The organism is Nonlabens sp. Asnod3-H03 (assembly GCF_045063665.1).
GTDB lineage: Bacteria > Bacteroidota > Bacteroidia > Flavobacteriales > Flavobacteriaceae > Nonlabens > Nonlabens ulvanivorans.
In genome coordinates this window covers 115,344-173,014 of sequence record NZ_JBEFOD010000008.1, presented here as the reverse complement: position 1 = coordinate 173,014, position 57,671 = coordinate 115,344, and the positions used below count along the sequence as shown (strand labels likewise).

Below are 57,671 nucleotides of genomic sequence, written 5' to 3'. Positions count from 1 at the left end.
AGGGTATGCTATGAATGCTAGTCACAATGTGCCAGGCATACCAGCGCAACGCGTTGTAAATCGCAATGGTTTATTAACGGGTAAGCACCATTTTCAGGGCACTAATCTTATGCAACAACTTTTAGAAAGTGAAGGGATCACTGTAATCGAGGATCAAATTCAAAATTTTAAAGAAATCTATTGGGATCCTAATCTAGAGTTACCTGATTTTAAAGAATAATAGAGCTTATTTTGACTTCGCTTTCGCGAAAGCGTAATTCTTAACAACAGATTATCAGTTTCTTATTTAGATTGCTTTTAATTAAGTGTCTTGCTGCTTATCTTTGTAGTATTCTAAAGAAGCTATGAAAATAGAAAAACAACAAGTAATGAAGGCGCTAGAAACCATATCGGTTCCTGGTCATGGACAAAATATGGTAGAAAGTGGTGCCATTAAAAACGTACTCGTTTTTGGAGATGAGGTAGTGGTAGATGTCACTATTGATAATCCTAGCTTACAAGCTAAAAAAAAGACAGAGGTTTCTATTCTACAAGCTATTCATAAAGAGGTTTATGAAAAAGCTCAGATTAAAGTAAATCTTAAAGTAGAAGCACCTGTTACTGAAAACAAGGCTCCAGAAATTAAAGGAAAAGCGATTCCTGGTATTGATAATATTATCGCTGTGGCCTCTGGAAAAGGTGGTGTAGGGAAATCTACCGTAACTGCAAATCTAGCAGTGTCACTTGCAAAAATGGGCTTTAAAGTAGGATTACTAGATGCAGATATCTATGGTCCTAGTGCTACCATAATGTTTGATGTAGTAAATGAAAAGCCACTATCGGTTAATGTAGATGGTAAATCTAAAATGAAGCCCGTAGAGAGTTATGGGGTTAAGATCCTTTCCATAGGATTCTTTACACAACCAGATCAGGCTGTCGTATGGCGAGGACCTATGGCTGCAAAGGCTTTAAATCAGATGATTTTTGATGCTGCATGGGGTAATTTAGATTTTCTAGTAGTCGATTTACCGCCAGGTACGGGAGATATTCATTTATCAATAATGCAATCATTACCATTAACAGGTGCTGTTGTTGTTAGTACTCCACAGACTGTCGCTCTTGCAGATGCTCGTAAAGGTGTTGCAATGTTTCAACAAGAAAGCATAAATGTACCTGTATTAGGGATCATTGAGAATATGGCTTATTTCACACCACCAGAATTACCAGAGAATAAATATCATATTTTTGGTAAAGATGGAGCAAGGCACCTAGCAGAAGATCTTAAAGTACCATTCTTAGGAGAGTTACCTTTATTACAAAGTATAAGAGAAGCAGGTGATGTAGGTCGTCCGGCGGCTATGCAAGAAGGAACTGAAATAGAATCTGCTTTTACAGAGATTACTAAAAACGTTGTAGAGCAAACTGTGCGACGCAACAGTGCTTTACCACCTACGAGAGCGATAGAAATAACAACTATGGCAGGTTGTAGTGCAGTAAATAAATAAAATTATGACAGGAACCGAACTTAAAGCCGCTGTTGAAGCTGGACTAGAAGAAATCAGACCTTTTTTACAACGCGACGCTGGTGATATCGAGCTCGTAGATATTAAAGATGATAAATATGTCACAGTACGCTTGTTGGGAACTTGTGTCGGTTGTCATGTAAATCAGATGACTTTAAAGTCTGGTGTGGAACTCACCGTTAAGAAACACGCTCCTCAAATAGAAAGTGTAATAGACATTTCTGGTCAGGATTTAAAAGAAGAATATCGTGATAATATAGAGTTGTAAACTCTATCAAGCATAAAAAAACCGATTCGTATGAATCGGTTTTTTTTATGATGTAATTTGTCTATTAGTAATTAAGAAAAGGCGTTTTCTCCAGTAATATCTAAACCTGTTATTAATAAATGAATGTCGTGAGTACCTTCATAAGTTATAACACTTTCTAGGTTCATAGAGTGACGCATAATGCTATACTCGCCAGTAATTCCCATACCACCTAACATTTGTCTTGCTTCTCTAGCTATGTTGATGGCTATTTCTACATTATTACGTTTAGCCATAGAGATTTGAGCACTAGTCGCCTTTCCTTGCTCACGCAGTACACCTAATCGCCAAGCTAGCAATTGGGCTTTAGTGATTTCAGTAATCATTTCTGCGAGCTTCTTTTGCTGTAATTGGAAACCAGCGATTGGTTTGCCAAACTGTATGCGTTCTTTTGAATATCTTAGTGCTGTGTCATAGCAATCCATAGCTGCACCTATCGCGCCCCATGCAATCCCAAAACGGGCACTATCTAGACAGCTTAAAGGCGCACCTAGTCCACTGCGCCCTGGTAAAATATTTGATTTAGGAACTTTTACATCTTGAAAAATTAATTCTCCTGTAGCACTTGCTCTTAAAGACCATTTATTATGGGTTTCTGGTGTTGTAAATCCTTCCATTCCACGTTCTACTAAAAGGCCATGAATACGATCATTTTCATCCTTTGCCCATACAACAGCAACATCGCAAAATGGACTGTTAGATATCCATAGTTTTGCACCGTTAAGTATGACATGATCACCAGCATCTTTAAAACGAGTAACCATTCCGCTAGGATTAGATCCATGATCTGGCTCTGTTAAGCCAAAGGACCCCATAAACTCACCACTAGCTAATTTAGGTAGAAATTTTTGTTTTTGCTCTTCAGTACCATATTTCCATATAGGATACATTACTAAAGAAGATTGAACAGATGCTGTAGAACGCACTCCACTATCACCGCGTTCTATTTCTTGCATAATTAAACCATATGAAATCTGATCCAATCCCGCTCCACCATACTCTTCTGGTATATAAGGTCCGAATGCACCAATAGAAGCAAGTCCTGGAATAATACTTTTAGGAAACTTTGCATCTTGTGCTGCCTGTTCAATGATAGGCGAAACGTCACGCTTGACCCATGCACGGGCAGCATCACGTATCATTATATGTTCCTCAGTTAAAAGGTCGTCCAGGTTATAATAATCTGGTGCTTCAAATAAGTCTGGTTTCATCGTTTCAATCGTTTTCGTAAATATACTTTTCTTAAGTCAGATGCTCAAAGTGTTGCTTACATTTTTAAAAAGAAATCTCTGACTAGGTTAATATAGTCTGTAGTGTAAAGGTGTCTACTTATTTCAATAGTGAGTAGGTCTGGTTTTATCTCGCTTTCGCAAAAGCGTAATTCTAATAAGCTTCTCTTGATTGGGCTAGATTCTGTCCCTTTAACATGTGTGATTCGAGCAGGAAAGAGTTTGTAATGTGCCGCAATACCTAAGAAATGACGCTCTCTGTCGATAGGTATAACACAAGCAAAAATCCCATCCTCATCTAGTAACTTATAAACTCCATAGATGAGTTCCTCAAAGGGTAGGGCATCATCAAAACGTGCTTGCTCTCGATTTTTTTTAATATCGGTGTCTGTTGTAATATTACTAGAGTTAAAAAATGGTGGATTGCTTATGATTAAATCGTAAGTCTCATCTATTTCTTCAAAAAACTCTTGAAACGAAGCATGAAAACAGAACAATCGATCACCCCATGGGCTGTTTTCAAAGTTAGTAGCGGCTTGCTCAAAAGCGTCTTCATCTAGTTCTACAGCTTCTATCTGTGCGCTATGAAAACGTTGTGCCATCATTAAAGAAATAACACCTGTTCCAGCTCCTATGTCTAATATACGATCGGGATCTGGAGTGCTGTCTTCACTGGCCCATGCTCCTAGAAGTACGCCATCTGTACCTATTTTTTGAGCACAACGATCTTGAGCTACTTCAAATTCTTTGAATTTAAAAATGCTCATATAGTATTATTCTGTAAGGTACATTTCTATAAGACCATCAGGCGTTTCAACGGTAATGGTTTGAGTCTCACGATTTACTTCTTTTATGAAGTCATCGTTCATCGGGATTAATATTTCTATCCCATTTTGTTCCACCTCAAATAAGGCTTGAGATGTAGTGTCATTAACTCCGGTAATAATCCCTACTTCTCCATAGTTTACATCAACCATTTTGTAATTGATGATTTCATGAAAATAGAATTTATTTCCTTTTAATGGTGGTAAAGCTGTAAGTGGTAGGAACAAGTCGTGTTTCATCAATGCGTCTGCAGCAGCTTCATCATCGATGTCCTCAAACCTAACCCTTAATAGGAGCGATTTGTGTAGTTGACTAGATTCAATAAAAAATGGAACCAAGTTTTTACCGATTTCGATAAAAACTGATTCCATTTCTGTAAATAGCTCAGGTTCGTCAGTGTCTAATTTGACAAGCAACTCACCTTTAAAGCTAAATTTATTTACTATAGTACCTACGTAGAAACAATCCTTCTTACGCATGACTATAATTTATTCTTCTTCGCTAGATGCGTCTGCAGTTTCTACTACAGGTGCATTTGCAGCGATACGAGCTTCATTAATAGCTTTTTCTGCATCAAGTGCTTTAGCAGCAGCTGCATCAGCATCTTTTTGAAGTCCACCAGCTTTTGCAGCAATCTTAGCTTCTTTTTCAGAGTTCCAAGCGTTGAATTTTTCTTCCATTTGCTCTTCAGTAAAGGCTCCTTTTTTAACACCACCTTTAAGGTGTTTTTTAAGCATTACTCCTTTGTAACCTAAAATTGCACGAGCAGTATCTGTAGGTTGTGCTCCATTTTCTAACCATTTTACAGCTCCGTCAACATCAAGGTTGATTGTCGCAGGGTTAGTGTTAGGGTTGTAAGTACCTATTTTGTCTAGATATTTACCATCTCTCTTTGAACGTGCATCTGCTGCAACGATCCAATAGAATGGTTTACCTTTCTTTCCGTGTCTCTGTAATCTAATTTTTACTGGCATATCATTAAAATTTGTGGGTGCCCGACCCTAGTTATTAATTTGAGTGTGCAAAAATATACTTATTTTAATAATGAGCAGCATATCTTTTATTTTTATTTACATTTGCTCAAACACATTTTTAAGAATGAGATTGATTAAACAGCTTTTTATTTATTCACTTGCGCTATTTGCATTTACCGCTTGTGAAGACAATTTAGAGGATGATAACATCCCAGCAATCCAGGCCGTACGCAACGGTGATTTTTTTAAGTCTACTCAAATGACTGCTGTGGCAAACGCAGATGGCTCAGTGACAATCACTGGTTTGAATAGAATTGAACAACTTCAATTTAATCTAGAGTCTGCAAATGCAGGTACCTATCCGCTAGGTTCTGGATCACCAAACGAGGCTGTTTACACATTTAATAATACAGACGTTTATTCAACAAATGAAGGAGCTGGTACAGGTCAGGTAGTATTATCTGCTGGTACACCTGCTGGAACTTTAACAGGTACTTTTTCTTTTGTGAGCTATTTACCTATGAATGCAGATTCATTATACATGCGTCAAGGTGTTATCTTTCAAGTACCATTTGGTAGTCCTATAGGACCTGGAAGTAGTGCTACTGCTAGTAGTCTTGCTGCTGATGTTGATGGAGTAGCTTTTACACCTACTGTTATTTCTCCTATTAATGCAGGTGGTTCTATTGTGGTAAATGCATCAAATGGAGCTAATTCAATTGTGTTAACTTTTCCCGAGACTATCACGGTAGGTTCTTATACATTTGCTAGTTCAGGCATGTATACGGCAAATTATATATCTGGTGGTACACCTACACCAGCAATATCTGGTACATTAGATATTACAGCGGTAGATGCGGTTGCTGGTTCAGTAACAGGTACGTTCTCTTTTATGACAGGACCGCCTAATGATTTTAATATTACAAACGGAGCTTTTACTGTGTTTTATTAAGTAAAAATCTTTAAATAAAAAAAGCCTCTTAGTTCAAGAGGCTTTTTTTATGGAGTTAATTTTTTAGATAGATTTTTTTACCAGAATAATCTATAATAGCTTTAGATTTTATTAAAAAGTCTGCACCAAGCAAGCCGTTAATGCTACGCATTCCTTCGGCTTTTAAAGCCTGATTAATAAAACTCATATCCATGGTTAGAAGACTGCAATCGTTATCAATCCATTCCCCTAATTGCATAATGTTGTTATGTGCGATTTGTGGAATTAAGGATCCGCTTGCGGTACCTATTTCTTGATTCATTTTTTCAGATAGTAATTGATATTTTTCTGATAAATCTTGATTTAAGCAAGTTGCACTGGCGCCAGTATCTATTATAAAACGTCCTGTATGCCCGTTAATAGATGCTTTGGTTATAATATGGCCACTTTTTTCAGATAGCCGGATAGTGTGTGAAAAGTATCCACGACTTTCTAGTGTTTTTTTAAGTGAAAACATGAGTTGAGTTTGTGGTAAATATAAATACGCTTTCGCGAAAGCGTACTTCAAACAAATCTTTATTTTTGTAAAATGATTTTAACAGATACACATACACACTTATATAGCGAAGCATTTGATGAAGACCGAAAAGAGATGATGCAACGAGCAATTGATGCTGGTGTGGAACGTTTTTTTGTACCGGCTATTGACTCTACTTATACACCAGCGATGCTGAAATTGAAAAAGGATTATCCTAGCTATGTACATTTGATGGCTGGTTTACATCCGACGCATGTTAAAGAGAACTATCTTGAAGAGCTAGCGCATGTTCATGAGATGCTGGATAAAGAACAATTTGTTGCGATTGGTGAAATAGGTGTGGATTTATACTGGAGTGATGAGTTTAAGTCTCAACAAATTGAGGCGTTTAAAACTCAGATTGACTGGTCTATTAAGCGTGAACTTCCCATTGCAATCCACTGTAGAGATGCGTTTGATGAGGTTTTTGAGGTGCTTGAATCTTATCGCGGCACTTCCTTAAATGGTATATTTCATTGTTTCACGGGCTCATTTAAGCAGGCTCAACTAGCTGTGGATTTAAATATGAGTTTAGGCATAGGTGGTGTTGCCACTTTTAAAAATGGAAAGATTGATAAATTTTTAAGTGAAATTGATTTAAAACACATCGTTTTAGAAACGGACGCACCTTATCTCGCGCCAGTTCCTTATAGAGGTAAACGTAATGAAAGTGCTTATATAGCGCTTGTAGCACAGAAATTGGCAGAGGTTTACGATACCGGTATAGAGCACATTGCCGAGGTAACAACTTTAAATTCTACTAAAATCTTCGGAGTGTAAGTGTTGAGATACTTACATTTACAGCCCCTAACTTAACTAGAAATATATTGGCCCAATTTGATGACATAAGATTTTTTAATGATGCCGAGGTGAATATTGCGCTTCAAAGTGCAGTGCGTCACCCGATGATTAAAACTCTATTTCAATATACTTTTCCAGACATGCCTTATGAAGAGGTGAAGGAAATCGTGTTGAATTGTAAATCGATTAATGATTTTCAACGAGATGTGATTAGGGAATCTGTAATGAGAATTTTAAAAGAAAGTTCTGCGGGATTAACAACTTCAGGATTTGAGAATTTAGAAAAAGATCAGTCTTATCTGTATATTTCAAATCATAGAGATATCATATTAGATACTTGTTTGCTTAATGTGAAACTGTTTGATCATGATTTAATTAGAACAGCCAGTGCCATTGGTGATAATCTTGTGCAACGACCATTTGTTAATGCGTTAAGTAAATTGACACGTAATTTTATTGTTAAAAGAGGTGTAGGTCCACGAGAAACCTTGTTAAGTAGTAAAAAGCTAAGTGAATACATCAGGACATTACTCCAAGAAGAGAATAGAAGTGTATGGATTGCACAAAGGCAAGGAAGGACTAAAGATGGTAATGATGTAACCGAACAAGGAGTGCTTAAAATGATTGGCCTTGCGTCTGGTAATATGCCAGTGCATGAGTATCTTAATGATCTTAAAATAGTGCCGGTAAGTATTTCTTATGAATATGATCCTACTGATATATTAAAAGTGCCAGAATTATTAGCGAAAGCTGCTGAAGAGGAGTATATCAAGTCAGAGAATGAGGACTTCAATAGTATTTTAAAAGGAGCTTTAGGGCAAAAAAAACATATACACATTGCAGCTGGAAAACCTCTAATCTTCTCAAATGATACGGCTGCAGGCACTAATCAAGTTTTACAACAAATAGTAAGTCAGTTGGATGATACTATACAATCTAATTATAAATTATGGCCTACTAATTACGTAGCTTATGATTTAGTGTCAAACAAAAAGAAATATGGCGAGTATTATACGGATCAAGATCTAGCTTATTTTGAACGCCGTTTGCGACTCAGAGTTAATATTGAAGATGAGAAAGCCGTAGAAAGTTTTCTAATGATGTATGCTAGACCTGTCTTTAATAAGGAAAAACTGGCGGTTGTAGATGAAGCCTAGAATACTTCTTATATACACTGGTGGTACTATTGGGATGATTAAAGATCCAGAAACAGGTGCTTTAAAATCTTTTGACTTTACTGAGCTACTATTCCATATACCAGAACTTAAGCAATTGGATTGTCAGATAGAAACTACTTCTTTTGATGAACCTATTGATTCTTCTGATATGGATTTGGGTTACTGGAAGATTCTGGGTGATATAATTAATGCAAAATATGATGACTATCACGGTTTTGTAGTGTTGCATGGTAGTGATACTATGTCGCACACTGGTAGCGCATTGAGTTTTATGTTCGAAAATCTTACTAAGCCAGTGATATTAACGGGATCACAACTTCCTATAGGAGATTTGCGAACAGATGCCAAGGAAAATCTGATTACGAGTATTCAGTTGGCGAGTGAATGGGATAATGATGAGCCTATAATAAAAGAGGTGTGCGTGTATTTTGAATACCAATTATATAGAGCAAATCGAACAGCTAAAATGAATGCAGAGCATTTTGAAGCTTTTAGCTCTCCTAATTATCCGCCGCTAGCTATAAGTGGTGTTCATTTAAATATTGATAGACAGTTGTTATGGAAAGGTGGTTTTGATCGCGTGTCAATGGCAAAAAAAGATTCCTTAGAATTGAGTCCGCTTAAAATGATATATAGACCCGAAATGGACTCTAAAGTTGTGGTGCTGAAGTTATTTCCTGGAATTACCAAAGAGGTGGTTAAGGCTATATGTGAAATAGAAAGTTTGCGCGGTATAATTCTAGAAACTTATGGTAGCGGTAATGCTCCTACTTCAAGTTGGTTTATAGACGCATTAAAGCAAGCCTTGACGAAGGATGTTAGAATCGTTAATGTAACGCAATGCCGTGGCGGTGCAGTTGATATGGGTAAATATGAAACCAGTGTAGCCTTAAAAAAATTAGGCATGGTGTCAGGTTATGATATTACTACAGAGGCCGCGCTTGCTAAAATGATGTATTTGTTAGCTTATATGCCAGAAACTGGTGATTTTAAAAAATATTTTGAAACTTCATTAAGAGGAGAGATAAGTGTGTAAAATATTCTTGAGATAAGGTTAATTTTTTGTAATCTTGTCGTCAATTAGAGAGGTGGCCGAGTGGTCGAAGGCGCACGCCTGGAAAGCGTGTAAACGGCAACGTTTCGAGGGTTCGAATCCCTTCCTCTCTGCAAAAACCCTTCTTGTCTTCATGGCTTGAAGGGTTTTTTATTGCAGCGTCTAATTAGTTATATCGGAGTATTTATGCTTGTTTTCTCTATAATTCAGGTCTTATGGAGAAAGATTTCGTTACTTCAAAAGCCGTTATTTTGCTGTTATTCAGAAGTTAGGCTTGTTAATTAATAATAATTAACATTGGTATAATAATAGAAGTTCTGTTTTTTGAGAGATAAATTATATATTTACCCCTTGACTCGAAAATTCAAATAAATCAATAAATCTTAAAATGAAACGATCACTTTCAATTTTGTTCATGGCTGTAGTAATGATGTTAGGTCTATCTACAACTGCAAATGCTAGCACAACTGCAACTACAACTAGCGCAATTACAACTATTATTTCTCAGGATGACGATGCTTCGGCTAACGTTACTGAAGAGATTACATTCCACCAAGAGCTTAAAAAGCGTTTTATAGAAGGTGGTCCAGTATTCATGTCATTTGTATTGATATGTCTTATTTTAGGTTTAGCAATCGCTATCGAAAGAATTATTTATTTAAATCTTTCTACTACTAACTCTAAGAAATTAGCAGCACAAGTAGAAGACGCTCTTAAGAGTGGTGGTGTTGAAGCGGCTAAAGAGGTTTGTAGAAATACAAAAGGACCTGTTGCTTCTATTTACTATCAAGGTCTTGATAGAGCAGACGAAAGTGTTGAAGCCGCAGAGAAAGCTGTTGTAGCTTACGGTGGTGTTCAAATGGGACAGTTAGAGAAAAATGTTTCTTGGGTTTCTTTATTTATCGCACTAGCACCGATGCTTGGTTTCATGGGTACGGTATTAGGTATGATTGATGCTTTTGATAATATCCAGTCTGCTGGAGCTATGGAGCCTGCCCTTGTGGCTGGTGGTATTAAAGTAGCACTATTAACAACTGTATTTGGTCTTATCGTAGCGATTATACTTCAAATCTTTTATAATTACATCGTTGCAAAAATCGATAGTATTGTAAACGACATGGAGGATGCTTCTATAACACTTATTGATATTCTTGTAGACTACAAGAATGGAAAGCTGTAATTAACCCTTTAAACCAGATTTAAATCATGGTATTACATAAAGTATTTAAATATCTAGCGCTTTTGCTGTGTGTTATCGCAGCTGGTTTCTTTCTCTATACGATTTCGGTAGGAGATGAGGCTATCCAAGCAGAAGCAGCAGATTTAACAAATGATGGTGCGTTGCAAAATGCGACACTGGCACCTATGATGTATCTAGCATATGCGGTAATGGCTATTACTGTCGGTCTAGTTTTATTCTTTGTTTTGAAAGGGATTTTTAGTAGCCCAGCTGTATTAAAGCGTTCTTTGATATCAGTTGGTATACTTGTTGCTATTTGTTTAATAGCATATTTCGGTTTTGCAGATGATGCAGTAACTGATCCTGGAACTGGACAATTAGTGATGTTAGATGAAGGTGAACCACTAACGGCAGACACTTCTAAATTAGTAGGAGCTTCTATCTATACTTTCTATATCGTCGCTGTTCTTGCAGTAGGTTCAATTTTATGGACTGGAGTAAGCAAATTATTAAATAGATAAATTATGGCTAGAAGAGCAGCACCTGAGGTAAATGCAGGATCAATGGCAGATATTGCCTTCCTACTTTTGATTTTCTTCCTAGTAACTACTACTATTGAAGTTGATAGTGGGATTGTAAGTAAGCTGCCGCCAGAAGTTGATGAGAAGACTCCACCACCACCAGTTAAAAAGAAAAATATTTTTCAGGTTTTGGTGAATAAGGACAATCAGCTATTAGTTGAAGAAGAGTTAATGGAGTTAAAGGATTTAACTGATGCCGCAGTAGCGTTTATAGATAACGGTGGTGGTGAAGGTAAAAGTGGATGTGCTTATTGTGAGGGCGAAAGAAGTCCTGAGTCATCCGACAATCCTAAAAAAGCTATTGTATCACTAGTTAATGATAGACAAGCAACTTATAATTATTACATAACTGTAACTAATGAGTTAGTAAGAGCTTATACGATACTTAGAAACCGCGCGGCAACGCAACGTTATGGTGAGACTTATGAATCTATGTATGCTAGATATAAGGATACACAAGAGGCAGATAAGGAGACACCTGAGTATTTAGAGTTAGAGAAAAGATTAGACGTCATAAGAGAGCTTTATCCAAGAAATCTTTCTGAGGCAGAACCACAAGTAGCAGGATAATATGTCAAAGTTTAATAAGAAAAAGAGTGGTGATTTACCACCAGTATCGACAGCATCTTTACCAGATATTGTATTCATGCTTTTATTTTTCTTCATGGTTGCAACCGTGATGAGAGATGATGAGATGCTTGTAGAAAATCAATTGCCAGCTGCTAATCAAGTAGAAAAGCTAGAAGATAAAAATAAACTGGTTAATATTTACATAGGTAAGCCAGGTGTCAATTATCAGAAAACTTTCGGTACTAGTGATGTGGTGCAATTAGGTGATAAAATTTCTCGTGTTGATGATGTGTATAATTACGTTAACACTAAAAGATCTGCAATGCCAGAAAATTTACAAGATCAGATGATGGTATCTTTAAAGGTTGATAGGAATGCAAAAGTAGGTGTTCTTACTGATGTGAAGCAAGAATTAAGAAAAGCGCAAGCACTTAAAATTACTTACACTTCTAATCAAGGTGATCCAATGAATAACATAAAGAGAAGATAATAATACTCTTATTTATATCTAGAAGCCGTTTCTTATTGAAACGGCTTTTTTTATTAGCGACGTTTCAAATTCATATCTTTACTACATGAAACAACTTATGATTCTATTAGGTCTTTTAATGACCTTTTCTGGAAATGCACAAAGTAGTGAGGATGATAGAAAGGAAAACGCTATTCCTACTGTTGTCGATTCTCTGTATAGAGAAGATCAGTTCTACATAGGCTTATCTTTTAACCTTATCAATAATGAACCGGCAGATTTTACACAAAATGGATTTTCCGGAGGTTTACATTTAGGCTTTATCAGAGATATGCCTCTTAATAAACGTCGTAATAAAGCGATAGGCGTTGGGCTGGGCTTCTCTACTAACACTTATAATTCAAACCTGTTTATAGGTGAAGATGAGGATGGTAATTCCATATACTCCATCTTGGATTCCGATGTTGATTATAAATCAAATAGATTGAATACTAATTTAATTGAAATGCCTATTCAATATAGATGGAGAACTTCTACAGCAACTAAGTATAATTTCTGGCGTATTTACACTGGTATTAAACTAGGTTATATTTATTACTATAAAGCGAGATTTGAACAAGCTAATAACACTGTAGTACAAACTAGTATTCCAGAACTTAATAAGTTTAGGTACTCCGCAACTCTTACTTTGGGGAATGGTAGTTTTAACGCTTTTGTTCAATACAATTTAAATACGTTATTCGATAAATCAGCCCAGATTAATGGAGAGTCTGTCAACTTGCAGCCTATAAAATTTGGGATAGAATTTTATTTATTATAAGAAGTATATGCCTGTCGTTATTTGTGCAATCAGTCCAGTAATGAAACCAAAGAGTAATTCATGACCTTTATGTGCTTTCATAGATAATCTAGATGTTGCTGTTAATCCAGAAAGTATAAATAGAATTGCTATTGATAGTACTGATGGTGTCTCAATGCTCGCGTGCAGCATGATGCTAAATCCTATTACTCCACCCATCGCCATCATATGTAAGCTCAATTTATAACGTGCTATAGTCATAACAAAGGCTACAATCGTTGCAATGAGTACACCAACAAAAAAATAGTAAAGAGGTAAATCAGTGAAGTCATTAAAGCCACCTCTTATTAAAATAAGCAATAAGATAGCATATGTGGCTAGCGGTGTACGTCGTTCTCTAATATGTGGTAGGTGAATGCTTTTAACTACTCCTAACAGCTTTAAAATGGCAAATATTAGCATCGGAAGAACAGCCGTTAATACTAGAATTAAATACATTTTCAATTCTATAATCGTACCGTCGGTGAAGGACACATTTAAAAAGTACCATAAAGCAACAACTGCTGGGACAAATAATGGGTTAACTAGATAACTCCAGAACCTCAAAAAACCTTTCATGACTTTCTTTTAAATTTCCTTGCGTAAACGTGCGACAGGAATGTCTAATTGCTCTCTATATTTTGCAACAGTACGCCTTGCTATAGGATATCCCTTTTCTTTAAGCAGTTCTGCTAGTTTTTGATCGGTCAATGGCTTTCTCTTACTTTCTTCACCTATAACGGTTTCTAGTATTTTTTTAATTTCTCTAGTAGATACTTCTTCACCATCAGAATTGGTCATGGATTCAGAAAAGAATTCTTTAATCAATTTAGTACCGTACGGTGTGTCAACATATTTAGAATTTGCTACTCGTGATACGGTTGACACATCCATTCCTATTTCGTCTGCAATATCTTTAAGAATCATCGGTCTTAAATTACGTTCATCACCTGTTAGGAAATATTCTTTCTGATAATACATAATAGAGGACATAGTCATAAAAAGTGTTTCCTGACGTTGTTTAATAGCCTCAATAAACCATTTTGCGCCATCTAACTTTTGTTTAATGAACATAACGGCATCCTTTTGGGATTTACTTTTTTCTTTAGCCTCTTTGTAACCTTTTAACATGTTAGAGTAATCTCTAGAGACATGCAATTCTGGCGCGTTACGACCATTCAAAGTAAGTTCTAATTCACCATCTTTAATACGAATTGTAAAATCAGGAACTACTTGTTCCACCATTCTGGTGCTGCCACCAGCATAGGCACTACCAGGTTTAGGGTTCAAGTGTTCTATTTCTTCTATAGCATCACGCAGCTCATCTTCATCAATATGGTATTTTTCTAGTATTTTTTTATAATGCTTTTTACTAAATGCGTCAAATGATTCACCTACTAACTTCATCGCTAGCTCAGTGCTTTCATTATTACGCTTTCGCGAAAGCTGAATTAATAAACACTCTTGTAAATCACGAGCTCCTACACCAGCAGGATCTAGCTGTTGTACCACTTTTAGAACTTGTTCAACTTCTAAGACATCTGTGTAGATGTTCATGGTAAAAGCGAGGTCGTCTGCGATGTCTTCCATGGATCTACGGATGTATCCACTATTATCTATGCTACCTACTAAAAATTGAGCTATTCCATAGTGTTGCTCGCTTAATCTTCTTGTATTTAATTGATCAGTTAAAGATTGTGTAAATGATGTCCCAGAGGCATATGGAATACTTTTCTCATCGTCATCTGCACTGTAATTATTTGCTTGAGTTCTGTATTCTGGTATATCATCATCACTTAGGTATTCATCGACGTTGATATCTGCTTCAATAGTGTCGTTCTCGTCCCCATATTCATCTTGATTAGAGAACTCATCATAATCGTCATCTAGACTGTCTTTACTATCATCTAGGGCAGGATTCTCTTCTAACTCTTGTTTAACACGTTGTTCAAATGCCTGTGTAGGCAATTGAATCAACTTCATCAACTGGATTTGTTGAGGAGAAAGCTTTTGTGATAGCTTGAAATTTAACGACTGTCTAAGCATGGGATTATTAATTACCTAGTAAAAATAACAAAAGCCTTATTTATAAAGGCAGTTTGTTTATTAAATATAAACTAATACTGGTGTAGGGTACTTAATTAAAAATAAAGTCCCAAAACCAGAGTATGGTATTGGGACTTAGTAAATGTTATGCGATAATTATTTAAAACTCTGCATTTCCAGGTGTTCTAGGATAAGGTATTACATCTCTAATGTTGCTCATTCCTGTAACAAACATTACTAATCTTTCAAATCCAAGACCAAAACCACTATGTGTAACACTACCGAACTTGCGTGTTTCTAAATACCACCATAGTTCTTCTTCAGGAATGCCCATGGTGTCCATTTTATCTTTAAGTACATCATAACGTTCTTCACGTTGTGATCCACCTATTATTTCACCGATACCTGGGAATAAAATATCCATGGCTCTCACCGTTTCACGGCCTTCACTATCTGGGTCATTTAATCTCATGTAAAATGCTTTAATGTCTGCAGGATAATCAAACAAAATTACTGGGCATTCAAAATGCTTTTCAACAAGGTAACGCTCGTGTTCACTTTGTAAATCTGCGCCCCATTCTTCAATAAGATATTTAAACTTCTTTTTCTTATTGGGCTTAGAACTTTTTAAAATATCAATAGCTTCGGTATAGGAAACTCGTTTAAAATTATTTTTAAGAATAAACTCTAGTTTCTTGCGCAACTCCATAGGGCTACGTTCAGCTTGTGGTTTACTTTTATCTTCCTGTATTAACCTGTTTTCAAGGAAATCTAAATCGTCTTTACAGTTGTCCAGTGCATATTTTACTACTGATTTGATAAAGTCTTCTGATAGATCCATGTTAGCATCTAGATCGTTAAATGCCACTTCAGGTTCTATCATCCAAAACTCTGCAAGGTGTCTAGAGGTGTTTGAGTTTTCTGCTCTAAAAGTAGGGCCAAAAGTATATACCTGTCCTAATCCCATAGCATATGTCTCAGCTTCTAGTTGACCAGAAACAGTAAGGTTAGATTCTTTTTCAAAGAAATCTTGTTTGTAGTCTATGTTTCCGTCCTCATCGAGCGGTGGATTCTTTGGGTCTAAAGTTGATAATCGGAACATTTCGCCGGCTCCTTCTGCATCACTACCGGTAATTATAGGTGTATGTGCTTGATAAAATCCATTTTCTTGAAAGTACTTGTGGACTGCAAAAGATAATGCAGCACGCACTCTCATCACTGCGCCAAAGGTGTTAGTACGCACTCTTAAATGTGCCTGTTCACGTAGTGTTTCAAGTTTGTGACGTTTAGGAGATAGAATTGTTTTTGCAACTTCTTCTGGATCTGCTGTACCTAATATGGTAACATTTTTTGCTTGTAGTTCAACACGCTGGCCGCTTCCTGCGCTTTCTACTAGAGTACCAGTTACGGCAACCGCTGCCGCTACATTAACTTGGTCTAGAAGAGTGCGTTCAAAGTTATCTGGCTCAATAACACACTGTAAATTATGAATGGTAGATCCGTCGTTTAATGCGATGAATCGATCGTTTCTAAAACTACGTACCCAACCTTTTACAGTAATCTCCTGCATGCTAGGTTCTGCTTGCAATAATGCGGCAATTCTTTGATGTTGCATTCTCGATTTTTTAAGAACAGCAAATATAATTTTTATGACATGGAATGCCAATGATTATCAAAGGGATTGTTGTGATAATGCTTACGCGAAAGCAAAATATTAATTACTCTTGCTCATCATCACCATCTTTATGGATGATAGGTATAGGTAGTTTCTTAAAGGTGCGCTCATTTGCAATACTACGTTCTAGTGATAAAAGCATACTAGGAAGTAATAATAGGTTAGAAAGCATTGCAAATAATAATGTGGCACTGACTAATGCACCTAGCGCCACTGTGCCGCCAAAGCTAGAAATTGTAAATGTTGAAAATCCAAAGAACAATACAATAGAAGTGTAAAACATGCTGACACCCGTTTCTCTTAAAGCTGCATAAACTGATTTCTTAACACGCCACTTATTGGCTATTAATTCTTGTCTATATTTTGCCAAGAAGTGAATGGTGTCATCTACAGATATACCAAAGGCTATCGAGAATACTAAAATAGTTGATGGTTTTATAGGGACACCTAGGTAGCCCATTAAGCCAGCTGTAATAATTAATGGTAAAATATTAGGTACTAGCGAGACTAGAATCATGCGCACAGACTTAAACATCCATGCCATAAAGAGAGCAATAAGGATAATGGCAAGGGTAAGTGATATGATTAAATTATTAATCAGGTAATTCGTTCCTTTTTGAAACACTAGTGCTTTACCTGTTAATAAAACTTCATACTTCTCCTCAGGGAAAACCTTAGCAATTTCATCACGTAAATCCTCTTCTACACGTTCCATGCGATCTGTTCCCATGTCTTTCATAAACGTCGTTATGCGTGCATATTGGCCTGTACTATCTACATAGCTTTTCATAAGCATGGCGTCACCACCGCTATCATCCAATAGTGTAGAAATACCAACGCGTTCATAGGTAGTTGGTAGATCATAAAATTCTGGGTCACCACCATAAAATGCCTGTTTAGTATATTTTACTATACTTACGATAGACATAGGTCTAGACAGCTCTGGTGTTTCAATAATATGAGCCTCAAGTTCATCTAGTTTTTTAAGTGTCTTGGCCTTAGAAACTCCTTTTTTGCTTTTAGTATTTACCACTATTTCTAGCGGCATGATACCGTCAAAACTTTCTTCAAAGAATTTAATGTCTTTATAAAATTGCATAGACTTAGGCATGTCTTCTATTAGGCTACCAGAAACTCTTATTTGATACATTCCTATTATAGAAATAACTAATACAATCAAGCTGGTAATGTATATAGCAATACGATTTTCCTTTACCATGCGCTCTGTCCAGTCTACAAATGTACCTATCCAGCGCTTTCTTAAATGCTCTAGATGCCTATCTTTAGGAACTGGCAGATAGCTGTATATGATAGGGATTATCATTAAGCTTAAAAGAAAAATGGAAACGATACATATAGAGGCTACGATTCCGAATTCACTCAGTAGTGTACTGTCGGTAAAGATAAATGTAGCAAATCCACTAGCTGTAGTAAGATTAGTCATTAAGGTCGCATTACCTACTTTGGTAATCACACGTTGAAGTGATTTAGCTTGGTTCCCATGTTCTTTAATTTCTTGTTGGTATTTATTAATTAAGAAAATACAGTTAGGGATTCCTATAACAATAATTAATGGCGGTATGAGAGCGGTCAATACAGTAATCTCATAGTTAAGCAATCCTAGAAAACCGAAAGCCCACATCACACCTATAATCACAGTGACTATAGATATAAAGGTAGCTCTCCATGATCTAAAGAAGAAAAAGAAAATTGCTGATGTAATAAGTAGTGCTGCTAGTAAAAACATACTTATCTCATCAACTATATTCTGTGAGTTTAACGTCCTGATATATGGCATTCCAGAAACTCTTAATTCTGATAGACCGTGATTTTCTTTATAATCCTCAATGAGTGGATTGAATTTCTCAAGTACAAACTCTTTTCTGATAGAGCTATTTACGATATCCTTTTTGATGTAAATCGCTGTTCTAAGAACTGAGTCTTTTTCACTGAATATAAGGTTGCGATAAAATGGCAACTCTCCAAATAGCTTTGTTTTATATGCTGAGAGCTCTTCTTTAGATGTTAAAGGAGCTTTAGATAATTGCTCTATAATAAACTTAGAGGCGTCATCAGATTTTTTAAGGACTGGAAGGTTGGATGTAGATAGAACAAGTTCTACTTCATCATATTTTTCAATAGAGTCGGCAAGTGAGTTCCAAGCGTTAAAATCTTCATACGTGAGAAGGTCACTATTTTTTATACCTAGAATGATTAAGTTTCCTTCTTCACCAAATTTTTCTAGAAACTGTCTGTATTCTTGATTTACAGGATGGTTGTCAGGTAACAGATTTGCCTCAGAATGGGTAAATCGCATATTACTCCATTGGGTAGCAAGACCTATGGTGGCCAGAATTATAAGGCCTAAAAGAATCTCTCGATTACGCAAAATGATTCTTGCGATGCCATTCCAAAACGAAAAACTAAATAACTTTTGCATAGTCCTTTAACAGGGCTGCAAAGGTAGGTTTTAAAGATAGTTTATACAGATTTTTGAGAGTATGAATTTTAAATTTCTAGGTAGAAAGTGAATTTAAGCGCTAGGTTGTCAGAAAATTGAGGCAAATGATAGGCGCCGTATCGATAGGTCGCGCTAATTCCAAAACCGTAAATTAATTTATTTAATTCAAAACCAGATTCTGTATAACCTTTATTAAGTCTCTTAAAATCGATATTAAGGTGATCTCCTATATCATTGAAGTCGCCAATAGCATATCGCGAGGTAATTACTAATTCTGGGTTGAGCCAAGAAGTTATATGAAATGGCGCAAAATTATGACGCATTTGTAGCGTCGCGATACGATCAGAGAAAAACTCATTAAAGTACATGGTCTCAAAACTATTTCTGCCTGCTACAGAGAACCGTTGTAGTACTTCATCTTTAGTAGGTGCGTTGGGATAAGCATGAAATAAATGACTTAACGGTACGTCACCACTTGCATAATGACCTTCTAATAAAAATGCTGTTTTAGAACCGTTTATTCTATTGATGGTATAAGACGCTTTACCAGAAAATTTTAAATAATTAAAGTCGCTGTCTAATAATCCTTGAATTCCCTTAGTGACTTGCCCACTTAAAATTGGATATCCTTTTGTTGTTTCTTGGTATCCTTTAGGTGTTTTCATGAATTCACTTTTTGGACTCCAACGGGCAGCAATTGTTGCCTCAGCTAACACATAGTTGATAAATGGATTACCATCAGGTGCAAACACATAATTTGTGGTTTGTGAAATACGCTTTCGCGAAAGCGAGAACTCACTAATCACAGATGGAAATAAGCGTTGTTGTAATGATACACCGTATTCTTTGTATAGATAAAATGTAGGAATGTTAATGAGTCGTGGTTCAAATAGTGAGTAAACTCTAGCGTCAGTTAGAAATCTAGCTCCTGCAAACTCATTAATATCATCTGTTTTATAGGCGCTAATCCATGTGTTGTTTTCTTCACTAATTCTATAGCCTAAAGTAATATTATGTTTAAATACCTTGTCTTTGGTCCCAAAGGCGCCGTAGCCACTCACTCGCCATTTCTCAGAAAATTTATCGTTGGTCGTGCCACCTACACCTATTCTGAAGGCTTCGTATTCATTAAATTTTATAAGGTATTTAAGATCTATATCAAAGAAGCCTACCGGATAATAACCTACTTTAAACTTTTCTATGACTTCAAGTTTCCGTGTTACTTTCTCAGCCATTACGATGCTGTCTAGCTGCATGAAGTTAGCGAGTTCTTGAGTTGTAAAAGGTTCTTCATTGCGATAGGTGTCCCAATAATTGAGTGGTTTATCAATGGAGGTTTCTGGGATTTCAATGGAAACTCCTTTTTGACCAAAATTAACCTTGCGGTTAGTTTTAAAGTTTTTTTGATACCTTTTCATTATGAGATAAAGCTCATCGGTCTCACTGTCAATATCTTTTTGCTTGCGTGTTCCTACTTCAAAACGACCACCAAAAAGCTCAATTTCTTTAATGTTATTTGTCTTTTTTATGAATAACTCACTATAGGAACAATACCATAGATGGTGTAAGGAGTCATAAACAAAATCATGTTTGGTTTCAACTCTTAAGTCCTTATAGATATTATAATGAGCTTTTGCAATGGCTTTAGTTTCTTGGTCTATATAAAGAGTGCCTGATAGGGTAGAGATAGATGTTTCAATAGGGGCAAATCCTATAATATTAATTTTTCTATTTTCAATTAAAGTGTCACCTATCGTTTCATAATTATAACTATTGAGCCCATTATTAGAAATAGGATTGATATAATGCTGGTCAAAAACAACATAGGTGTCTTGATATAAATTGCGTGATTGAAAATTGATGTTATAGATAGGGTAAACTGGTGTTTCAAAACCAGGCATAAAAGCCGCCGTGATAAGTTCTTTAAAACCTTGAGATTGATCGTTTACGATGTCAGATGTTTTTTCAGATAAAAAAACTCCTGTTTTAAGTAATGTTCTCCTTAGTTCTGTCTTTTTATAGCCGGAACCCGTAATAGCTTCGGGATTACCTGCTATCTTAAGGTTTTCATAGCTATCGTACTGAAAGGTGTTTAAAGTCTCTAAAGGGTTGTTTACATCCTTATTCTCAATACAAGTTTTAATTATTTCTAATGCAGGTGTCACATCTTTTTGTGCTTGAACAACGATGCTTAAAAAAAGAAAAGAAATGAAAGGCCAGTACCTCATTGAGAACATTAATATAATACTTAACTAAGTAACGATAAAAATACAAGAAGCATATGCCCTAATAAAGAATCTTATTACTTATTTAGAAATTTATCAATCAAAAAAAACGCCAGCGAAATAGCTGGCGTTTTAATACAAAAAGTATGTATTTATACTTTCATAATTTCTGCTTCTTTTACCGATACGATTTTATCAATCTTAGCGATATAAGCATTAGTAAGTTCTTGTACCTCTTCTTCAGATGTTTTTAATAAATCTTCTGATAAACCAAGCTTTTTCAAATCATTCATGGCAGTTTTACGATCGTTACGAACACCAATTTTGGCATCTTCACCTTCACTTTTAGATTGTTTTGCAAGATCTATACGTCTTTCTTCTGTTAATGCTGGTACGTTGATAATAACGCTTTCTCCATTATTCATAGGATTTAAACCTAGGTTAGCATACATGATACCTTTTTCAATCTCTGTAATCATGCCTTTCTCCCATGGAGTGACGGTGATGGTTCTGGCATCTGGAGCAGCAACATTTGCTACTTGTCCTAAAGGTGTCTGGCTACCATAATAGTCTACAAATACACTACCTAGCATTGCTGGACTAGCTTTACCAGCACGGATATTTAATAATTGCTTTTCAAGATGTACAATGGCAGAATCCATTCCTTCTTTACAAGCATCTATAACTAGTTCTAATTCTTCGTTCATAGCTCAAATTTATACTTAACGGTTAGCAAATATATTGCCACTATTTATAATTGTACTCTCGTTCCTATATTTTCACCACTTAAAACTTTCATTAAATTACCTTTTTTGTTCATGTCGAAAACGATGATCGGCAATTCATTCTCTTGACTTAATGTAAATGCTGTGGTGTCCATTACTTTTAATCCTTTACGTAAAACATCATCAAAACTTATGAAGTCAAATTTAGTAGCATTATCATCTTTTTCTGGGTCTGCTGTGTAAATACCATCTACACGAGTACCTTTTAAAATAACGTCCGCTTCAATTTCTATGGCTCTTAATACAGCTGCGCTATCTGTCGTAAAATAAGGGTTACCTGTTCCTCCTCCAAAGATGACTACTCGACCTTTTTCTAGATGTCTCATCGCCTTACGACGTATAAAAGGTTCTGCTACTTCATTGATCTTAATTGCAGATTGTAATCTAGTAGGTATGCCAGCATCTTCAAGCGCGCTTTGCAAGGCAAGGCCATTAATTACAGTAGCAAGCATTCCCATATGGTCTCCTTGTACACGATCCATTCCTGCACTAGCGCCAGCAACACCTCTAAAGATATTACCACCACCTATAACGATAGCTACTTCTATCCCTTTGTCAATAGCTTTTTTAATTTCTTGAGCATATTCTGAAAGACGTTCTGGATCAATACCATATTGTCTATTTCCCATTAATGCTTCTCCACTTAATTTAAGAAGGATGCGATTGTATTTCATAAGGTGTGTCTGAGGTTGTGCAAATATAAAGGAATTCCTTTTTGATTCAGAGTGCGATTTTAATCTTCGTGTTATTCTTGTTTAGTAATCTATTCTCTTTATTCGGGCCAGATCAATTTATAAAGTTCTCCGGCAACTTTTGCTTCATCATCTCCTAGTCTAACATTTACAGCTTCGCTAGTAAGGTAATAAACATCTTGATCTTTCTGATTTTTGCCGTAATAGGCTATTGCTTCAATTTGCGCACCTTCGATAGGTAAATCTACTTTCTTAATTAGAGTGAAATTACCATCTTTAAATTTTAATTGAGCTATAAAAGGTTGAAGGCTTTGATTGTAACCACATAACAATACTGTGTCATTATTATTAAAAGCAGCATCAGTAACGAGGCCCTTAGTATTGATTGATTGATGGCTATTTAACGACGTATCTTGATAAAGTGGTAAGCTGTAAATTGAAGTAGTAAAATTGATCCAGTCTTTTGAAAATAAATACATCACTTCATTTATGATGATTATAGCTTCTGCATCATAAGAATGTTGTTGATTACGTTGTTTAAAATCCGTTTGTGTTGAATATGTAATGGTAGATATGTCTATATCAATATCTTCTTGCCAAATGCCGTTTTTTATGACATTATAGATTTTTAAATCTTTTCTGTCACCTAGATTATTTCCGATATCGGCAATATGTATTGCGTTGTTTGACTGAGCGATTGCTTCCCAGTCGTGATTTGCAAGATAGTTGTATTTAATATAGTCTGTAATAATACCTGTAGTATCTAATTGATACAACATGGGCATATTACCAGAGTCATTATGAGTGATTAATTTACCGTCTATTATAATCAATCCAGAGCTTTCATTGATTGATGGTGGTAATTCACTTACCTTTTTAAATGTAAAAGATGTAGTGTCGGGCTTAGACAGATTAGCGCAGCCAGTAACAGCTATTATTAGTAGTGGAATCAGGTATTTGACCATAATACAAAGGTAAAAATAAGATAGATATAACTGTTTCGCTTTCGCGAAAGCAAAATTATAAACAAAAAAAATCCCATCTAAGTAAATCTTAGATGGGATTTTTAAAATTCTATTGAAAGCTTATTAAGCGATAGAAACTCTTTTGAATCCTACAACGCTAGCACCTTTAGACTCTACATATTGTGCAACAGTTTTGCTGTCGTCCATAATGAAATCTTGATCTAATAAAGCAAGTTCTTTATCTAAAGAAACGTTGTCAGAAATAAAACGTTCAAGTTTACCAGGGATAATACGATCCCAAATAGCTTCTGGTTTACCTTCAGCTTTTAATTCTTCTTCAAAACGTACTTTAGCCTCAGCTAGAGCAGTATCGGTAACTTGAGATCTTGAAATGAAAAGAGGGATATTTTTCAACGCCTTTCCTAAACGTCCGCGCTCGATGTTATCTTTTTCGATAGCAGCGATACGAGCTTCAGTTTCTGATTGTACAAAATCAGCATCAAAATCTTTGTAAGAAAGTGTCGTTGCGCCCATAGAAGCTACTTGCATAGAAACCGATTTTGCTACTTCACTTGAATTGTCAGATGCTGTAGAAAGTCCAGTTAAAGCACCAATTTTTCCACCGTGTACATATGCACCTACAAATGGAGCTTCAAATGCTTCAAAACCACCTATTTCTAATTTTTCACCTATTACACCTGTTTGCTCGATAAGTTTCTCAGCCACGGTCATACCATCAAAGCTTGCAGCAAGCAATTCTTCTTTAGTATTAGTGTTAAGAGCAACATCAGCAATTTTATTAGCTAGTGCAACGTAATCATCGTTTTTTGCAACAAAGTCAGTCTCACAGTTAAGTGAAATCATAACACCTCTAGTGTTGCTTTCATTTACTTTTGCAACTACTACACCTTCAGAAGAGTCACGGTCAGCACGCTTTGCAGCTACTTTTTGACCTTTTTTTCTTAGGATTTCAATTGCTTTTTCAAAATCACCTTCAGCTTCTACAAGGGCTTTTTTACAGTCCATCATACCAGCACCAGTGGTCTTTCTTAATTTTCCTACTTCAGCAGCGGTTATTTTTGCCATGTTGAAAATATTTTAGATTCTGGATTCCCAGAGATTATGATTTATTCTTCTTCTTCAGTTTTTACAGCCTCTTTTGCTGCTTTTGCAGTCTTTTCAGCTTTTGCTGCTTTAGCATCCTTCTCAGCCTTTTCAGCTTTTGCTGCTTCGTTGTTCTTTTCGTTCTTACGATCTTCAAGACCAGCTTTAATAGCTTCGGCGGCAGAGTTTACTATAATATCGATAGATTTTGATGCATCATCATTTGATGGTATAACATAATCGATATCACGAGGATTTGCGTTAGTATCAGCCATTGCAAAAATAGGAATACCTAATTTCAATGCTTCTTTAACAGCGATGTGCTCACGTACAGTGTCAACGATGAAAAGTGCTGCTGGCATACGAGTCATGTCTACAATAGAACCTAAGTTCTTTTCTAGTTTAGCTCTCATACGGTCTACTTGTAAACGTTCTTTTTTAGAAAGAGTTTCATAACGACCATCTTTCTTCATGCGATCTACAAGAGCCATTTTCTTAACAGCTTTACGGATTGTTACAAAGTTTGTAAGCATTCCACCTGGCCATCTTTCAGTGATATAAGGCATGTTAGCATCACCTGCATGTTGTGCAACGATGTCTTTTGCTTGCTTTTTAGTAGCAACAAAAAGAATCTTGCGACCAGATGCAGCGATTTTACGTAAAGCATCATTAGCCTCATTCAGCTTAGCTTTAGTTTTGTAAAGGTTGATGATGTGAATCCCGTTACGCTCCATATAAATATATGGTGCCATATTTGGATCCCATTTGCGTGTAAGGTGACCGAAGTGGACACCTGCGTCAAGAAGATTCTTGACTTCTGTGTTATTTGCCATGTTTAGATAGTTTACGTTCTGTCAGATAGCAATGATTAAGTGGTCATTTCAATAGAATTGAAAATCGCCATAATCATTTAGATGCTAAACTAGGTCCCGACGGCAATCGGGATGACAGCAAATTAAAAATTAAAAAAATATAAGAACAAATCCCATTTGATTGTGAAACCAAATGGGATGATAATTTCTTTGCAGTATTAACGCTTAGAGAATTGGAATTTCTTCCTTGCTTTCTTCTGACCAAATTTCTTACGTTCTACCATTCTTGGGTCACGTGTCATAAGGCCTTCAGGTTTCAATACTAGACGATTCTCTTCGTCGATCTCTACTAGAGCTCTAGAAAGTGCAAGACGTATAGCCTCTGCTTGTCCAGTGATTCCACCACCATATACGTTTACTTTTACGTCATATGTTCCAGTAGTTTCAGTTAAAGCAAACGGTTGGTTTACTTTATATTGAAGAGTACCAGTTGTGAAGTAATCTTTAAGGTCTTTATTGTTTATAGTGATATTACCTTCTCCATCGCTAAGGTATACACGAGCTACGGCAGTTTTTCTTCTACCTATTTTGTGTAATGTTTCCATCTTACTTGATCTCGTTTAAGTTGATAGTCGTAGGTTGTTGTGCGTCTTGACCGTGTTCAGCGCCGCTGTACACTTTTAAGTTACGGAATATTGCTGCTCCTAATTTGTTTTTAGGTAACATTCCTTTCACAGCTTTTTCAACTACTCTTGTAGGGTCTTTATCGTAAAGCTCCTGAGCAGTAAGACTGCGCTGCCCACCTGGATAACCTGTGTGGCGTATGTAAGTCTTCTCAGACCACTTATTACCAGAAAGCTTCACCTTGTCAGCATTTATCACAATTACATTGTCTCCACAATCTACGTGTGGAGTGAAATTTGTCTTATATTTTCCTCTTAATAGTTTTGCAACTATTGAAGACATACGACCTAGTGGCTGGTCTGCTGCATCTACAAGTACCCATTCTTTGTTTACTGTAGCGCTATTAGCAGAAACTGTTTTGTAACTTAACGTATTCACTTTGAACCTGTTTTAAATTGTAACGATTTCAATGGTTAAAATCGGGCTGCAAATGTATGATTTTATATTTGATTGACAAGCAGTGAGATTCAAAAAAAATAAAGTTGTTCTTCACTTTTAATTGTTTTGCTCTTCTTTTTTCATTTTAATATTACGTTTTGTAATATCGCTATTATGTCTCGATGTCAATAGATTCAAGGGTTGTGCTGTGCTAATTGCTTCAAAAATAGTACATTATTATAATTTGTTATCTTTAACAAAAATAATAATGATGAAAAAATTAATTTTTCCCTTAATCGCTATATTATTTGCTTTCACGGCTTGTACTAATGATGAAAATCAATCAATTAATAATAATGCAGCTCTTGTTGGTAATTATGTGTTAAGTACGCTTACAGCCGATGTTGCTGTTGATTTAAATCAAGATATGATCACAAATATGGAATTAACCAATGAGACTAATTGTTTTGATAGCATGGCGATTAGCTTTAATGCAGATGGTACTTTTACATCTACAATTGCAGAGGTTAGTTTTGATGCTTCTAATAATTTAGTTTGTAATACAAATGTTGAAAGCGGTACTTATTCTTATGCAAACGGTACTTTAACAATCACGGTTAATGTTAATGGAGGAACAGCTACAGAATCTCAACAAGTTCTACTTACCACATCTACCTTATCATTTAATGTTGATGATAATGACGTTGCGCAATATTTTAGTGGAGCGGCAGGTACTCCTGCTAGTGGTATTATGAGTTTAGATTTCGTTTACAACAAAATCTAACATCTTCATTAGTAGACTGAGAAGGTCACTAACTTAAAAGTCCATAATCAAGAAACATTTTCTTAATTATGGACTTTTTGTTAGAATTACTTTTATTCAGAGATGGTTACGCCTTTCCAAAAAGCTACATATCCTTCAATTTCTTTTGCAGCGTGTTTAGTGTCTGGATAATACCATGCAGCATCCTTATTTGTTTCTCCGTTTACCTCTAAAGTGTAATAACTAGCTAGTCCTTTCCAAGGACAGTTAGATTGAGTGTTGCTGTTTTTAAAATACTCATTTTTTATACTGTTTTTAGGGAAGTAGTGATTGTTTTCAATAACTTTAGTATCGTTACTTTCGGCAATAATTTGATTATTCCAGATGGCTTTCATAAACTTTTATTTTTTTATTTTAAATAAATAATCCTTGAAGAGCTTTTGATGATCTTCATAAATCTTTTCAATTTCTAAACCTGATTTATTTGCTAACCACTCTACGGTATCGTCATCATATTTTTGAGATATTTCACAGTGTATGGTTTCCCATTTTTTGAAAGTCGTCTTTAGTTGTAACTTTTTAATTTCTACAACACAAGGTTCTGTTGCTATCAGGTAGCTTTTTGCAGTGCCTGTTTCTGGGTCGTAAGATTCCCAGTGTTCAAAGTTGTTGACTGGAAAGTCTCCGTCCATTTCTTTATTGATACGATGTAATAAGTTGCGATTAAACTCTTGAGTTACTCCTTGAGAATCGGCATATGCATGCTGAATTGTTAATGGGTCTTTCTTTTGGTCAAACCCCATAAAAAGAAAATCTTGGTCAGACATTACGTCTTTGATTTTTATCAAAAAATCTATTGCTTGAGGATGATCAAGGTTACCTATGTTAGAGCCTAAAACGATAATGACTTTAGGTCTTTTGTTGTATGTGGCTAGTCTTTCTAGGACTTTAAAATATGTTCCTTGTTCTCCTTGTACTTCTAGATCTGGTAATAATGTGGTTAGAGAGTTAGTTAAATCATCAATTGCGTGTTGACTTATATCTATTGGTATGTATGTAAAGTCTACTTTGTTTGTTACTAGTTCTTTTAATAATACTTTAGTTTTTTTACCATCTCCAGCACCTAACTCGATCAGATCAAACGCTCCATGAGTGTTAAAAACCTTTCTTAAGTTATCCTTATGAGTATCGATAATATTGTATTCTGCCTCGGTAAGGTAATATTCTGGAAGAGCCATGATTTGTTGAAATAATTCATCACCGCGGTCATCATAAATGTATTTGGAACTTAAAAATTTAGGAAATGCTTTTAGCCCTTCTGTTACGTGATTTTCAAATTCTAATTGAAATGTTTCTTGCTTTGTCATATAGATTGTGCGAGTCTCAAACTCGTAAATTGCCATCTTAAATTAGGATGAAAAAAGTTTCTGTAAGTCGATCTTGTGTGATTGTTAGGAGTAGCGACAGAACTACCTCTAAGCACCTTCTGGTTCACCATAAATTTACCATTATATTCTCCTAGGGCACCATCAGGTTTTTGGTAATTAGGGTAGGGTAGGTAAGCACTTTCTGTCCATTCCCATCTTTTTCCCCAACTAAATTTTTGTTGTGCGGCTTCCCATTCAAACTCAGTAGGTAGTCGCATGCCTCTCCATTGTGCAAAGGCAAATGCTTCATAGTAGGATACATGAGTAATAGCACTAGATTTATCTATACCAGTAATACCATTCAAAGTGTATTGATTCCATTGATCGTTTTCTTCAAACCAATACATAGGTGCGCATATATTGTTTTTTTGAACCCAATCCCAGCCTTCTGTGTGCCATAGCATTACATTTGCGTAGCCGCCATCATTAATAAAGTCTATCCATTCTCCGCAAGTAACTAACTCACTAGATATTTGATATGCTTCTAGAAATATGCGATGGCGTGGTTGCTCATTATCATAGCAAAACTCCTTTTTAGAATGTCCTACTTCATAGATTTGCGCTGGCATCTCAAGCCATTTAGGAGTTTTATTATTTATGAATACTTCATCCTCTATGTTTCCGTACACAGGTGATAAAGGGTTATTACCTAATATATATTTAATATCAGTGAGTAATAGTTCTTGGTGTTGTTTTTCGTGATGAATACCTATTTCTAGTACTGGGATCAGGTCCTCGTTCCAGTGATTTTCAATAAGCTGTGCCATGTACTTTGTAACATATGCGCGATATTCATAAACTTCATCCACACTAGGTCTTGATAGGTTTCCTCGGTCTGTGCGTACAACACGAGCACCTATACTTTCATAATAGCTATTAAATACATAAGCATATTGACTATGAAATCTTTTATAATCAGCAAGGTATCCGTCTAATAAGAATTCCTCAAAAAACCAGGTTGTGTGTCCTAAGTGCCATTTAGGTGGCGATACATCTACTATAGGTTGCACTACATAGTCTTCTTTTTGCAATGGTTTGCATAAAGCTTCTGTATGCTTTCTAGTGTCTAAAAACAGTTTAAGAAGATTTTCTTTTGAATTCATTTTCTCAAAGTTAAAAGTAATTTTCAAAAGTCTAGCAAACTAATAGGATTTTGTGAAATAGTTAGGATGTTTATGATATCGCTTTCGCGTAAGCGTGCTTAATCAAGGCTTTCGGTTGCGTCTATCATAGTCTTTAAACTCTGCCTTGTTGCCAGCAAATCTTGCAATCAACCCTATGACTAGCGCAAGTAAACCAATACCTCTAAAAATCCATCGCCATGGAATCTCTTTTGAAGATTGATGATTGCGATTATCTTGCTCTTGCATTTGCTTTAAGAGCTTCTCCATGTTCTTGCGTTGTTCTATCTGTAATTTATAATTACTTTGGGATAGAGTAGTGGTCTTAGATTTTCCCTTAAGATTTAAGTGGATAGGTGATACAACTAATTTTGCACTAGCTGGTATTTCTATTGATTTATCTCTATAAATCTTGCGGTGAAACAATGTATTGATAGTAGGGTCATAAAGCTCTACTAGGAACTTAGTAAGTGATTTGTGAGCGTCCCAACTTGCTGTAGCCATTCCTGGATCAGAAGATATCATTTTTAAATCAACTACATAAAAGCTGGGTGAATCCTTGTATTCTGTATCATCAATTTCCAAAAAATCTTCATATGCAGGGTCGGTATCTTGGGCAATTGTAAAAGTTGAAACAAAAAATAATAGTAGAATTATCGATTTCATACTATATAGCAACGGCACCTTTAATTGCTGGATGCGGATCATAGTTCTCTAATGTAAAGTCATCAAATGTGAAATTGAAAATATCTTTGATATCTGGATTCATTTTCATAATGGGTAGTGCGCGAGGTTCTCTAGACAGTTGTAATTTGACTTGCTCCATGTGGTTTGAGTATATATGAACATCGCCAAAAGTGTGAATAAAATCACCATATTCAAAACCGCATACTTGTGCCATCATCATGGTAAATAAGGCATAACTGGCAATATTAAAAGGAACGCCTAAAAAAACATCAGCACTACGTTGATAGAGTTGACAACTCAGCTTATTGTCTGATACATAAAATTGAAAAAAGGCATGACATGGCGGTAGTGCTGCCTTTCCATTTGCCACGTTTTTAGAAAAGCTAACGCTAGTGTCTGGCATGACGCTTGGATTCCAGGCGCTTACCATCATACGACGGCTATTAGGATTGTTTTTTAGTGTGTGAATTATATCTTTAATTTGATCAATGTCTTCGTTATTCCAGTTGCGCCATTGATGTCCGTAAACAGGTCCTAAATCGCCGTTTTCATTTGCCCATTCATTCCAGATACGCACACCATTATCTTGTAAATATTTTACGTTTGTATCACCAGTAAGAAACCATAATAACTCGTGAATTATCGATTTAAGGTGTAATTTTTTAGTGGTAACCATGGGAAAGCCTTCTTGCAGGTTAAACCTCATTTGATAACCGAAAACGCTTCTCGTTCCGGTACCTGTGCGATCACCTTTATCGGTTCCTTCATTTAATATGTGTTGTAGTAAATCGTGATACTGTTTCATTTTTTCCTGCTTGAATTATAGAATAAAAGAATGACTCTATGTAGGGTACAAAATAGGAGAATTAATTATCCAATCTACTGAAAAATAAATTTAAAAATAAAGACTTTATCAACGGGTTTTAAAACTATCCTTCAACTTTTTGAAAGGTGTTAGCCCAGGCAATAGCGCTTTCTACATTTTTAAATAAACCAAAAGAGCCAGAGTATAATTGTTGTTCTTCAACTGCGCGCTCTATTTCATTTTCATGAGGTGATACTATGGCAATCCCTACTAGTTTTTTAGGATTTACTAGTTTATACACAGATAAATCAATATTATGTGAAAAAGCTCGATTAGCAATGTATACAAATTGTTTGCCTGTAAAATACTTGTTCAAGGCGTTAAGAATAGTTTTTGCTTCTGTGGTGCCAATATTAATTTGGTCATTTATAATACCAATTACATAATTGTCAAAACAATAAAGATTGCCAAAATCATATTGAAAATGGTGGTTTGCATGTGCAATATGATCAGAAGGTAACATAACTTTAAACCAAATTTTAGGTAAGCAAAGTTATTAAAATTTTCTTAAAAAATCGTTTCTTGTTTAAGAAGTGCCCTTGTAATAGGATTAAAGGTTTAAATATTTAAGCAGTTGTTGTAATCTTAATTATCCAAAAAGCATTCCTGCAATAGTTGCTGTAAGTAATGCGGCACAAGTACCGCCTATTAAAGCTTTGATACCAAAAGCAGCTAATGTTTTGCGTTGACTAGGAGCTAATACACCTATTCCTCCTATTTGAATACCTATAGAAGCAAAGTTTGCAAAACCACAAAGAGCATATGTCGATATAACTATAGATCGATAGTTAGTCAACACGCCGGCGGCTTTTAATTTACTTAAAGAAGCATATGCAAAGAATTCATTAAGAATTGTTTTCTCACCTAATAACTGACCTACGGCTACAATATCTGCAGCAGGCACACCGATAATCCATGCAATTGGGGCAAATAAATTACCTAAAATATATTGCATGGAGAATTTTTGATAGCGTCCATCTGTAGCGTCCACTATTAAATCGTTAAGTCCGCTAGGTGCACCTATAAGATCCCCTAGAAACCAGTTGACTACAGCGATAATTGCGGTAAATACTAATAGCATGGCACCTACGTTAACAGCAAGTTTAAGACCATCTGTTGTTCCTCTTGAGATAGCGTCTAGAACGTTGGAACCTATTTTTTCTTTAGAGATATCTAGTTTGCGGTCTATTTTATCTGTGTCTGTTTCAGGGAAAAGCATTTTTGCCATCACAATTGCAGCTGGAGCACTCATAATAGATGCCGTTATTAAGTGTCTAGCAAATTCTGCTTTAGCTATGGGATCTGTACCACCTAGAAATTCGATAAAGGCAGCAAGAACTCCACCGGCTATAGTAGCCATTCCACCAACCATTAAGCAAAGAATTTCTGATTTTGTCATTTTGTCTAAGTACGGCTTTACTACTAATGGAGCTTCCGTCTGACCGATGAAAATATTTGCTGCTGCAGCAAGGGATTCTGCACCACTTAAACGCATGGTTTTACTCATAACCCAAGCAAATACATAAACGATTTTTTGTAAAATACCTAGATAATAAAGTAATGAAGTAAATGCTGAAAAGAAAACGATTGTAGGTAACACTTTAAAAGCAAATATGTAACCCATACTTTGAGATGGATCTACAAGATTTCCAAAAACAAACTGGGCTCCTTCTTCTGCTACTGCTAGAAATTCTACAACTTTCTCTGCAATCCATTGAAAAACGGCTGCAACTTCTTCCACTAATAAAAATAAGGTTGCAAAAATTATTTGTAAACTAATGCCGATAATGACTAATCGCCAATCTATTTTTCTTCTATTGGCACTAAAAGCAAATCCTATTCCCAGTAAAAATGCGATCCCGATAAGTCCTCTGTAAATACTTTCAAAGGTCACATTAGGTTCAGTGACGTTAGAAATTGAAATGTTATTTGTAGTTATTTCTTGAATCACAGTGTTGCTGGACGATGGCAATACTGCTTGCGCTGTAAAAGAGATAAATAATAATAAAACACTCAAACACACATTGCGTTGAGAAAGTATGGATGGCAGATTCATTATCGTTTTGATATTTCATCACGCAGTCGCGCGGCTAGTTCATAATTTTCATTCGATACAGCATCATCTAGCATTTTGTGTAATTCTTTAACGCTTAAATGGCTGTAATTATCTTCATCATCGTGATGCTCAGTATTGATTAGTTCTTCAATGAACTCATCATTGCTTAGATCTAGAGGATCTTCTTGTAATTCTTTATCGGGTCTGATGTGTGATTGTACACCGGCCTCGTCTAGGATATTTTCATAGGTGAAAACAGGAGCTTTGAATCTTACAGCAAGTGCAATCGCATCACTTGTTCTTGCATCTATAATTTCTTCAATTTTATCTCTCTCACAAATAAGGCTTGAGAAAAAAACACCATCCACTAGTTTGTGAATAATAACTTGCTTTACAATAATACCAAAACGTTCTCCAAACGTTTTAAAAAGATCATGAGTAAGTGGCCTAGGTGGACTTATTTCTTTCTCAAGTGCTATAGCAATGCTTTGTGCTTCAAAAGCACCTATTACTATAGGAAGCTGTCGATCGCCACCTACTTCTTTGAGAACTAGTGCATAAGCACCGTTTTGTGTCTCGCTGTATGATATGCCGCGTATGTTAAGTCGTTTTAGACTCATAGAGTTACACCCTTTATAAATGAAAAAAGCTGTGCAAAAATGAGTGTTTTTCTCATAATGCACAGCCTTAAAGCTAACAAATTATTAAGAATTAAGCATTTGCTGCTTTGAATGCTTTTAATTTTTCAATTAAAGCAGGTACTACTTCAAAAGCATCGCCTACGACACCATAGTCTGCAGCCTTAAAAAACGGCGCTTCTGGGTCAGTGTTGATAACTACTTTTACTTTTGATGAACTAACACCTGCGAGGTGTTGAATCGCTCCAGAGATTCCTATAGCAATATAAAGATTAGTGGCTACTGGTTTACCAGTTTGACCTACGTGTTCTCCATGAGGTCTCCATCCCATATCGCTTACAGGCTTAGAACAGGCTGTTGCTGCTCCTAGAACTTCTGCAAGTTCTTCTACCATTCCCCAGTTTTCAGGTCCTTTAAGACCACGTCCTGCACTTACTACGACATCTGCATCTGCAATACTTACTTTATCAGTGGCTTTATCTACAGATTGAACCTGTACTTTAAAGTCATCATCACTTAATGTAGGTGTAAAAGCTTCTGTACTACAATCTGTAGTGTTTTCTTTTAAACCGTAAGAATTATTTGCAAGACCTACCAGTTTGTTTGCAGTAGAGATTTCAGTCATTGCAAACGCTTTGTTTGTGAAGACTGATCTTTTAACAGTGAATGGACTAGTTGATGCAGGTAATTCCATCACGTTAGTTGCATATCCTGCTTCTAGGTGTACACTTAATAAAGCGCCTAGGTATTTAGAATTTGCGCTTGAGCTTATGATTACGGTCGTTGCTCCTTCAGCTTTTGCTGCTTGTGCAATCGCGTCTGCATAGGCAGCTGCATTAAATTTTTCTAGTTTTGAGTCTGTTATGTTAAGTTGTTTAGACACTCCATAAGTTCCTAAATCACCAGCACCATTGGCATTAAATGATATAGCTGTAACTGATGTTCCTAACTGGTCTGCGATGCCTTTTCCATAGCTCGCAACTTCATAAGCTGCTTTCTTAAAAGAGCCGCCTTCTGATTCTGTATATACTAATACTGACATAGTTATAATATTTTTAGTAGAGCATGATGCTCTTTACTTGTTAATGATAATGTTATTTCGCTTTCGCGAAAGCATAATTAGAATAGATCTATTATATCGCTTTTGCCTCGTTGTGTAACAAGTCAATAAGTTGATCTAGATTATCTGCAGCTACTAATTTCACATCTCCTTTAGGAGCAGGCTTCTCAAAAGAAACTGTCTTTGTTTCTGTAGCTGTTGCTACAGATGGTACCACATTTAATGGTTTTTTACGAGCCATCATGATTCCACGCATGTTAGGAATTCTTAGGTCGCTTTCTTCCACAAGACCTTTCTGTCCACCGATGATAAGAGGTAGTGTTGCGCTTACAGTTTCTTTACCGCCATCTATTTCTCTAGTTGCAGTCGCAGTACTACCGTCTATTTCTAGCGATATACAAGTGTTTACAAAACTAGCACCTGTCATGGCAGCTACCATTCCTGGTACCATACCACCATTGTAGTCTATTGATTCACGTCCAGCAATGACTAGGTCATAACCACCGTTTTTTACAACTGCTGCAAGTTCTTGAGCAACGGCATAGCCGTCTAACGCAGGTGCGTCAACTCGTGTTGCACTATCTGCACCTATCGCAAGGGCTTTTCTAAGAGTAGGTTCAACTTCTGATCCACCAACTGTTACAACTTCCACACTAGCGCCTTGTTTTTCTTTAAACCACATGGCTCTAGTTAGACCAAATTCATCATTTGGGTTAATAACATATTGAACACCATTTGTGTCAAACTGAGTATTATTGTCAGTAAAATTAATCTTTGAAGTGGTATCTGGCACGTGGCTGATACAAACTAAAATCTTCATATTTCACGGTTTTATTATGAGTTTTCAAACGTTTGCGAAAATACGTAAAAAACACTAAAAAAACTATGCATGCATAATAAATTTAATGTCTTTTATGCTCTTAATCAGCATTAGAGACTTTTATTATATCAGTGTACTTGCTTTTTTAACGCAACCATAACGCAGTTACGAAAACGATTTCAATGACATAACGCACTTTTTTATAACCTCAAAGGGACATTTTTTATCTTAAAAATGTGGTGTGCTAAGGTTGGGTAAACTATTTTTGTTGTTCTTTTGTTATAAACAGTAGTATTTATGAAGACTATTCAATTCCGCGAGGCAATAGCCGAAGCAATGAGTGAAGAAATGCGCCGTGATGAGTCCGTTTATTTAATGGGTGAAGAGGTTGCAGAATATAATGGAGCTTATAAGGCTTCAAAAGGAATGCTAGACGAGTTTGGTGCAAAGCGTGTTATTGATACACCAATTGCAGAATTAGGTTTTGCAGGAATCGCTATAGGAAGTACCATGACTGGTAATAGACCGATAGTAGAGTATATGACCTTTAACTTCTCGCTAGTAGGAATTGATCAGATAATCAACAATGCTGCAAAAATTCGTCAGATGAGCGGTGGGCAATTTCCATGTCCTATTGTTTTCCGTGGTCCTACAGCTAGTGCTGGACAATTAGCGGCGACACACTCTCAGGCTTTTGAAAACTGGTTTGCAAACACACCAGGTCTTAAGGTAATTGTACCTTCAAACCCGTATGATGCAAAAGGTCTTTTAAAAGCAGCGATACGTGATGATGATCCAGTTATTTTTATGGAATCTGAACAAATGTATGGTGACAAAGGAGAAGTGCCAGAAGGTGAATATATCCTACCTATAGGTGTTGCTGAAATTAAAAGAGAAGGAACTGATGTCACAATCGTTTCTTTTGGTAAAATTATAAAAGAAGCATATAAAGCTGCAGACGAGCTTGAGAAAGATGGTATCTCTTGTGAGATTATCGATTTAAGAACAGTACGTCCGTATGATAAAGAGGCTATTTTAAAATCTGTTAAAAAGACCAATAGATTAGTTATTCTTGAAGAAGCGTGGCCGTTTGGTAACGTGTCCACTGAGATTTCTCACATGGTACAAGCAGAAGCATTTGATTATTTAGATGCGCCTATCTATAAGATTAATACACAGGATACTCCAGCGCCGTACTCTCCAGTGTTATTTGCAGAGTGGTTGCCTAATCACACTCACGTTGTTGATGGAGTTAAGAAAGTGATGTACAAAAAGTAATTCTATTATTAAGAAGATTTAAAACCCAGCTCAAAAAGCTGGGTTTTTTATTTGTCTATTAAATAGCCGTTCATGGTGCTTCCAGATTGCATATTGTTTATAGTCTCTCCGGCGTCTATAAACAAAGGCATAGCAAGTGCCTCTACATTTCCACTACGACTGTTATTTGTTCCTGATTGAGTTACCGCGGTGGCACCTATTCTTATTTCGGCAATGGGAAGTGAAGAGCTATTGTTATTACTAGTTAAATAAATAAAAATTTTGTTAGCTGGTACTGTATAAGAAGAAAAGGTATAAATAGGGTCTACCGTGGCATCAACTAAAAAGCCATTAAATACAAAAGTACCTCCTAAAAGATCATTTTGCCCTACGAGAATGGGATTGTTAAATGTTGGAAAAGTATAACTAGCCTCAGTATTAGAAATTAGAGTAAAACTTAAGGATGTCGTATTATCTAGAACAATCATATTGCCGATATTTCTTGAGTTATAGAGTGAAGTTATGTAAAGATTCTTGCCTGCCGGGACAGAATATCCTCCTGTTTTTAAGTCATGAGTGACAGGCTGTATTCCTTTCATCCCATCAGGAAACTTCGGATTGCGATACATTTGCAAACTTTCAGCACTGGTACTATCGATTAATTTACGCCAACCGCTTCCATGTTCATAAAACCAGTAACCTTTATTTACGCTACCATTTCCAGTAATATAAATCATCATACTATCTTGATCTGCGGTTATGGTAACGGGAAATTCGTCCAGTTGAGGTAAAATAATTCCGTTTTTCTCGTTATCTGAAATGTTGTTAATGTGCAACGCTGCGGCAGGATTAGAAGTATTGATACCTACTTGAGCATCAGAGTGATGAAGTAGTAAAAAGAATATAATGTAGTAAAAATATTGACGTTCCATATGAGAGTTTATGGATTAATGACTAGTTGAGATAAAAGGTTAACAACTATTTTTAAAGTTTGTACCTCTGTTTTATTGCAAGAAACCTACTTTTGATTTTTACTTTCTTATATTATGATTGATTTTTTTAAATATGCTTTCGCGAAAGCGAGTTCATCACAATTGATGGTAATCATCATGTTTCTTGTGTCTACTACTATAACCGCACAAACTAAAGTAGGTGGTGTGGTCTATGATGAATTTGGTGATGGTGTGCCATTTGCAAATGTCTTTTTTCCTGGTTCTAGTGAAGGAACGATTACCAACGATAATGGTCGTTTCTACTTACAATCTGATAATAATTATGATACCATTCAGATTTCATTCATAGGTTATGAAACACTTACATATACATTAGAATCCCGTGTTAATCTTGAGCTCAATTTAACCTTAAAGACTGAAGCTGCAGCACTAGATGCTGTTGTGATTTATACGGGTAAAACATCTAAAAAGAATAACCCAGCGCTTGATATCTTACGTAAAGTATGGGAAAATCGTCGTAAAAATGGACTTTCTCAATTCAAGCAATATCAATATGATAAGTATGAAAAACTTGAGTTTGATATGAACACCATCGATAGTCAGATGGTAAATTCAAAGCTTTTCCGTGGTATGGAATTCATATTTGACTATGCAGACACCAGCAATGTGACAGGTAAAACATATCTACCAATTTTTATTAATGAATCCTTATCTACCGTATATGGTGATAATGAAATTAATAAAGAAAAGGAAAATATAAAAGCAAACAAGAACTCTGGATTTTCAAACAATCAAACGATTATAGCTTTTGTGAAGGACCTGTATGCAGACATTGATGTGTATGAGAGATATCTTAAATTTTTTGATAAGAGTTTTACTAGTCCAGTAGGTAAAAGCGGTATTGATACTTATAATTATATTTTAAGAGATACGGCTATTATTGATGGAGTTGAAGCATATAATATTATTTATTATCCACGTAGGAAAGGTGAGTTAACATTTAAAGGAGACTTTTGGGTAGCGGCAGATTCTTATGCGATTAAGGAGATCAACCTACAAGCAACAAAAAGTGCCAATGTTAACTGGGTGAAAGAAATTTATATCGAGCAAGAGTATGACGTTTTAAATGATAGCCTTTTCCTTATTACTAGAGATTATTTTATGAGCGATTTTGCGCTTAATAAAAAAGAAGAGTCGAAAGGTATGTACGGAAAGAGAACGACACTTTTTAATAATTATCAATTTGATATTCCTAAAGATAAAGATTTTTATAAGCGCAGAGTCAATGATTATGATCCAGAAATCTATAATCGTGATGAGGCTTACTGGGATGAAAATAGATTAGAAAAACTCAATAAAGATGAGAAACAAATCTATACCATGCTAGACACTCTTAAGACCAATAAGAAATTCAAGCGTTTATATAATATCGGGACCATTCTCGCGTCTGGATACTATGAAATTGACAATTTTGATATAGGGCCTGTTTTCAGTGTTTTTGGTTTTAATGATGTAGAAGGCTTAAGGTTGCGTGGTGGTGGAAGAACTTATTTTTCTGCAAATGATATGTGGAGATTAGAAGGCTATGGTGCTTATGGTTTTAGAGATAATCAGTTTAAATATGGTATCGCTGGTAAATGGTTAATGGATAAAAAAAGCAGATTAACCATTTCTGGAGGAAACCGTCGGGATATAGAACAATTGGGCGCTAGCTTGACTAATACAAATGATGTGTTAGGACGTAGTCTCGCATCAAGTGCCTTGATCACCTCGGGAAATAACTCCAGTTTATCCAGTATCAATTTATCTACACTAGCATTGAGCTTTGAGCCTAAGTATAATCTAGAATTTAGATTAGGTACCAGTTATCGTACCATTAAGAGTGGTAATCCTGATGTTTTTAGTCTAGATTATTTTGATGCAGATGCACCAGGTGGAATAGAGACAGAAACCAGACAAGCAGATGCTAGTCTGACAATGACCTATACACCAGGCCGTAAAACCTCTAACTATGGAGTAGATAGGACGATCATTAATAGTGGTGAATATCCTATTCTTTTTGCTAGTTATACTCGAGGCTTTGAAGGTTTACTAGAAAGTGATTTTAACTTTGACAAAGTACAATTCTATTACAGTCATCCCTTGCAGATAGGTGCTTTTGGTAGGTTAACTGCTCGCGTAGAGGCTGGTAAGACGTTTGGAGAAGTGCCACTAGCATTACTAAATGTAGTTCCTGGTAACCAGACTTACTTCAATATTACAGGAGCATTTAATACCATGAATTTTTATGAATTTGTGACTGATGAATATGTGACACTTCACTTAAATCATAATTTTAATGGTAGACTCTTTTCACGTGTTCCATATTTACGTGATTTGAATCTTAGAGAGCTTGTAGGAGTACGCGCTGTTTATGGAAAGATTAGTGATGAAAATGTAGCTTTAAATGCAAGCGGTTTAACTTATCTCGCTCCCGAAGATATTTACTGGGAATACAGCGCTGGAATAGGTAATATCTTCAAAGTATTCAGACTAGACGTAAGTTTTAGAGGTGGATACAACTATTTACCCGACGCTCGATCTATGGCGATAACGGGTAGTTTTGGGTTTAGTTTCTAGAATGTCATACCGCTGGATAGCGGAATTGGTTAGTATTACTTGAATATCTCTTAATACTTCCTTCTAAAGATTTTCCTTACAATTAACTATTAATCGTATTTTGTGGGCGGTTTTTAAATACTATAGATAATATATGAGAATTTTTACGATTGTTTTTTTGTTTTTTGGAATCATTGCGAGTTCTCAAACCATAGATGATTTTGTCTTCGATGTAGATGTAACTAATTCATATAGGTTTAGAATTACTTCAAATGCTAACATTACCATAGATTGGGGCGATGGGATGACTAATTCCTATGGATCACCTTATGATATGCAAGTGTCACATACTTATCCAACGGCTGGAATGTATACGGTTGTAGTGACAGGTCCATTAGAGTCTGTAAATTTTTATCTTAACAATAATATAACCGTTACTCAATGGGGTAATTCACAGTTTCAAACGATGGAAGAGTCATTTAAGTACTGTCAAAACCTATCCATAAACGCTACAGATGTACCAGACTTAAGTAGTGTGACAAACATGTCTGAAATGTTCTCCTATGCCATAAATTTTAATTCGGACATATCAAACTGGGATGTTTCAAACGTTACGGACATGGAAAATATGTTTAAAGGAGCATATGCTTTTAATTCACCATTGTCTAGTTGGAACGTATCTAATGTCACTGAGTTTAATGGGATGTTTCATCTCGCTAGAAGTTTTAACCAACCTATAAATACATGGGATATAACTAACGCAAGAATATTGACATCAATGTTTACTGGTGCGGAAGATTTTAATCAAACATTAAAATCTTGGGATGTGAGTAATGTCACTTTAATGAGTGGGATGTTCTTCGGTGCTTTAGAGTTTAATCAAGATTTAAGTTCTTGGGCATTTAACTCTGGAGTAAACCTAACTAACCTTGTTCAAAATACTAATCTTGATACCTACAATTATGATGCGTTATTAAACCGGTTTGTAGATTTACAGTATCAAAATAAAAACCTTGGTATTACAAATTTAGAATATTGTGATGCTTTTTCTAGAGCTGTATTAACTAATAGAGGTTGGACCATAACTAATGATACTTTCGCTCAGAATTGTGCTGTTCAAACCTTGAATGGTCTATTTTCTTATGACATAGATATGAGCGGATGTGATGTCAACGATCCTAAAGCATTAAATATACCTTTGAATATTAGTAATACTGAAGCTTCAATTGATGTGGTTGCTATAAATGGAGAGTATAGTGCAAACTTGCGACCTGGAACTTATAATATCACGCCTATAATCGATAATCAGCGTTTTAATATTTCTCCTAGTAACCCTAGCGTAACAATCAATCAGTCAGGCATAATCACTCAAGATTTTTGCATTACTGATTTAGGTGTGTTTAATGATTTAGAGATTGTTCTTTTTCCTATCAGTGACAGTAGACCTGGATTTGATGCTAATTACAAGTTAGTTTATAAAAATAAGGGAACGAGTGTATTGTCAGGCACAATTAATATGCAGTTTGAAAACGATTACATGACCTTTTTGAATGCAACACCTGCTGTAGCCTCAACCAGTCCAGGAGTTTTAAATTGGAATTATTCAAATATTCAACCATTTGAGACAAGAGAAGTTTTAATTAATTTTAATCTCAATACGCCTACAGATCCTAATTACCCTTTACAATTAGATGATTTATTAGTTTTCAGATCTGCTATTAATTATTCTGGTACAGACGCGACACCTCAGGATAATACTTTTATTACTAGGCAAAAAGTTGTTAACTCTTATGATCCTAATGATAAGACTTGCTTACAAGGTGATATTATTTTACCTAGTGAAGTAGGTGAATATGTTCATTATAGAATCCGTTTTGAGAATGAAGGAACAGCGAGTGCCATTAATGTACGTATTGTAGATTATATCGATACGGCAAAGTATGATATCTCGACATTAGTTCCTTTAAGCTCTAGTCACGATTATACTACCACAATATCTAGTGGTAATAAGATAGAATTTCAATTCGATAATATTAACTTACCCTTTACCGCTCCTGCGAGTCAAGGTTATGTACTGTTTAAAATTAAAACCATAGATACACTGGTTTTAGGAGATGATTTTTCTAATCAAGCTGAGATTTACTTTGATTTTAATGCGCCTATTATTACAAATCTCGAGACAACAGCTGTTGCCGTTCCTGCAAGTGTAACAGATAGTGATTTGTTTCAATTACAGCTAGTTCCTAACCCAGCAAACAGTCTGGTTACTATCTCTAGTAACATAAGTTTTCAGCATATTACTATTTATAACACTTCTGGTCAGGTAGTGTTTAATAGCTCTTTTTCATCGTTTACTTTAAGTCACACGCTTGAATTAGAAAATTTGTCATCAGGACTTTATTTTGTGGAAATTTCAAACGCAGATCATAAAGCTATAAAAAAGTTGTTGAAGCAATAAAGTATATGCCATTGTAAATTTTGTTTGTATTCGCTTTCGCGAAAGCGAATCCCTAATAATCTTAGTACTATAACGTTATAGTTTTGTTAACATAATTTTATTACATTAGCTAGATTTAAAAAACCAAACAAAACAAAACATATGGAATCATACATGATTTACATGCCATTATTAATGGCAGCTCTAGGATTACTTTACATGTTTATTAAGAAATCTTGGGTCTTGAAACAAGATGCAGGAGATGGGAAAATGAAAGAGATTTCAGATCACATCTATGAAGGTGCGCTCGCCTTTCTAAAAGCAGAATATAAATTATTAGCATTTTTTGTTATCATAGTAAGTGTTCTACTTGCTATTGTGTCTTTTGTAGTTCCTTCTACGCACTGGATGATTGTTATCGCTTTTATCTGTGGCGCCATATTTTCGGCATATGCAGGTAATATAGGGATGAAAATTGCAACAAAGACTAATGTAAGAACAACTCAAGCTGCTCGTACTAGTTTGCCCAAAGCGTTAGGTGTATCCTTTGGTGGTGGATCTGTAATGGGACTTGGTGTTGCAGGACTTGCAGTTCTAGGTCTTACTGGATTCTTTATCATTTTCTTTCATGTATTTATGAATGGAGAATGGGCAGCAACAGAATTTATGGGAGAAATGAGAACACCAGGTGATTTAATGACTATCGTGCTCGAAACACTCGCTGGATTCTCACTAGGTGCTGAGTCTATTGCGCTTTTTGCCCGTGTAGGTGGTGGAATTTATACTAAAGCGGCAGACGTAGGTGCTGACCTAGTAGGTAAGGTAGAAGCTGGAATTCCTGAGGATGATCCTCGTAACCCAGCCACTATTGCAGATAACGTTGGTGATAATGTAGGTGATGTAGCCGGAATGGGTGCTGACCTTTTTGGTTCTTATGTAGCAACAGTTCTTGCAGCAATGGTCTTAGGTAATTATGTGATAAGAGATATGCAGGGCGATATTGTGAGTGAAGGTTTCGGTGGGATAGGTCCTATCTTATTACCTATGGCTATTGCAGGTGTAGGTATTATAATTTCAGTTATAGGAATGATGCTGGTTAAAATCACCAGTAATGATGCAAAAGAATCTCAAGTAATGAAAGCCTTAAATGTAGGTAACTGGACTTCTATCGTACTAGTTGCTGCAGCATGTTATGGTCTATGTGTATGGATGTTGCCAGACACGATGCAAATGAATTTTTATGGCGAAGGAGTAATGAATATTTCTTCTATGAACGTATTCTATGCAACTCTAGTAGGTCTTGTGGTAGGTGCAGTCATCTCATCTGTAACAGAATACTACACAGGATTAGGTAAAAAACCTATTCTTAAAATTGTACAGCAATCTTCTACAGGTGCAGGAACAAACATCATTGCTGGTCTAGCGACAGGTATGATATCAACATTCCCTTCAGTAATATTATTTGCTGGCGCGATATGGGCTTCTTACGCATTTGCAGGATTCTATGGTGTGGCTCTTGCAGCTAGTGCTATGATGGCCACTACGGCTATGCAATTAGCCATCGACGCATTTGGTCCTATAGCAGATAATGCTGGTGGTATTGCAGAGATGAGCGAACAAGAACCTATTGTACGCGAGCGAACTGATATTCTAGATGCGGTAGGTAACACTACAGCGGCTACTGGAAAAGGATTTGCTATTGCGAGTGCAGCTTTAACATCACTAGCTCTATTTGCAGCATATGTGACTTTTACCGGAATTGATGGAATAAATATTTATAAAGCTCCAGTGCTTGCGATGCTATTTGTAGGTGGAATGGTACCAGTTGTGTTTAGCGCACTAGCGATGAACGCAGTTGGTAAAGCAGCCATGGAAATGGTAGAAGAAGTACGCCGCCAGTTCAGAGATATTCCTGGAATCATGGAAGGAACTGGGAAACCAGAGTATGACAAATGTGTAGATATTTCTACACGAGCTTCTCTTAAAGAGATGATGTTGCCCGGTTTGTTAACCATTGGCTTCCCACTGGTAATTGCATTCGTGCCTATGATATTTGGAATGGATCCGCTTGCGATTGCTGAGATGTTAGGTGGTTACATGGCTGGTGTAACAGTAAGTGGTGTTCTTTGGGCTATTTTCCAAAATAATGCTGGTGGAGCATGGGATAACGCCAAAAAATCTTTTGAAGCTGGTGTTGAAATCAATGGTGAGATGACTTTTAAAGGTTCTGATGCGCATAAAGCTGCCGTAACTGGTGATACAGTAGGTGACCCTTTTAAAGATACTTCTGGTCCTTCTATGAATATTTTGATTAAACTTACGTGTTTAATAGGTCTAGTTATAGCACCTATCTTGGGTGGTCATTCAACAGATGGACAGGCAAGTGTTATCACGCAACAGATTGAGCAAGAAGTCGTGCAAAACAATGAAGAGACGAGCTCACTTTATAAAAACATGGATATTCAAAAATCTGTAGATGCAGAAACAGGTATAGTCACTGCAAATGTTACTTATAAATCGTCTGCAAATGGTGCGACGATAACTAAGTCTCATAAGTATGTAGGAACAGAAGCGCAAGTTGAGGCTAAAATACAGGCTCTCAATCAAGAGGTAATTAACTTTAATTAGTTTTAGGGTGCAAGTAACTAAGTCCCATTCTGGCATTGCTAGAATGGGACTTTTTATATCAACCATTTATTACTTATTTTCACGTCATGGCACTGTTTAAAAGAGATCCTTGGATTCTAGATATTTACCGCACTTATAGCGGTAAAAACCACCTGTATATACGTGGTCGTGCGCTAGAAGATCAACCTCTTAAACATTATGAACAGCAAACCTTTTACCAGACACTGCGCAACACCTGGCGTACATTTAAGACTGATGAGATACGTAATGCATCAGTAGGATTAACGCTGCCTAACGGCACACAGTTTGAGACCAAGGCTGATCATGAAGGTTATTTTTTGTTTGATATTACAGTAGACATAGATCTGGAAGATCTATCTGATGATGAAGGCTACTTAAGTCTGGCTGTAAAGTTTGATGAGGATAATGCCGCTTTCACGAAAGCAAAAAAGCAAAAACGACTTGCCAAGAATAGTTTCAATGGTGAAACATTAATACCGCCGCAAAGTGCTGTTTATGGAGTGATAAGCGATATAGACGACACCATTATGCATACTGGCGTTACTAGTTTTTTAAAAATACGTGTTGCATTCAATACCTTTTTTAAAAACTATGATCGTAGGTTACCATTAAAAGGCGCTGCAAGTTTATATCAATTGTTACATCGAGGACCATCCGGTAACGATCAGAACCCGATGTTTTATTTAAGCAATAGTCCGTGGAATTTATATAAGTACCTCGAGAAGTTCTTAGATTTTCATGGTTTTCCTAAAGGACCTATTCTTCTCAGAGATTTTCCCACACCATGGGATAGAACGCCTAAATTAAAAAGGCCTCATAAAGTACATGAGTTGCTCAATATTTTAAAGCACTATCCAGACATGAATTTCATTCTCATAGGCGATAGTGGCGAGCATGATGTTGATTATTATAAAGATGTTGCACAGCAATATCCTGACCGTATCATGGCCATCTATTTAAGATCTGTCAATCATGATAAGAAAATGGCTCGAGTAAAATCCATTGCAGACTCTTTTACCATATGTCCAATGCTACTCGTTCAAGAATCTAAAGAGGCCGTAATTCACGCCCGTGAAATGGGATGGATTATCTAATTGAATCGTCTGCTAATCGATAGATGCTAAGCAAAAAGCCCAGTAAGTTCTGCGTCAATTTTATTGATGATATCACCTAAATCTTCGGGATTATTTACAAAATCAATATTGTCTACATCTATGATTAAAAGGTTTCCTTTATCATAGCCGTGGATCCAAGCTTCATAACGCTCATTAAGACGACTTAAATAATCAATCGAGATGGTGTTTTCATAATCACGACCACGTTTGTGAATCTGGCTTACTAGATTAGGGATAGAGCTGCGTAAATAGATTAATAAATCTGGAGCGGCAACTAGTTTCTCCATTAAATCAAATAGTGATGAGTAGTTGTCAAAATCACGTTGAGATAATAGGCCCATCGCATGTAAATTAGGCGCAAATATGCTTGCGTCTTCATAAATCGTACGATCTTGAATGATTTTCTGACCGCTCTCACGTATTTCTAATACCTGACGGAAACGACTGTTTAAAAAATATACTTGCAAGTTAAATGACCATCGCTCCATGTCTGTATAGAAATCTTCTAGATAAGGGTTTTCTAAAACGTCCTCAAATTGAGGTGTCCATTTATAATGTTTTGCAAGTAGTTTAGTAAGAGTAGTTTTTCCAGCTCCTATATTTCCGGCGACAGCAATGTGCATATTAAGGTTTCTTCAGGTTGATAGTTTGAACGTGCAAGCGTTTCTGGTGGTAAAGATAAAGTTTTCCACCCTTTAGATAAAGCGATTCTGGCGAGTATTCTTGAGAAAAAGATGTGGTGATTTCGCTTTCGCGAAAGCGAAATTCTTTATCAAATCGATACCATTTCCAACCGCTATCTGTTTGAAAGCCCAGTTGCTCAAAGTCAAAGGCCACAGGCAGTTTTAATTCTTCAATTATACGACTGGTTTCACTCGCATATGTATTGTATGTTATGATGCCTTTTTCAGTGATTAGATGACAGAAATTATAGTCACTTTGCATCTCTATAACGGGTTCTTTTACAGGTGTTGTGCTATTCACTAATTTATGATTTGTATAATCATAGAGTTCTAACCTGGATAAATCTAGATTATATAACCACAAACGTCGCTCGCCAGCTAGTCGTACATGTTCTATAAATCGTTGAGGTTTAAGAGTATTAAAGTTGAGTCGTTGTTGCTCATTTAAACGATTATCTAAAAAAACTAGAGTTTGTGTATCTCTATAGAATACTAATATCTTTAATGGATTAATGATGTCTACACTGGTGATATCACCTAGTTGTATGTCAAAAAACTCTAATCGCTTAGATTCTGATTTTTTATATAGAACGTTATCGGTACTGTAATATATACTCTCAAAATCATCCACACCATAAAAGGAATCGCATGATAGCGATATGCTATTATCAGTAGAGATTTGTGCAATTAAATTATACGAGCTTATTAAGAAGAGCAGAAGCGTCCATTTCATTATTGTAAAATACAAACAATTATTCAATTGATGTCTTGATGCTTAAAAAAGTCTGTGTTTATGGAACGATAAGTTTATAACCATAACCACGCACATTTACGATCTCTATTTGTGAGTCTTGCGCTAGTTTTTTACGCAGTTTTGAAATAAACACATCCATACTACGGCCAGAGAAAAAGTCATCGTTGCCCCATAGCTTTTTAAGAATAAAAGTGCGATCTAAAACGGTATTTTTCTTTTCTAAAAGGTTATATAATAAATGCGCTTCTCGATGTGTTAATTTAATAGGTTCATAAGATCGATAAGCTAATCGTTGTTGTGGGAAGTTAAAGGTATAATCACCTACCTGATAATTAGCTGCAGTTTGCTGGGTCTGTTGTCGAGATAGTAAATTGTTGATGCGCACGATAAGCTCTTCCATAGAAAAAGGCTTTTTAAGGTAATCATTACCACCTACATGAAAGCCTTCTAAAACATCTTCTGTCTGCGATTTTGCTGTTAAAAAGATGATAGGCATTTCTTCATTCACCTGTCTTATTTTTTTTGCTAATGAGAAACCATCTAATTCGGGCATCATCACATCGAGTACCGCGATTTGTGGATGGTGACTCTCAAAAGACTCATAAGCCTGCACGCCATTCATAGAATGGGTAACGTTAAAGCCTCTGGTTTCTAGACTTTCCTTAATGATCATACCTAGTGCTGGCTCGTCCTCGGCTAGTAATATATGTGTCTTTTCTTTATTCATGAGGTAAGACTATTTTAAATTGAGTGCTAGGTTTAGTAGCAACGGTAATAGATCCACCATGCTTTTCAATTATAGATTTTGTGTAATACAGTCCTATACCAAATCCTTTTACATCATGCACGTTTCCTTTAGGAACTCTGTAAAATTGATTGAAAATTTGCTTGGATTCTTTGGCAGTTAATCCAGTTCCAGAATCAGTTACGAGAAGTTCGTACTGTTGTGCAGATTTATAAAGTTCTAATTGAATATTTGTGCCACCGTATTTAATAGCGTTATCTATAAGATTATTAAAAGCATTTTCTAAATGAAATCCATCACCTGCAAAATTTGAATCACTCGTATGATTTATGAATTTAAGAGATTTAGAGGTCTGTGATTTAAACTTTGAAACCAAAACATCAATCATATCAGCGATGACTAGTTCTCCTTTTTGCAAGGCTAGTTCTTTACCATCTAGACTTGCGGTTTCCAATAGTTTTTCTACCATATTATTAAGCTTGTCCAGTTGCTCGCGACCCATATTGAGATAGCGGTCAGTTTTCTCTATATCACCTGTACTTGTGAAGTTTTGCACGCCTTCTAGAGCAGCACTGGTTGTTGCAATAGGCGTTTTAAATTCATGGGTGATATTTGAGATGAGGTCATTTTTCATCGCATTTAAGTTCTTTTGTCTCTTAATGATATTTAATAGGTAGAACAGACACAAAATGATGCTAGCAATTAGTAAAGTAGATAGCAATATGCCAGTAAGGTTACGTTTTAATACATTAGTATTTAAACCGCTATAAGTCAATTCAAGTTTATTCTCGTCATCGATAAGCTCAGATAAACTAATAAGTGTATCACCTGGAAAAGAATGAACTATTGTCTGGTATGTAGAATCTAGTGTTTTATAAACCAATTGATGATTGATGGAGATGTTTTTTGCTTGAAGCTGATTTCTAAATATACTATCTACCTTTTCAACTCTTAATTTATTAGATTTTATAGAAAATACGATACGATTAGTAAGTTCTTCTATCTCTGTCTCAGACTCATCGTCAGTAAATCGAATGTTTGATATTTTTACAGATGTAGAATCACTTCCTTTTTTATCTGTAATATGGATATCTGGTAAATCATTATTTGCTTTTACTTTAAATCTAGGTAAGGTATCTGCATGTACGCCTTTTAAAATTGTAATTCCTTTAATATTAACGCTATCTGGAAATCTTAATTCATCATTTTCATCAAGGTCTTCAAAATCCAATTGCTCAAATACATCTGTAATGCCAAATTCATTTTCACCATTATTTATAAAGCTTATGGTGTTATTCTTTGCGCGTAGAGTAAAATAATCCTCTACACTTTGGTCAAGTGTAGTTTGTAAGTCAATTTTTAACTGGCGTTCACTTTCTTTATAATTTTTATAATTCCAGTACACCTGTATAGCTAGTGTTATCGCAATTACAGCACTAATTAGGTAAAGTAAATATCTATAAGATCTCTCATTCATAATATCAAAGGTGCAATAATAAAGGCTTGTAAAAAAACCAGTTAACACTCGTTAACGTTGGTTAACGCTGTATTTGAGTTAATTGCTACATCTTTGAGTCATCAAAACACAACATTATGAAAACTATACAAATTACTCTGATCAGTTTTTTTATTCTCGCTTTCGCGAAAGCGTATACCGCACAGGCACAGCAAGAATTTAAAGCAAAAGCAACCTACATCGCATTTACAAAGTTTGATCTACCAGAGGATTCAACAATGACTAAAAAAGCCGAAAGTGACCCAATTGTAAAAGCCATGATGGAACAGTTAAAAAAAGGTAGTAAACAGGAATATACGCTTGAATTTACAAGAACAGAATCATCATATGATAAAGTAAAACAACTTGCTACACCTAGTAAACCTACTAATGGGATTTCTATTTCCTTTTCTGCCAGTGGTGGAGTAGGTAGCACTATTTATAAAAATATTGAAGAAAATAGTTATATCAAACAAGGTAACATCATGGGGAAAGATTTTGTCATAATAGATGAATTGCCAACCTATGAATGGAAACTTTTGAGCGAAACAAAAAAGATAGGTCAGTATACCTGTTTTAAAGCTATTTATGTGCCGATTGAAGAAGAAGTTGAAGAGGAAATAGAGGATGATACCGATGATGAAGTTAATACTAGCATTACTTCTATGGTTGTCGAGGCAGATCCAACTATTACTGCATGGTACACGCCAGACATACCAGTAAGCAATGGTCCAGGAGAATATCATGGCCTGCCTGGTCTTATTGTCGAAGTACAGCAACAGGAAACCACCATATTATTAAAAGAGATTGTTCTAAATCCTGATGAAAAACTAGATCTAAAAAAGCCGAGAAGTGGTAAAAAAATCAATCAAGAGGACTTTGACGCATTACAAAAAAAGAAATCTGATGAGATGATGAAAAATAGAGGTTCTGGAAATGGTAGTTTCAGAGTAATATCTATTGGAGGATAATTAAACCTTTATACTTTTTGATAGTCTTAACTTTTAAAAGAAAGCGTCTGGCTAATTTTAACCAGATTATATTGACAAGACTATGAAAAAAATATTACTTCTTATTGCAGTAGTACTAGGTGCTACAACAATTAACGCTCAGGAAATGTATGGTGAGGCGACCTACATGTCTAAAGTTAAAATGGACAATAGCTGGATGGAAGGAGATCGCGAGATGACTCCAGAACGTCGCAAGCGTATTGAAGAAAACATGAAGAAAATGACTGAAAAGACATTTGTCCTCAAATTTAATCGTACAGAGTCTACTTATAAAGAAGAGGTGGCTCTTGAAGCGCCTGGGCAAGGCCGTGGTTTCGGTGGTTTTCTTGGAACCATGCTGGCCGGTGAAAAGTATAAAAATGTAACTGAAGGAATGTTTGTCGAGCAACGTGATATGATGGGTAAAACTTTCTTAATAAAAGATTCTTTACCATTATTAGAATGGAAAATTACAGGAGAGTCAAGAAAGATTGGTAACTACACCGCGATTAAAGCAACAGCAACGATGCCAAGTGGAGAGTTTGATTGGAGTAATTTCAGAAGAAGACGAGGTGAAAATCCTGAAGAACAAGCAGCTCAAAAGAAAAAAGATAGTATTGCTAGAGAAAATGGAGATATTGAGGAAATGTTTGAAAAGCCTGAAGAAATTGAGGTAGTAGCGTGGTTTACTCCAGAAATACCAGTGCAACATGGACCTGATGTGTATGGCGGTTTACCTGGTTTAATTCTAGAAGTTAACGCAGGGAATACAACTTTACTATGTTCTCAGATAACTATTAATCCTGAAGAGCGTGATGAAATCAAGCCAGAGAAAAAAGGAGAAGAAGTTACGCAGGCAGAGTATGATGCTATATTAAAAGAAAAAATGGAAGCTTTTAGACAACGTGGTCGCGGTGGTCGTGGCGGTCGTGGTGGTCGATAAGCTACTTCATGAAATACTTTTCTATAAATGCGAGATTAACCTTCTCGCATTTCTTTAACCAAAAAACAGAATGCCATTGAGCATTGAATTCATATGAAAAAAAATATACTCTTACTGTGTGTAGCATTGCTTTGTTTAAGCACTTCAATCGCACAAAATTATAAAATCACCGGTACTGTTGTTGATAGCCTAGGTGTCCCATTACAAATGGCAAATGTAATAGCTTATCAACAAGACAAAAATCTTGGCGCTTTCGGTATTACAAATCAAGAAGGTAAATATAAATTAGAAGGTCTTAAGCAAGATAGTACCTATACAATTAAAGTATCTTTTCTAGGTCTAAAACAAATTGAGGAAAAGGTAGAAAAGTTACAAGGTGATCTTGTGAAAAACTTTATGATGATGGCTGGTGCAGATGAGTTGGATGCTATTAATCTAACTTATCAAATGCCCGTTTCTATTAAAGGAGATACTATCGTGTATGACGCAGACAGTTTTACAAACGGTACTGAGGATAAACTAGGCGATGTTCTTCAAAAGCTGCCAGGTGTTGAAGTAAACGATGACGGAGATATTACTGTAGAAGGTCAGGTTGTTGAAAAAGTCCAAGTTGAAGGGAAAGATTTCTTTGAAGGTGACTCTAGACTAGCTACAAAGAATATTCCAGCAGATGCAGTAAGTAAAGTTCAAGTACTTAAAAATTATAATAACCAGTCACAGTTGAAAGGACTAGGGAACGATCAAGATCGATACGTGATTAATATTAAACTGAAAGAAGGAAAGAAGAAATTCTGGTTTGGAGAAGCTACAGTAGGAGCAGGATATGGTGGACAGGCTGAGCGTTATCTTATACAACCCAAAGCCTTTTATTACAGTGAGAATTTCTCTGTTAATATTCTAACTGATTTTAATAATCTAGGAGTTCCAGCCTTCACAGGTAGAGATTATTTTAGGTTCGTCGGTTTTGGACGTAGAGATACTCGACAAAATAATGCCTCTATTAATGTAGGTTCAGCGAGTTCTTTTAATGCATTTGCTACTAACAGAGCTCTTTCTATAGATAGTAGATTTCTTGCTGGTAATGCGTCTTGGAAAGTAAATGATAAGCTAGATATGAGTGCGTTTGCCATTCTTTCCAGTAATGACACTCGTACTCAAGTATTGAATCAAAACAATTATTCAGACTCAGATCCAAATGACCCTGTAGATGATAGTTTTTTAGAAGAAACAGATAATCGCTCGCTGGAGCGCAGTGAAGTTGCCTTATTCAAATTAGGTGCAAATTATAATCCTAATTCAGATTTATCCATCGTATATGATGGTAGATTTAATATATCACAAGAAAGTGAGATTTCTGACTTGACCTCAAGTCGCCTAGGTGTAGTAGAAGATATAGCTCAAGAAAACAGACAAAAGCCTTACACCTTTAATCAATCATTAAGTGCTTATTATACCGCTGGAGAAAAACATATTCTAGCTTTTGAGAGTCAGTTCTTAAATCAAGAGGAAGATCCTTTTTATAACGCTATACGTAACATTAGGGATGGTGTAACTACAGAACCATTTAATGGTCAATTAGGGCTTGAACAGGAAAATCCTGAAGATGCTTTCAATATAAATCAAGAACGATTTGTAAACACTAATAAATTTGACGCTAAGCTGGATTACTTCTACGTATTAAATAAAACCAGCAATATTAACGTGACACTAGGAACTACTATTTCTAATCAAAATTATAATACTGATATTTTTCAAATCGTTAATGATGGTTCTGTAAACCAATTAGACGACCCTGATTTACTTAATAATAATGTTCAATATAATTTTACTGATTTATATGCAGCCTTACATTATAAATTTATCACTGGTAAGTTTACATTTACACCTGGTATAACAGCGCATAGTTTTAAAACTTATGATTTTCAAAATGATGAAGAAAACGCTATAGAAACACAAAGATTAGTTCCTGATTTAGACATACGTTATGATATTAAAAGCTCTCAGAGCTTAACTTTAAACTATACGCAGAATGTTACTTTCTCTGATGTAGATAGCTATGCTGAAGGTATTGTATTCAGAAATTATAATAACCTCAATGAAGGTAACAACCAGTTAGAAGGTTCTTTAAATGACCAAATTTCTTTAAGATATAGGAATTTTAATATGTTTAATTATACAACCATATTTGGTAATATCACTTATACTAAACAAAGTGATGCGATTCAATCTGATGTGGATTTAGATGGTATTGATCAGACTCTCAAACCCATTAATTCTATTTTCCCTAATGAATCATTAAGTGGTTCCATAAATTATGGTAAAGAGGTTAAAAAAATTCAGTTTGGAGCAAGGGCTAGCGGTAGCTGGTCTAAAAGTTTTAACCTGTTTTTGGGCGAGTACATAGAAGCATCAAATATTCTTTACTCTGGATCTTTAACAGCAAGATCTAATTTTGATAAAGGATTAAATTTTGACGCATCATATACTAGAGCAGTTAATAATAGTGATAACGGTAATTCCTTGGTAGAAGGGCTTACTAATACTTACGGAGCAGGAATAGACTGGCAACTAGGTAAGAGGTGGCTATTAAGAGCAGATTATGATTATAATAAGTACACTAATAATTTAGGAGCTGTAAATACCTATGAATTTTTAGATGCTTCTATTCGTTATCAAAAACCTAGCTCGAGATGGCAATATTCTTTAATTGCTACTAACTTATTAAATGCTGAGGCAGTAGTGGATAATAATTTTGGGCAAATATTTACGGCAACCACTCAAACATTTGTATTACCACGTTACGTTTATTTCCAGATGCGATTTGATTTGTAATATTAGAATGATTTCATTTAAAAAAGCAGCTCATATCGAGCTGCTTTTTTTATGTCTTTATATTAATTGAACTTACCTTTACAAACATGAGCGGCATTTATATCCACATTCCATTTTGTAAGCAAGCCTGTCATTACTGCGATTTTCACTTCAGTACAAATATGAAGTATAAAGAAGATATGGTTGCTGCGCTATGTGAAGAAATTCGCTTACGCAAAAACGAGTATATTAAAACCACTGTAGAGACCATATACTTCGGTGGTGGAACGCCTAGTGTGCTTGAGCTATCTCAAATCAATCAAATCATTGATGCTGTTTATCAGCATTATCAAGTTGCTGAAAACCCAGAAATTACTCTAGAGGCAAATCCAGACGATCTTACCACAGAGAAATTAGCACAACTTAATGACTCACCAGTAAACCGTTTGAGTATAGGAATTCAATCGTTTTTTGAAGAAGATTTAAAGTTGATGAATCGGGCTCACAATGCTCAAGAAGCACTAGCTTGTATCGTTCAAGCACAAACTTATTTTGATAATATTTCTATAGACTTGATTTATGGAATTCCTGATATGACTGCAGACCGCTGGAGAGAAAATATCTATAAAGCCATAGAATTAAAAATACCACATATATCCAGTTATGCTTTAACAGTAGAAGATAATACGGCTCTTGAATCATTTATAAAAAAAGGACTTATTCCTAAAGTAGATGATGAACTCGCCCAAGAGCATTTCCATATACTTCTTGATGCGATGCAACTGCACGGTTATAGCAATTATGAGTTTTCAAACTTTGGTAAGGAAGGCTATTTCTCAAAAAATAATACCGCATACTGGACCGGTAAAAGTTATATAGGTATAGGACCTAGTGCACACAGTTTTGATGGGAAAAGACGCGGCTGGAACATTAATAATAATGTAAAGTATCTTAAATCTATTCAAGCTAGTGAATTACCTATCGAGATAGAAGAACTGACAACAGTAGATCGTTATAATGAATATGTCATGACTGGTTTGCGCACAATTTATGGGATTTCTTTAAATAAAATAGAACAGGAATATGGCGTTAATTTTAAAGATTATTTACTAAATCAAGCTTCTGAATATTTAAAAGACCATTTACTATATTTAGATGGCGATACATTAATGGTTACTCGCAAAGGGAAATTTCTAAGTGATGGTATCGCTAGTGATTTATTCATGCTCAATTTGAATTAAAACATAAACTATGAAATATAATCAACTCGTTATATTATTATTTATATCTGTAAGTATGATAAGCTGTGAGCAAGATCCTAAGCTTACAGCAATTACTTATGATCAAATGATGGAAATGGTCGAGAAGAACCAAATTACTATTCCTAACGATGTGATTTATTATAGTCTCGATGGAAAAGAATTATCTAAGGAACAAAGAAAATCACTCTCAAATGATTTACCATTTGCAGACTGGATGATTGATTCTGATAGTGTTCTAGTTAAAGTACAATTACAGGATTCTGATAAAGTCCGTATCGCACAAAAATCTACTCCATTATTAAGAAATGGTGCAAGAGATATCAACTGTGATAATTTAGGTGGACTACTACAAAATATTTATTTAAGAGATCAAGACTCTCGTGCAGACAACCTTAACGTAGCCTCAATTGATGAGGCTAATCTAACCGCGGTAGAGCAAATCCTGGGTAAATGTGGCATGCCAGCTCCAGAAAGTGTCGGTAAGTTAGGCTATTCCGCTATATGGCTAGTCATACAACACGCCAGTGCAGATAAACGTAAGAAATACTTTCCTATGATTAAAAAAGGACTGGAAGATGGGCTTTTTGAAAAACAAGATGTCGCCCTTATGGAAGATCGCATGCTTATGGATGATGGACAACCACAATTATATGGCTCGCAAGTAATGATGAATACAGACGGTACTTATGAATTATATGAG

The 57,671-nt window shown here is 35.7% G+C and carries 55 protein-coding genes and 1 tRNA gene (2 of these 56 cut by a window edge); 24 read left to right on the top strand and 32 right to left on the bottom strand.

Annotation, left to right across the window (positions count from 1 at the left end; translation table 11 throughout):
- From ACJJVI_RS04060 to ACJJVI_RS04050, 3 genes are all read left to right on the top strand, one after another.
- Nucleotides 1-220, top strand: partial view of an MGMT family protein gene (locus ACJJVI_RS04060; RefSeq protein WP_036583994.1) — the 3' portion only. It extends 125 nt beyond the left edge of the window; 220 of the gene's 345 nt are visible here — the last part of the coding sequence; its start codon lies off the left edge, out of view; it ends in the stop codon at nt 218-220.
- Nucleotides 221-344: 124 nt separating this feature from the next.
- Nucleotides 345-1,484, top strand: a complete 1,140-nt coding sequence (locus tag ACJJVI_RS04055; protein ID WP_036583996.1) for an Mrp/NBP35 family ATP-binding protein — start codon at nt 345-347, stop codon at nt 1,482-1,484.
- Nucleotides 1,485-1,488: 4 nt separating this feature from the next.
- Nucleotides 1,489-1,770, top strand: a complete 282-nt coding sequence (locus tag ACJJVI_RS04050; RefSeq protein WP_036583997.1) for a NifU family protein — start codon at nt 1,489-1,491, stop codon at nt 1,768-1,770.
- A 71-nt stretch (nt 1,771-1,841) separates the two neighbouring features.
- Here the strand turns inward: ACJJVI_RS04050 and ACJJVI_RS04045 are convergent, their stop codons facing one another.
- The 4 genes from ACJJVI_RS04045 to ACJJVI_RS04030 are packed head-to-tail and all read right to left on the bottom strand — an operon-like array spanning nt 1,842 to nt 4,837.
- A complete protein-coding gene (locus tag ACJJVI_RS04045) occupies nt 1,842-3,020 on the bottom strand; it encodes an acyl-CoA dehydrogenase family protein (RefSeq protein ID WP_036583999.1) in 1,179 nt (392 codons plus the stop codon).
- A gap of 56 nt (nt 3,021-3,076) precedes the next feature.
- Nucleotides 3,077-3,805: a tRNA1(Val) (adenine(37)-N6)-methyltransferase gene (locus ACJJVI_RS04040; RefSeq protein WP_405350538.1), complete on the bottom strand. Its 729-nt coding sequence runs from the start codon at nt 3,803-3,805 to the stop codon at nt 3,077-3,079.
- A gap of 6 nt (nt 3,806-3,811) precedes the next feature.
- Nucleotides 3,812-4,342: a ribosome maturation factor RimM gene (gene rimM / locus ACJJVI_RS04035; protein WP_036584004.1), complete on the bottom strand. Its 531-nt coding sequence runs from the start codon at nt 4,340-4,342 to the stop codon at nt 3,812-3,814.
- Between the two features lie 9 nt (nt 4,343-4,351).
- A complete protein-coding gene (locus ACJJVI_RS04030; protein ID WP_405350536.1) occupies nt 4,352-4,837 on the bottom strand; it encodes a 30S ribosomal protein S16 in 486 nt (161 codons plus the stop codon).
- Between the two features lie 124 nt (nt 4,838-4,961).
- On the opposite strand from ACJJVI_RS04030, the gene ACJJVI_RS04025 reads away from it, so the two are divergent.
- Nucleotides 4,962-5,789 carry a DUF6252 family protein gene (locus ACJJVI_RS04025; protein ID WP_200875712.1) on the top strand — a complete coding sequence of 276 codons (828 nt, stop codon included), beginning with the start codon at nt 4,962-4,964 and terminating at the stop codon, nt 5,787-5,789.
- Between the two features lie 55 nt (nt 5,790-5,844).
- On the opposite strand, the gene ACJJVI_RS04020 is transcribed toward ACJJVI_RS04025, so the two are convergent.
- A complete protein-coding gene (locus ACJJVI_RS04020) occupies nt 5,845-6,285 on the bottom strand; it encodes a retropepsin-like aspartic protease (protein WP_042295357.1) in 441 nt (146 codons plus the stop codon).
- Nucleotides 6,286-6,357: 72 nt separating this feature from the next.
- Here ACJJVI_RS04020 and ACJJVI_RS04015 point away from each other — a divergent pair, with 72 nt between their 5' ends.
- The 9 genes from ACJJVI_RS04015 to ACJJVI_RS03975 all read left to right on the top strand — a co-directional run bounded on the left by ACJJVI_RS04015 (nt 6,358) and on the right by ACJJVI_RS03975 (nt 12,998).
- Nucleotides 6,358-7,125 (top strand): TatD family hydrolase, encoded by a 768-nt coding sequence (locus ACJJVI_RS04015; RefSeq protein WP_193743618.1) that lies wholly within the window; start codon nt 6,358-6,360, stop codon nt 7,123-7,125.
- A 47-nt stretch (nt 7,126-7,172) separates the two neighbouring features.
- On the top strand, nt 7,173-8,303 hold the full coding sequence (locus tag ACJJVI_RS04010; protein WP_042294855.1) for a 1-acyl-sn-glycerol-3-phosphate acyltransferase: 1,131 nt from the start codon (nt 7,173-7,175) through the stop codon (nt 8,301-8,303).
- The gene (locus tag ACJJVI_RS04005) at nt 8,293-9,360 is read left to right on the top strand and encodes an asparaginase (protein ID WP_036584018.1); all 1,068 of its coding nucleotides are present in this window, start codon (nt 8,293-8,295) and stop codon (nt 9,358-9,360) included. The genes ACJJVI_RS04010 and ACJJVI_RS04005 overlap by 11 nt, the downstream gene beginning before the upstream one ends.
- A 46-nt stretch (nt 9,361-9,406) precedes the next feature.
- Nucleotides 9,407-9,491: transfer RNA gene (locus ACJJVI_RS04000), tRNA-Ser, on the top strand.
- Between the two features lie 275 nt (nt 9,492-9,766).
- Nucleotides 9,767-10,558, top strand: a complete 792-nt coding sequence (locus ACJJVI_RS03995; protein ID WP_006796119.1) for a MotA/TolQ/ExbB proton channel family protein — start codon at nt 9,767-9,769, stop codon at nt 10,556-10,558.
- A 26-nt stretch (nt 10,559-10,584) separates the two neighbouring features.
- A complete protein-coding gene (locus tag ACJJVI_RS03990) occupies nt 10,585-11,079 on the top strand; it encodes a hypothetical protein (protein ID WP_036584025.1) in 495 nt (164 codons plus the stop codon).
- Between the two features lie 3 nt (nt 11,080-11,082).
- The gene (locus tag ACJJVI_RS03985; protein WP_405350528.1) at nt 11,083-11,709 is read left to right on the top strand and encodes an ExbD/TolR family protein; all 627 of its coding nucleotides are present in this window, start codon (nt 11,083-11,085) and stop codon (nt 11,707-11,709) included.
- Nucleotide 11,710: 1 nt separating this feature from the next.
- Nucleotides 11,711-12,199 carry a biopolymer transporter ExbD gene (locus ACJJVI_RS03980; RefSeq protein WP_006796116.1) on the top strand — a complete coding sequence of 163 codons (489 nt, stop codon included), beginning with the start codon at nt 11,711-11,713 and terminating at the stop codon, nt 12,197-12,199.
- Between the two features lie 85 nt (nt 12,200-12,284).
- Entirely contained in the window at nt 12,285-12,998 is a 714-nt protein-coding gene (locus ACJJVI_RS03975; protein WP_036584031.1) for a porin family protein, read from the top strand.
- On the opposite strand, the gene ACJJVI_RS03970 is transcribed toward ACJJVI_RS03975, so the two are convergent.
- The 12 genes from ACJJVI_RS03970 to rplM all read right to left on the bottom strand — a co-directional run bounded on the left by ACJJVI_RS03970 (nt 12,993) and on the right by rplM (nt 26,843).
- On the bottom strand, nt 12,993-13,595 hold the full coding sequence (locus ACJJVI_RS03970) for a hypothetical protein (RefSeq protein WP_317290258.1): 603 nt from the start codon (nt 13,593-13,595) through the stop codon (nt 12,993-12,995). The genes ACJJVI_RS03975 and ACJJVI_RS03970 overlap by 6 nt on opposite strands.
- Before the next feature lie 9 nt (nt 13,596-13,604).
- Nucleotides 13,605-15,062, bottom strand: a complete 1,458-nt coding sequence (rpoN, locus tag ACJJVI_RS03965; protein ID WP_036584035.1) for an RNA polymerase factor sigma-54 — start codon at nt 15,060-15,062, stop codon at nt 13,605-13,607.
- Between the two features lie 160 nt (nt 15,063-15,222).
- Nucleotides 15,223-16,677, bottom strand: coding sequence for an asparagine--tRNA ligase (gene asnS / locus ACJJVI_RS03960; RefSeq protein ID WP_042247278.1), 1,455 nt, complete (start codon nt 16,675-16,677; stop codon nt 15,223-15,225).
- A 103-nt stretch (nt 16,678-16,780) separates the two neighbouring features.
- The gene (locus tag ACJJVI_RS03955; RefSeq protein ID WP_036584041.1) at nt 16,781-19,177 is read right to left on the bottom strand and encodes an RND family transporter; all 2,397 of its coding nucleotides are present in this window, start codon (nt 19,175-19,177) and stop codon (nt 16,781-16,783) included.
- A gap of 68 nt (nt 19,178-19,245) precedes the next feature.
- Nucleotides 19,246-21,426 carry a DUF5686 family protein gene (locus ACJJVI_RS03950; protein ID WP_036584044.1) on the bottom strand — a complete coding sequence of 727 codons (2,181 nt, stop codon included), beginning with the start codon at nt 21,424-21,426 and terminating at the stop codon, nt 19,246-19,248.
- A 149-nt stretch (nt 21,427-21,575) separates the two neighbouring features.
- Complete coding sequence (gene frr / locus ACJJVI_RS03945) at nt 21,576-22,130, bottom strand: ribosome recycling factor (protein WP_042247285.1); 555 nt, start codon at nt 22,128-22,130, stop codon at nt 21,576-21,578.
- A gap of 44 nt (nt 22,131-22,174) precedes the next feature.
- Nucleotides 22,175-22,882 carry a UMP kinase gene (gene pyrH / locus ACJJVI_RS03940; RefSeq protein ID WP_036584047.1) on the bottom strand — a complete coding sequence of 236 codons (708 nt, stop codon included), beginning with the start codon at nt 22,880-22,882 and terminating at the stop codon, nt 22,175-22,177.
- 98 nt (nt 22,883-22,980) lie between these two features.
- Nucleotides 22,981-23,865: a T9SS C-terminal target domain-containing protein gene (locus tag ACJJVI_RS03935; protein ID WP_405350520.1), complete on the bottom strand. Its 885-nt coding sequence runs from the start codon at nt 23,863-23,865 to the stop codon at nt 22,981-22,983.
- A gap of 123 nt (nt 23,866-23,988) precedes the next feature.
- On the bottom strand, nt 23,989-24,951 hold the full coding sequence (gene tsf / locus ACJJVI_RS03930; RefSeq protein ID WP_036584051.1) for a translation elongation factor Ts: 963 nt from the start codon (nt 24,949-24,951) through the stop codon (nt 23,989-23,991).
- Between the two features lie 41 nt (nt 24,952-24,992).
- Nucleotides 24,993-25,802 (bottom strand): 30S ribosomal protein S2, encoded by an 810-nt coding sequence (rpsB, locus tag ACJJVI_RS03925; RefSeq protein WP_036584053.1) that lies wholly within the window; start codon nt 25,800-25,802, stop codon nt 24,993-24,995.
- A gap of 197 nt (nt 25,803-25,999) precedes the next feature.
- The gene (rpsI, locus tag ACJJVI_RS03920; protein ID WP_006796104.1) at nt 26,000-26,386 is read right to left on the bottom strand and encodes a 30S ribosomal protein S9; all 387 of its coding nucleotides are present in this window, start codon (nt 26,384-26,386) and stop codon (nt 26,000-26,002) included.
- A 1-nt stretch (nt 26,387) separates the two neighbouring features.
- Nucleotides 26,388-26,843, bottom strand: a complete 456-nt coding sequence (gene rplM, locus ACJJVI_RS03915) for a 50S ribosomal protein L13 (RefSeq protein ID WP_036584058.1) — start codon at nt 26,841-26,843, stop codon at nt 26,388-26,390.
- Nucleotides 26,844-27,114: 271 nt separating this feature from the next.
- Here rplM and ACJJVI_RS03910 point away from each other — a divergent pair, with 271 nt between their 5' ends.
- Nucleotides 27,115-27,627 carry a lipocalin family protein gene (locus tag ACJJVI_RS03910; protein ID WP_160165402.1) on the top strand — a complete coding sequence of 171 codons (513 nt, stop codon included), beginning with the start codon at nt 27,115-27,117 and terminating at the stop codon, nt 27,625-27,627.
- 92 nt (nt 27,628-27,719) lie between these two features.
- Here ACJJVI_RS03910 and ACJJVI_RS03905 read toward each other — a convergent pair whose 3' ends face one another.
- The 10 genes from ACJJVI_RS03905 to ACJJVI_RS03860 form a co-directional block, all read right to left on the bottom strand.
- The gene (locus ACJJVI_RS03905) at nt 27,720-28,001 is read right to left on the bottom strand and encodes a DUF427 domain-containing protein (RefSeq protein WP_036584064.1); all 282 of its coding nucleotides are present in this window, start codon (nt 27,999-28,001) and stop codon (nt 27,720-27,722) included.
- 6 nt (nt 28,002-28,007) lie between these two features.
- The gene (locus ACJJVI_RS03900) at nt 28,008-28,973 is read right to left on the bottom strand and encodes an L-histidine N(alpha)-methyltransferase (RefSeq protein ID WP_348022228.1); all 966 of its coding nucleotides are present in this window, start codon (nt 28,971-28,973) and stop codon (nt 28,008-28,010) included.
- Complete coding sequence (gene egtB / locus ACJJVI_RS03895; protein WP_405350513.1) at nt 28,970-30,136, bottom strand: ergothioneine biosynthesis protein EgtB; 1,167 nt, start codon at nt 30,134-30,136, stop codon at nt 28,970-28,972. The genes ACJJVI_RS03900 and egtB overlap by 4 nt, the downstream gene beginning before the upstream one ends.
- A gap of 102 nt (nt 30,137-30,238) precedes the next feature.
- Nucleotides 30,239-30,820, bottom strand: a complete 582-nt coding sequence (locus ACJJVI_RS03890; RefSeq protein ID WP_405350510.1) for a hypothetical protein — start codon at nt 30,818-30,820, stop codon at nt 30,239-30,241.
- Between the two features lies 1 nt (nt 30,821).
- Nucleotides 30,822-31,646: a thymidylate synthase gene (locus tag ACJJVI_RS03885; protein ID WP_405350508.1), complete on the bottom strand. Its 825-nt coding sequence runs from the start codon at nt 31,644-31,646 to the stop codon at nt 30,822-30,824.
- 124 nt (nt 31,647-31,770) lie between these two features.
- Complete coding sequence (locus tag ACJJVI_RS03880) at nt 31,771-32,169, bottom strand: thymidylate synthase (protein WP_036584078.1); 399 nt, start codon at nt 32,167-32,169, stop codon at nt 31,771-31,773.
- 126 nt (nt 32,170-32,295) lie between these two features.
- Nucleotides 32,296-33,762: a NupC/NupG family nucleoside CNT transporter gene (locus tag ACJJVI_RS03875; protein WP_081957777.1), complete on the bottom strand. Its 1,467-nt coding sequence runs from the start codon at nt 33,760-33,762 to the stop codon at nt 32,296-32,298.
- The gene (locus ACJJVI_RS03870) at nt 33,762-34,382 is read right to left on the bottom strand and encodes a bifunctional nuclease domain-containing protein (protein ID WP_397301672.1); all 621 of its coding nucleotides are present in this window, start codon (nt 34,380-34,382) and stop codon (nt 33,762-33,764) included. Before ACJJVI_RS03870 ends, ACJJVI_RS03875 begins: the two co-directional genes overlap by 1 nt.
- A gap of 91 nt (nt 34,383-34,473) precedes the next feature.
- Nucleotides 34,474-35,442: an electron transfer flavoprotein subunit alpha/FixB family protein gene (locus ACJJVI_RS03865; protein WP_036584082.1), complete on the bottom strand. Its 969-nt coding sequence runs from the start codon at nt 35,440-35,442 to the stop codon at nt 34,474-34,476.
- 91 nt (nt 35,443-35,533) lie between these two features.
- Complete coding sequence (locus ACJJVI_RS03860) at nt 35,534-36,280, bottom strand: electron transfer flavoprotein subunit beta/FixA family protein (RefSeq protein WP_036584084.1); 747 nt, start codon at nt 36,278-36,280, stop codon at nt 35,534-35,536.
- Nucleotides 36,281-36,577: 297 nt separating this feature from the next.
- Between ACJJVI_RS03860 and ACJJVI_RS03855 the strand changes: the two genes are divergently transcribed.
- Complete coding sequence (locus ACJJVI_RS03855) at nt 36,578-37,558, top strand: pyruvate dehydrogenase complex E1 component subunit beta (protein ID WP_006796092.1); 981 nt, start codon at nt 36,578-36,580, stop codon at nt 37,556-37,558.
- A 47-nt stretch (nt 37,559-37,605) separates the two neighbouring features.
- Here ACJJVI_RS03855 and ACJJVI_RS03850 read toward each other — a convergent pair whose 3' ends face one another.
- Nucleotides 37,606-38,469: a hypothetical protein gene (locus tag ACJJVI_RS03850; RefSeq protein ID WP_405350501.1), complete on the bottom strand. Its 864-nt coding sequence runs from the start codon at nt 38,467-38,469 to the stop codon at nt 37,606-37,608.
- 114 nt (nt 38,470-38,583) lie between these two features.
- On the opposite strand from ACJJVI_RS03850, the gene ACJJVI_RS03845 reads away from it, so the two are divergent.
- The 4 genes from ACJJVI_RS03845 (at nt 38,584) to ACJJVI_RS03830 (ending at nt 47,268) form a co-directional block, all read left to right on the top strand.
- Nucleotides 38,584-41,109 carry a DUF5686 family protein gene (locus ACJJVI_RS03845; RefSeq protein ID WP_348022232.1) on the top strand — a complete coding sequence of 842 codons (2,526 nt, stop codon included), beginning with the start codon at nt 38,584-38,586 and terminating at the stop codon, nt 41,107-41,109.
- A gap of 133 nt (nt 41,110-41,242) precedes the next feature.
- Entirely contained in the window at nt 41,243-43,546 is a 2,304-nt protein-coding gene (locus ACJJVI_RS03840; RefSeq protein ID WP_405350497.1) for a BspA family leucine-rich repeat surface protein, read from the top strand.
- Between the two features lie 141 nt (nt 43,547-43,687).
- Complete coding sequence (locus tag ACJJVI_RS03835; RefSeq protein ID WP_405350494.1) at nt 43,688-46,153, top strand: sodium-translocating pyrophosphatase; 2,466 nt, start codon at nt 43,688-43,690, stop codon at nt 46,151-46,153.
- An 86-nt stretch (nt 46,154-46,239) separates the two neighbouring features.
- Nucleotides 46,240-47,268: a phosphatase domain-containing protein gene (locus tag ACJJVI_RS03830; RefSeq protein ID WP_317290240.1), complete on the top strand. Its 1,029-nt coding sequence runs from the start codon at nt 46,240-46,242 to the stop codon at nt 47,266-47,268.
- Between the two features lie 26 nt (nt 47,269-47,294).
- Here ACJJVI_RS03830 and ACJJVI_RS03825 read toward each other — a convergent pair whose 3' ends face one another.
- The 4 genes from ACJJVI_RS03825 to ACJJVI_RS03810 are packed head-to-tail and all read right to left on the bottom strand — an operon-like array spanning nt 47,295 to nt 50,948.
- Nucleotides 47,295-47,912 carry a deoxynucleoside kinase gene (locus ACJJVI_RS03825; RefSeq protein ID WP_006796088.1) on the bottom strand — a complete coding sequence of 206 codons (618 nt, stop codon included), beginning with the start codon at nt 47,910-47,912 and terminating at the stop codon, nt 47,295-47,297.
- Nucleotide 47,913: 1 nt separating this feature from the next.
- The gene (locus tag ACJJVI_RS03820; protein ID WP_397301655.1) at nt 47,914-48,705 is read right to left on the bottom strand and encodes a hypothetical protein; all 792 of its coding nucleotides are present in this window, start codon (nt 48,703-48,705) and stop codon (nt 47,914-47,916) included.
- Between the two features lie 58 nt (nt 48,706-48,763).
- Nucleotides 48,764-49,453 (bottom strand): response regulator transcription factor, encoded by a 690-nt coding sequence (locus tag ACJJVI_RS03815; protein ID WP_405350490.1) that lies wholly within the window; start codon nt 49,451-49,453, stop codon nt 48,764-48,766.
- Nucleotides 49,446-50,948 carry an ATP-binding protein gene (locus ACJJVI_RS03810; protein WP_405350487.1) on the bottom strand — a complete coding sequence of 501 codons (1,503 nt, stop codon included), beginning with the start codon at nt 50,946-50,948 and terminating at the stop codon, nt 49,446-49,448. The genes ACJJVI_RS03815 and ACJJVI_RS03810 overlap by 8 nt, the downstream gene beginning before the upstream one ends.
- Nucleotides 50,949-51,064: 116 nt before the next feature.
- Between ACJJVI_RS03810 and ACJJVI_RS03805 the strand changes: the two genes are divergently transcribed.
- The 5 genes from ACJJVI_RS03805 to ACJJVI_RS03785 form a co-directional block, all read left to right on the top strand.
- A complete protein-coding gene (locus ACJJVI_RS03805) occupies nt 51,065-51,937 on the top strand; it encodes a GLPGLI family protein (RefSeq protein WP_405350484.1) in 873 nt (290 codons plus the stop codon).
- A gap of 82 nt (nt 51,938-52,019) precedes the next feature.
- Entirely contained in the window at nt 52,020-52,898 is an 879-nt protein-coding gene (locus ACJJVI_RS03800; RefSeq protein WP_348022238.1) for a GLPGLI family protein, read from the top strand.
- Between the two features lie 93 nt (nt 52,899-52,991).
- On the top strand, nt 52,992-55,730 hold the full coding sequence (locus ACJJVI_RS03795; protein WP_042270992.1) for a TonB-dependent receptor: 2,739 nt from the start codon (nt 52,992-52,994) through the stop codon (nt 55,728-55,730).
- Between the two features lie 86 nt (nt 55,731-55,816).
- Nucleotides 55,817-56,950: a radical SAM family heme chaperone HemW gene (hemW, locus tag ACJJVI_RS03790; protein WP_405350480.1), complete on the top strand. Its 1,134-nt coding sequence runs from the start codon at nt 55,817-55,819 to the stop codon at nt 56,948-56,950.
- Nucleotides 56,951-56,960: 10 nt separating this feature from the next.
- On the top strand, nt 56,961-57,671 hold the 5' portion of the coding sequence (locus tag ACJJVI_RS03785) for a DUF6624 domain-containing protein (RefSeq protein ID WP_405350477.1). 111 nt of this gene lie beyond the right edge of the window; 711 of the gene's 822 nt are visible here — the first part of the coding sequence; its start codon is at nt 56,961-56,963; its stop codon lies beyond the right edge, outside the window.

Excerpts from the sequence above, each read along its gene's own strand:
- ACJJVI_RS04055 (WP_036583996.1), top strand. The coding sequence starts at position 345 with ATGAAAATAGAAAAACAACAAGTAATGAAGGCGCTAGAAACCATATCG.
- ACJJVI_RS04050 (WP_036583997.1), top strand. The coding sequence starts at position 1,489 with ATGACAGGAACCGAACTTAAAGCCGCTGTTGAAGCTGGACTAGAAGAA.
- ACJJVI_RS04045 (WP_036583999.1), bottom strand. The coding sequence starts at position 3,020 with ATGAAACCAGACTTATTTGAAGCACCAGATTATTATAACCTGGACGAC.
- ACJJVI_RS04040 (WP_405350538.1), bottom strand. The coding sequence starts at position 3,805 with ATGAGCATTTTTAAATTCAAAGAATTTGAAGTAGCTCAAGATCGTTGT.
- rimM (WP_036584004.1), bottom strand. The coding sequence starts at position 4,342 with ATGCGTAAGAAGGATTGTTTCTACGTAGGTACTATAGTAAATAAATTT.
- ACJJVI_RS04030 (WP_405350536.1), bottom strand. The coding sequence starts at position 4,837 with ATGCCAGTAAAAATTAGATTACAGAGACACGGAAAGAAAGGTAAACCA.
- ACJJVI_RS04025 (WP_200875712.1), top strand. The coding sequence starts at position 4,962 with ATGAGATTGATTAAACAGCTTTTTATTTATTCACTTGCGCTATTTGCA.
- ACJJVI_RS04020 (WP_042295357.1), bottom strand. The coding sequence starts at position 6,285 with ATGTTTTCACTTAAAAAAACACTAGAAAGTCGTGGATACTTTTCACAC.
- ACJJVI_RS04015 (WP_193743618.1), top strand. The coding sequence starts at position 6,358 with ATGATTTTAACAGATACACATACACACTTATATAGCGAAGCATTTGAT.
- ACJJVI_RS04005 (WP_036584018.1), top strand. The coding sequence starts at position 8,293 with ATGAAGCCTAGAATACTTCTTATATACACTGGTGGTACTATTGGGATG.
- ACJJVI_RS03995 (WP_006796119.1), top strand. The coding sequence starts at position 9,767 with ATGAAACGATCACTTTCAATTTTGTTCATGGCTGTAGTAATGATGTTA.
- ACJJVI_RS03990 (WP_036584025.1), top strand. The coding sequence starts at position 10,585 with ATGGTATTACATAAAGTATTTAAATATCTAGCGCTTTTGCTGTGTGTT.
- ACJJVI_RS03985 (WP_405350528.1), top strand. The coding sequence starts at position 11,083 with ATGGCTAGAAGAGCAGCACCTGAGGTAAATGCAGGATCAATGGCAGAT.
- ACJJVI_RS03980 (WP_006796116.1), top strand. The coding sequence starts at position 11,711 with ATGTCAAAGTTTAATAAGAAAAAGAGTGGTGATTTACCACCAGTATCG.
- ACJJVI_RS03975 (WP_036584031.1), top strand. The coding sequence starts at position 12,285 with ATGAAACAACTTATGATTCTATTAGGTCTTTTAATGACCTTTTCTGGA.
- ACJJVI_RS03970 (WP_317290258.1), bottom strand. The coding sequence starts at position 13,595 with ATGAAAGGTTTTTTGAGGTTCTGGAGTTATCTAGTTAACCCATTATTT.
- rpoN (WP_036584035.1), bottom strand. The coding sequence starts at position 15,062 with ATGCTTAGACAGTCGTTAAATTTCAAGCTATCACAAAAGCTTTCTCCT.
- asnS (WP_042247278.1), bottom strand. The coding sequence starts at position 16,677 with ATGCAACATCAAAGAATTGCCGCATTATTGCAAGCAGAACCTAGCATG.
- ACJJVI_RS03955 (WP_036584041.1), bottom strand. The coding sequence starts at position 19,177 with ATGCAAAAGTTATTTAGTTTTTCGTTTTGGAATGGCATCGCAAGAATC.
- ACJJVI_RS03950 (WP_036584044.1), bottom strand. The coding sequence starts at position 21,426 with ATGAGGTACTGGCCTTTCATTTCTTTTCTTTTTTTAAGCATCGTTGTT.
- frr (WP_042247285.1), bottom strand. The coding sequence starts at position 22,130 with ATGAACGAAGAATTAGAACTAGTTATAGATGCTTGTAAAGAAGGAATG.
- pyrH (WP_036584047.1), bottom strand. The coding sequence starts at position 22,882 with ATGAAATACAATCGCATCCTTCTTAAATTAAGTGGAGAAGCATTAATG.
- ACJJVI_RS03935 (WP_405350520.1), bottom strand. The coding sequence starts at position 23,865 with ATGGTCAAATACCTGATTCCACTACTAATAATAGCTGTTACTGGCTGC.
- tsf (WP_036584051.1), bottom strand. The coding sequence starts at position 24,951 with ATGGCAAAAATAACCGCTGCTGAAGTAGGAAAATTAAGAAAGACCACT.
- rpsB (WP_036584053.1), bottom strand. The coding sequence starts at position 25,802 with ATGGCAAATAACACAGAAGTCAAGAATCTTCTTGACGCAGGTGTCCAC.
- rpsI (WP_006796104.1), bottom strand. The coding sequence starts at position 26,386 with ATGGAAACATTACACAAAATAGGTAGAAGAAAAACTGCCGTAGCTCGT.
- ACJJVI_RS03910 (WP_160165402.1), top strand. The coding sequence starts at position 27,115 with ATGAAAAAATTAATTTTTCCCTTAATCGCTATATTATTTGCTTTCACG.
- ACJJVI_RS03905 (WP_036584064.1), bottom strand. The coding sequence starts at position 28,001 with ATGAAAGCCATCTGGAATAATCAAATTATTGCCGAAAGTAACGATACT.
- ACJJVI_RS03900 (WP_348022228.1), bottom strand. The coding sequence starts at position 28,973 with ATGACAAAGCAAGAAACATTTCAATTAGAATTTGAAAATCACGTAACA.
- egtB (WP_405350513.1), bottom strand. The coding sequence starts at position 30,136 with ATGAATTCAAAAGAAAATCTTCTTAAACTGTTTTTAGACACTAGAAAG.
- ACJJVI_RS03890 (WP_405350510.1), bottom strand. The coding sequence starts at position 30,820 with ATGAAATCGATAATTCTACTATTATTTTTTGTTTCAACTTTTACAATT.
- ACJJVI_RS03885 (WP_405350508.1), bottom strand. The coding sequence starts at position 31,646 with ATGAAACAGTATCACGATTTACTACAACACATATTAAATGAAGGAACC.
- ACJJVI_RS03880 (WP_036584078.1), bottom strand. The coding sequence starts at position 32,169 with ATGTTACCTTCTGATCATATTGCACATGCAAACCACCATTTTCAATAT.
- ACJJVI_RS03875 (WP_081957777.1), bottom strand. The coding sequence starts at position 33,762 with ATGAATCTGCCATCCATACTTTCTCAACGCAATGTGTGTTTGAGTGTT.
- ACJJVI_RS03870 (WP_397301672.1), bottom strand. The coding sequence starts at position 34,382 with ATGAGTCTAAAACGACTTAACATACGCGGCATATCATACAGCGAGACA.
- ACJJVI_RS03865 (WP_036584082.1), bottom strand. The coding sequence starts at position 35,442 with ATGTCAGTATTAGTATATACAGAATCAGAAGGCGGCTCTTTTAAGAAA.
- ACJJVI_RS03860 (WP_036584084.1), bottom strand. The coding sequence starts at position 36,280 with ATGAAGATTTTAGTTTGTATCAGCCACGTGCCAGATACCACTTCAAAG.
- ACJJVI_RS03855 (WP_006796092.1), top strand. The coding sequence starts at position 36,578 with ATGAAGACTATTCAATTCCGCGAGGCAATAGCCGAAGCAATGAGTGAA.
- ACJJVI_RS03850 (WP_405350501.1), bottom strand. The coding sequence starts at position 38,469 with ATGGAACGTCAATATTTTTACTACATTATATTCTTTTTACTACTTCAT.
- ACJJVI_RS03845 (WP_348022232.1), top strand. The coding sequence starts at position 38,584 with ATGATTGATTTTTTTAAATATGCTTTCGCGAAAGCGAGTTCATCACAA.
- ACJJVI_RS03840 (WP_405350497.1), top strand. The coding sequence starts at position 41,243 with ATGAGAATTTTTACGATTGTTTTTTTGTTTTTTGGAATCATTGCGAGT.
- ACJJVI_RS03835 (WP_405350494.1), top strand. The coding sequence starts at position 43,688 with ATGGAATCATACATGATTTACATGCCATTATTAATGGCAGCTCTAGGA.
- ACJJVI_RS03830 (WP_317290240.1), top strand. The coding sequence starts at position 46,240 with ATGGCACTGTTTAAAAGAGATCCTTGGATTCTAGATATTTACCGCACT.
- ACJJVI_RS03825 (WP_006796088.1), bottom strand. The coding sequence starts at position 47,912 with ATGCACATTGCTGTCGCCGGAAATATAGGAGCTGGAAAAACTACTCTT.
- ACJJVI_RS03820 (WP_397301655.1), bottom strand. The coding sequence starts at position 48,705 with ATGAAATGGACGCTTCTGCTCTTCTTAATAAGCTCGTATAATTTAATT.
- ACJJVI_RS03815 (WP_405350490.1), bottom strand. The coding sequence starts at position 49,453 with ATGAATAAAGAAAAGACACATATATTACTAGCCGAGGACGAGCCAGCA.
- ACJJVI_RS03810 (WP_405350487.1), bottom strand. The coding sequence starts at position 50,948 with ATGAATGAGAGATCTTATAGATATTTACTTTACCTAATTAGTGCTGTA.
- ACJJVI_RS03805 (WP_405350484.1), top strand. The coding sequence starts at position 51,065 with ATGAAAACTATACAAATTACTCTGATCAGTTTTTTTATTCTCGCTTTC.
- ACJJVI_RS03800 (WP_348022238.1), top strand. The coding sequence starts at position 52,020 with ATGAAAAAAATATTACTTCTTATTGCAGTAGTACTAGGTGCTACAACA.
- ACJJVI_RS03795 (WP_042270992.1), top strand. The coding sequence starts at position 52,992 with ATGAAAAAAAATATACTCTTACTGTGTGTAGCATTGCTTTGTTTAAGC.
- hemW (WP_405350480.1), top strand. The coding sequence starts at position 55,817 with ATGAGCGGCATTTATATCCACATTCCATTTTGTAAGCAAGCCTGTCAT.